General features: G+C 45.0%; 29 protein-coding genes and 1 pseudogene (1 of these 30 cut by a window edge). 16 read left to right on the forward strand and 14 right to left on the reverse strand.

What is annotated here, in order from left to right; all coding sequences use genetic code 11:
- A protein-coding gene (gene tal, locus ACED45_RS07650) for a transaldolase (RefSeq protein ID WP_371713670.1) crosses the window boundary here: on the reverse strand, window positions 1–306 show its 5' portion. Its footprint begins 645 nt before the window's first position; the window shows 306 of its 951 coding nt (coding positions 1–306); its start codon is at window positions 304–306; its stop codon lies off the left edge, out of view.
- A gap of 459 nt (window positions 307–765) precedes the next feature.
- Here tal and ACED45_RS07655 point away from each other — a divergent pair, with 459 nt between their 5' ends.
- Window positions 766–1,770 (forward strand): sugar-binding transcriptional regulator, encoded by a 1,005-nt coding sequence (locus ACED45_RS07655; protein ID WP_371713671.1) that lies wholly within the window; start codon window positions 766–768, stop codon window positions 1,768–1,770.
- A 94-nt stretch (window positions 1,771–1,864) separates the two neighbouring features.
- Here the strand turns inward: ACED45_RS07655 and ACED45_RS07660 are convergent, their stop codons facing one another.
- The 7 genes from ACED45_RS07660 to moeA all read right to left on the reverse strand — a co-directional run bounded on the left by ACED45_RS07660 (window position 1,865) and on the right by moeA (window position 10,901).
- Entirely contained in the window at window positions 1,865–4,168 is a 2,304-nt protein-coding gene (locus ACED45_RS07660) for a putative bifunctional diguanylate cyclase/phosphodiesterase (protein ID WP_371713672.1), read from the reverse strand.
- A gap of 383 nt (window positions 4,169–4,551) precedes the next feature.
- Window positions 4,552–5,400, reverse strand: coding sequence for a sulfurtransferase (locus ACED45_RS07665; RefSeq protein WP_371713673.1), 849 nt, complete (start codon window positions 5,398–5,400; stop codon window positions 4,552–4,554).
- A gap of 35 nt (window positions 5,401–5,435) precedes the next feature.
- Window positions 5,436–5,750 carry a hypothetical protein gene (locus ACED45_RS07670; RefSeq protein ID WP_102432962.1) on the reverse strand — a complete coding sequence of 105 codons (315 nt, stop codon included), beginning with the start codon at window positions 5,748–5,750 and terminating at the stop codon, window positions 5,436–5,438.
- A 161-nt stretch (window positions 5,751–5,911) separates the two neighbouring features.
- On the reverse strand, window positions 5,912–6,496 hold the full coding sequence (locus ACED45_RS07675) for a hypothetical protein (protein WP_371713674.1): 585 nt from the start codon (window positions 6,494–6,496) through the stop codon (window positions 5,912–5,914).
- An 11-nt stretch (window positions 6,497–6,507) separates the two neighbouring features.
- On the reverse strand, window positions 6,508–8,643 hold the full coding sequence (locus tag ACED45_RS07680; protein WP_371713675.1) for an LruC domain-containing protein: 2,136 nt from the start codon (window positions 8,641–8,643) through the stop codon (window positions 6,508–6,510).
- 260 nt (window positions 8,644–8,903) lie between these two features.
- Window positions 8,904–9,653 carry a molybdopterin-synthase adenylyltransferase MoeB gene (gene moeB / locus ACED45_RS07685; RefSeq protein WP_371713676.1) on the reverse strand — a complete coding sequence of 250 codons (750 nt, stop codon included), beginning with the start codon at window positions 9,651–9,653 and terminating at the stop codon, window positions 8,904–8,906.
- 12 nt (window positions 9,654–9,665) lie between these two features.
- Window positions 9,666–10,901, reverse strand: coding sequence for a molybdopterin molybdotransferase MoeA (gene moeA / locus ACED45_RS07690; RefSeq protein ID WP_371713677.1), 1,236 nt, complete (start codon window positions 10,899–10,901; stop codon window positions 9,666–9,668).
- Window positions 10,902–11,110: 209 nt separating this feature from the next.
- Between moeA and folE the strand changes: the two genes are divergently transcribed.
- Window positions 11,111–11,764, forward strand: a complete 654-nt coding sequence (folE, locus tag ACED45_RS07695; RefSeq protein ID WP_017061725.1) for a GTP cyclohydrolase I FolE — start codon at window positions 11,111–11,113, stop codon at window positions 11,762–11,764.
- 259 nt (window positions 11,765–12,023) lie between these two features.
- Here folE and ACED45_RS07700 read toward each other — a convergent pair whose 3' ends face one another.
- The 5 genes and pseudogenes from ACED45_RS07700 to ACED45_RS07720 form a co-directional block, all read right to left on the reverse strand.
- Window positions 12,024–12,623, reverse strand: a complete 600-nt coding sequence (locus ACED45_RS07700; RefSeq protein ID WP_371713678.1) for a hypothetical protein — start codon at window positions 12,621–12,623, stop codon at window positions 12,024–12,026.
- A complete protein-coding gene (locus tag ACED45_RS07705) occupies window positions 12,616–13,155 on the reverse strand; it encodes a YaeQ family protein (RefSeq protein ID WP_371713679.1) in 540 nt (179 codons plus the stop codon). Before ACED45_RS07705 ends, ACED45_RS07700 begins: the two co-directional genes overlap by 8 nt.
- A 116-nt stretch (window positions 13,156–13,271) precedes the next feature.
- Entirely contained in the window at window positions 13,272–13,481 is a 210-nt protein-coding gene (locus ACED45_RS07710; protein WP_004737278.1) for a cold-shock protein, read from the reverse strand.
- 448 nt (window positions 13,482–13,929) lie between these two features.
- Window positions 13,930–15,015, reverse strand: coding sequence for a PQQ-dependent sugar dehydrogenase (locus ACED45_RS07715; protein ID WP_285953619.1), 1,086 nt, complete (start codon window positions 15,013–15,015; stop codon window positions 13,930–13,932).
- Window positions 15,016–15,160: 145 nt separating this feature from the next.
- Window positions 15,161–15,408, reverse strand: a pseudogene (locus tag ACED45_RS07720) (ABC transporter ATP-binding protein); the annotation flags it as partial.
- Window positions 15,409–15,517: 109 nt separating this feature from the next.
- Here ACED45_RS07720 and ACED45_RS07725 point away from each other — a divergent pair.
- From ACED45_RS07725 to ACED45_RS07760, 8 genes are all read left to right on the forward strand, one after another.
- On the forward strand, window positions 15,518–16,330 hold the full coding sequence (locus ACED45_RS07725) for a crotonase/enoyl-CoA hydratase family protein (protein ID WP_371713680.1): 813 nt from the start codon (window positions 15,518–15,520) through the stop codon (window positions 16,328–16,330).
- A 93-nt stretch (window positions 16,331–16,423) separates the two neighbouring features.
- A complete protein-coding gene (locus tag ACED45_RS07730; RefSeq protein WP_371713681.1) occupies window positions 16,424–17,608 on the forward strand; it encodes an OmpP1/FadL family transporter in 1,185 nt (394 codons plus the stop codon).
- Entirely contained in the window at window positions 17,608–18,297 is a 690-nt protein-coding gene (locus tag ACED45_RS07735) for a hypothetical protein (protein ID WP_371713682.1), read from the forward strand. Before ACED45_RS07730 ends, ACED45_RS07735 begins: the two co-directional genes overlap by 1 nt.
- Window positions 18,298–18,535: 238 nt before the next feature.
- Window positions 18,536–19,648: an NADH:flavin oxidoreductase gene (locus ACED45_RS07740; RefSeq protein WP_371713683.1), complete on the forward strand. Its 1,113-nt coding sequence runs from the start codon at window positions 18,536–18,538 to the stop codon at window positions 19,646–19,648.
- A gap of 419 nt (window positions 19,649–20,067) precedes the next feature.
- A complete protein-coding gene (locus tag ACED45_RS07745; protein WP_371713684.1) occupies window positions 20,068–20,703 on the forward strand; it encodes a CatB-related O-acetyltransferase in 636 nt (211 codons plus the stop codon).
- 204 nt (window positions 20,704–20,907) lie between these two features.
- On the forward strand, window positions 20,908–22,554 hold the full coding sequence (locus ACED45_RS07750; RefSeq protein ID WP_371713685.1) for an ABC transporter transmembrane domain-containing protein: 1,647 nt from the start codon (window positions 20,908–20,910) through the stop codon (window positions 22,552–22,554).
- Window positions 22,551–24,803: an ABC transporter transmembrane domain-containing protein gene (locus ACED45_RS07755; protein ID WP_371713686.1), complete on the forward strand. Its 2,253-nt coding sequence runs from the start codon at window positions 22,551–22,553 to the stop codon at window positions 24,801–24,803. Before ACED45_RS07750 ends, ACED45_RS07755 begins: the two co-directional genes overlap by 4 nt.
- Window positions 24,796–26,109 carry an HlyD family type I secretion periplasmic adaptor subunit gene (locus ACED45_RS07760; protein WP_371713687.1) on the forward strand — a complete coding sequence of 438 codons (1,314 nt, stop codon included), beginning with the start codon at window positions 24,796–24,798 and terminating at the stop codon, window positions 26,107–26,109. Before ACED45_RS07755 ends, ACED45_RS07760 begins: the two co-directional genes overlap by 8 nt.
- 107 nt (window positions 26,110–26,216) lie before the next feature.
- On the opposite strand, the gene ACED45_RS07765 is transcribed toward ACED45_RS07760, so the two are convergent.
- Window positions 26,217–39,398 carry a VCBS domain-containing protein gene (locus ACED45_RS07765; protein WP_371713688.1) on the reverse strand — a complete coding sequence of 4,394 codons (13,182 nt, stop codon included), beginning with the start codon at window positions 39,396–39,398 and terminating at the stop codon, window positions 26,217–26,219.
- A 233-nt stretch (window positions 39,399–39,631) separates the two neighbouring features.
- Between ACED45_RS07765 and ACED45_RS07770 the strand changes: the two genes are divergently transcribed.
- From ACED45_RS07770 to ACED45_RS07795, 6 genes are all read left to right on the forward strand, one after another.
- The gene (locus tag ACED45_RS07770) at window positions 39,632–40,096 is read left to right on the forward strand and encodes a hypothetical protein (protein WP_102344154.1); all 465 of its coding nucleotides are present in this window, start codon (window positions 39,632–39,634) and stop codon (window positions 40,094–40,096) included.
- A 99-nt stretch (window positions 40,097–40,195) separates the two neighbouring features.
- Window positions 40,196–41,638 carry a TolC family protein gene (locus ACED45_RS07775; protein WP_371713695.1) on the forward strand — a complete coding sequence of 481 codons (1,443 nt, stop codon included), beginning with the start codon at window positions 40,196–40,198 and terminating at the stop codon, window positions 41,636–41,638.
- An 11-nt stretch (window positions 41,639–41,649) separates the two neighbouring features.
- Window positions 41,650–43,392, forward strand: coding sequence for an efflux RND transporter periplasmic adaptor subunit (locus ACED45_RS07780; RefSeq protein WP_371713689.1), 1,743 nt, complete (start codon window positions 41,650–41,652; stop codon window positions 43,390–43,392).
- Window positions 43,389–46,532 carry an efflux RND transporter permease subunit gene (locus ACED45_RS07785; protein ID WP_371713690.1) on the forward strand — a complete coding sequence of 1,048 codons (3,144 nt, stop codon included), beginning with the start codon at window positions 43,389–43,391 and terminating at the stop codon, window positions 46,530–46,532. Before ACED45_RS07780 ends, ACED45_RS07785 begins: the two co-directional genes overlap by 4 nt.
- 27 nt (window positions 46,533–46,559) lie before the next feature.
- Complete coding sequence (gene copI / locus ACED45_RS07790) at window positions 46,560–47,165, forward strand: copper-resistant cuproprotein CopI (protein WP_371713691.1); 606 nt, start codon at window positions 46,560–46,562, stop codon at window positions 47,163–47,165.
- 133 nt (window positions 47,166–47,298) lie between these two features.
- Window positions 47,299–47,784, forward strand: coding sequence for a hypothetical protein (locus ACED45_RS07795; RefSeq protein ID WP_371713692.1), 486 nt, complete (start codon window positions 47,299–47,301; stop codon window positions 47,782–47,784).
- Window positions 47,785–47,994: the final 210 nt, after the last annotated feature.

Raw genomic sequence — 47,994 nt, forward strand, 5'->3', positions numbered from 1 at the left:
AGAAAGACGAGCATCAACTTCAGTCGAGATACGGCCTGGAACTACTTTAAGGATTTCTTTACCGATGTTTACGTTAAGCATGTCACAAGTGTCTTGAACTTGCTGTGCTTTGTCATCGCTTTGTGCTTTAGCGTATTCGATAGAAGCATCGATTAGAGGAGCGTACTCAGCAATTTGAGCGGCTTTAAGAATTAGAGATGGGTTAGTTGTTGCATCTTCAGGAGTGTACTTGCTGATAGCTTCAATATCGCCAGTGTCAGCTACAACAGTTGTTAGTTTACGAAGTTGCTCTAATTTATTGCTCATTTTGATCATCCTATGTATCGCAGAACACCCCTTTAATGGGAGAGGTGTGGGCATTTGCAAGCGAACTAATGAAGTTCCTCATGGTTGTACCAGTGAGCCTAACTTACATTAATTTAAATTTTTCTCCGAACGAACATTTGCACAGAACATTTGTTCGCTCGATGAGTAAATGATGTAGCCATATTTATCCGATCTAGCCCCAAAGTCAACGGTAAATAGTGCTGTATGGTGACTTCAGTCAAATATATTTCGCTCTAGTAATCATGGGGCATGCAAGCAAACGTTTAACGAACAAAGTGAGGTGAATTAATCAACAACAAAACTATGGTTATGATACTGAGCAAATGTTCCTTGTTGTTACATATGTTCAGGGTGTAAGCTTGTGTATCACTTACTGAGCTCTCCTATATTAGGAAGTACAGCAGGTAAAATAATTGTTAAATATTGGTTGAGTGGTATATGAGTAAGAATATCCAAGATGTTTCCGAAGAAAACACTGATCTCCTGACTGAAGTAGCGGTTGCCTATTATCAAGATGGTGCCACCCAGGAAGAGATCTCTAAAAAGTTCTCTATCTCTCGTGCAAAGGTTGGTCGAATGCTCAAGCAAGCCCGCGATGAGGGCATTGTTGAGATCACCGTGAAATACCACCCAGTATTCAGTGCCAAGATAGAACAACGCTTAATTGAGCGCTTTGGTGTGAAACGCGCACTTGTGGCACTAGATCAACCGAATGAAGAGAAGCAGCGACTCCAAGTTGCAGGCTTAGTGTCTAACTATTTAACCAGTACCTTGAAAAATGGCATGGTGGTGACAGTAGGCCAAGGCCGAAACGTATCGTCTGTTGCTCACCATACTGGTGTAATTACCCCTCGTGATTGTAAGTTCGTGTGTGGCATCGGCGGTATTCACCCAAGAGGCGGTATGTTTAATGCCGACCACATATGTAGGCAGCTAGCCAAAAAGTACGGTGGGTCTTCTGAAACCTTATACGCGCCCGCTTATGCAGAAAACAAAGCACAAAAAACGGCATTCATGGAAAACAGCACCGTTAAGCAAACACTCGATCTAGCCCGAAAGGCCGACGTTGCATTAGTCGGTATCGGTGACATGAGCGAAAACAGTTACATGGTTGACCTAGGTTGGTTTACCGCAGGCGAAGTGGTTCAATCTCGTTTATTACAGGGCGTTGTTGGTGACTTTGCTGGCTATGACTTTTTTGACGTTCACGGTAAAGCGGCAAACACCGTTATGAGTGATCGAGTGATCGGTTTGGGCTTAGAAGAGTTTCGACCAATAGCAGAAGTGATCGCTATCGCTGCCGAGAACAGTAAACCCCTCGCATTATTAGGTGCGTTAAGAACTGGCGTGGTTGATGTTATAGCAACCAGCGTAAGTAATGCTTTGACTGTTTTAAACTTAGATGAGCAGATGAAGCACGCTGAGTTAGACGAAAATCGTTAAGGTACAAGTGTTATTGATAAGCGAAAGGGAGCCCGTTTGGGCTCCCTTTTTGATTCATCGTGTTATTCGTGAGCTTGGTGAGATCAACTGACAGCTATGCCGTTGATTCTGGTAGCTCTATTGTCTCAACCTGAGTTGGTGCTAGATACTCACACAGCTCATCGTAAGGGATAGGGCGAGAGAAGTAGTAGCCTTGCATTAAATCACATCCACAGGCCTTTAGAATCGAGAAGTGTTCGTTTGATTCTACGCCTTCTGCCAATACCACCATGCCGAAGTTTTTACCGATTGCGATAATGTTTTGCACCATAGTCAGTGACTGCTGGTCTATAGTTATGTTCTCAATGAAACTCTTATCAATCTTAAGTTCGTCGATAGGGAGTGCTTTCAACATGCTCAACGATGAATAGCCGGTACCGAAGTCATCCAGAGAGATCTTAATATCGTTTTCTTTGAGTGCTTCAAACAGTGGTTTCACTATAGCTACATCTTCAATGAACAAACTCTCAGTTATCTCTAGCGTTAAACAGCTTGGAGAGAACTGATACTTTTCAAGCGTAGCGAATAAGTGGTCAGAGAACGACTTATGGGAAAACTGACGAACCGATATATTGATCGACAGCCCGATCTTTTGTTCGGTTGTTCGGTGCAAGTGGGTGATCTGCATAATGCTGGACTCAATAATAAAAGTACCCAGTTTTTGCATTAAGCCTGTGTTCTCTGCTATCGGTATAAAGACATCCGGCGGAACAAAACCCAATTCGTCATCAATCCAGCGAACAAGTGCTTCTACACCGTGAATACTCTCATTTGCACGAACCAGTGGTTGGAAAACCATGAACAGCGTTTGTTTCTCGATAGCGATGCGTAGCCTTTGTTCTACTTTCATTTTGTAGAGGTGCGCATCTTGCATTTCCGTTGTGAAAATACTGTATGAGTTTTGCTGTTGTTTCGCTTTGTACATCGAAATATCGGCAGAACGTAATAAACTGTCTAGATCTTTCCCGTGTTCAGGGAAACGAGCTACGCCGATGCTGCAACCTAACAAAAACTGAGCGCTTTCAACTTCATAAGGTTGAGAAAGTACTTCAATAATACGCTTGGCGAGTCGTTTTACCTCAGCTTCATTCGACAATGGCGTTAAGAACAAAAACTCATCGCTTGATTCACGTACTAAGAGGCTGAGTCGAGATCGGAATCGCATCAAACGCAAAGCTATTTGTTTGAGCACCTTGTCGCCGAAGTCGTGTCCGTGGGTATCATTGACACATTTAAAGTTATCGATATCAATAAACAACAGCGAGAACTGCTCTGACTCATCCTCAATCCATTTACCAATATTTTTACGCATGTACAAGCGGTTTGGTAGAGAGGTTAATGGATCATGGTTAGCCTGATAAATGAGTTGGCTACGAGTGCGTTGTTCATTCTTGGCAATCGACTTAACCAAAAAGTAGAAACCAAATTGAAGAAAAATAAAGGCAACGAAAAGAATGCTGAACTCTTGTATAAATATGCTATCGACGTGAGTTAGATCCGTACGTCCAACCACCCATAATTTGTAGTTTGGGATGTATTTTGCGCTCATTAAAGAGTGGTATTGTTCATCGTCGACGACAAAAGAGTAGGTTTCTTGCCCATTCATCGCTTCTTGCACGCTGATTCCGAAGTGGTCGGTAAAGGTCCGTGCAATACGTTGTAGGACATCTTTGCCTACTGGAGAGGAATATGCACTTTCAGATTCGATATCACTCGAATAAAACTGGCGATAACTGTCTGTTCTGATCAGGCTTAGTGTATTGAAACTTCCGGCGTGAGCATTATTTTCAAATACGATCGTGGCGTCCAACCGCAGCCCTGCGGTCATTACTGCATCGATTTTATTACCATCGATCGAAATGGATTTTCTCAGCGGGATAACCAAGCTATTCAACGATTCTTGAAAATAGGTACGGCCAAGCACCATGCTACTGCTTGATAGGGCGTCTAAAAAGGAGTCTTTCGTTGGCGCGTATTGAAGCAAGTTCCTTTGATTCGCAAGTTGGAGATTTGAGCTGATCGAGAGGTAGTCACCGTCGGTGTTCAACAAGCCAAACGCTGCAATCGCAGGGTGAGTATCTAGCAGTTTATCCAGTATTGGTCGAATTTGAATGGAGGCAGTACGAGTGAAGTCAGACTGCTGGGCGAGTTGGTGCCCAACCACTTCAAGCAGTGCCTCTTGACTGGTCAAGAGTGAGCTTACAGAGCTCGAAAACAGCTCGACTTGGATATGTTGTTGTTGGGTGAAGTCATCTCTGTTGGCTTGCCATTTAGTTACGCCCAACGCGGCGAAAAGTATCAGGGTCAGTAGTACGATCAACGCGTACAGCGACCAGATATTTTTCTTAAATAGAGCCATGAGATGCCTTTTGTTGGTTACTACTTTTAACAGAGTGCAAGTGACAAACTATTGGGTCGTCAGCGTGATTCGTGCAACGAAAGATACAAACATCAATGATGACAGTATCAATGATTAAATAGTGTAACGACTACGAGCAGAGATTCTTGAGTGAAATATTATTATTCACCACATTGATAACGATTTACCCAAGATTAATCACGGTTTATGGTCAATAAATCGCTATAGATTAAAAGCAACCGAGTAAATCCAGATTTGTTTTCAAACGACGTAGCATTACCGCAAAGCAAAGAGCTTACTGTGTGAGACGTTAAGTCATCACTACGAGTAAGCTCTTTATGCATGCGCAGTATATTCTAACAGTGGCAGTAAGCGAAGTTGAATTACCTTTTAGTCACAGCGATGGGTAATTTCTCGTTAGCGCCCCATTCAGTCCATGAGCCATCATAAACGCCCATTTTACCTGAATATCCGGCCAGTTTAGCGGCTAATAATATGATGCAGGCTGTTACTCCAGAACCACAACTAAAGAACATCGGCTGAGAAGGGGTTAATTGCAACGTTGAAAAGATATCGACGAGCTCTTCTTGAGGTTTTAACTTACCGTTATCGAGCACTTGGGCAAATGGTAGGCAAATCGAATTCGGTATATGGCCACTACGTAAGCCTTCACGTGGCTCAGGAACTTCTGAATCGAAGCGAGCTTGAGAACGAGCATCGACAATGTTTGCGCTTTTGGCAGTGGAGTAACCTTCAATCTGCTGAGCAGTAACAAAATAGTTGTCTTGAATATTGCCTTCAAAATCACCCACTTTTACTTCGGTTCGATAGTCAGTCTCGGTCGCGTAACTGGCTTCGATCCAAGCTGGCAAACCGCCATCTAAGATGTATACGTCGTTGTGTCCCATTGCCATAAACATCCACCACGCACGAGGGGATGCGAAGGTTCCTGAGTTATCGTAAACCACAACCGTACTGTCTTGATTGATGCCAATTTCTTTTGCGCGAGTGTTGAAGTGTTTTTCGGTCGGGAACATGTGAGGAAGCAAAGTGTGCTTGTTACAAAAGTCTTTATCGTAGTCAAAACGAATAGCCCCAGGAATCATTTGTCCTTTGATCTTTTCTGACTCACTTGGGATCTGAAATTCGATACTGGCATCTAGGATTATAATGTTGTTTTCTTCTAGCAAACGTTGTTGAAGTTGTTCTGGTGAAATGAGTGGCTGAGTCATTCTTCTTATATCCATTCTTGTTGTTATATCGACGACTAAGGCGCTGTTCTACAGTGGATGAACTGATAGCTGCTTTGTCCGGTTATTTGATTGTTTAATGTATCAAGCGCGACCACAGAATCAAGAGGGCAGTCTGTTGTTGGTGGAATGGAAACGCGAAATATTTCGTTGTTTTGAGTTTCAACCGTGAGGTAGCGCCTATGTCCGTCTAGTGACTGAGTGAGCGTGTTAGAAATCACTTTGGCTTCAATACGTTGCCCCGTCTGTGACGTTAACGGGAAATGGGTAAGAGCAACTAATACGCCGACACCACACATTAATATAAGTAGACCTATTTTTAACTGTTTCATGAGAGTAAGTCTTTGAAGGTTATCTTGAAAATATAAGTTAGATTCGAAGTAAAGTGAATGAACGCCTATCAGATAATTTTCGCTGTTATTAGTGTGGGGCGATTAAAAAAGTGAGCATTGCTGCTCACTTTTAGTTGCTGATATTCGAAGCTAAACTTTCATTACCACACGATCTGAGAGTTGCTGCTCGATACTACTTTTTGTAGAGGTGGCTGCCCATCGTAAAACCAAATCTCAACAAGAAGTGAATCGTGGTTGACTGGGCTCGAGAAGTTAGAGGCGAACACACCATTGTTTAATGATCCTGCAATCACTTTGCTTGAGTAGTCTGGTTTCAATGTCGAGTCGTCACGAGCACTAAAACGGCTATACACGGTAACAAATGAACGGTCTGTTGAAATACTACTGATGTCGATGTCGATATCAAACTGCTCTACAGAGCTGTAATCAAAACCATCGGGTACCACTAAATCACTCATAGTGTAAGTTGGTTCCGCTGCTGCACTGGCTACTGGAGACGGTGATGGCGTTGCAGGTGTCGCCGGTGATGATGGTGAAGGAGAAGCCGTGCTGCCCCCTCCGCCCCCACCACAACCTGCTAGTAGGAGTGGGGCTGTAGCTAAAACTACGGTCATTGTTTTCTTCATGTTCCAAGAGCTTTGTGCAGACATATTATTTTCCTTAGAGAGGTTGCTTCTCAACTCAACGTTATGATGTTCGCGATTAGGTTTATCTTTGATACTCATGACGTCTCTCCTTATGGCTCGTAACATTGGTTGTCTGCTGGTGATGCGTACCAAGTCTGGTTATTTTCACCGCTTGACTCTGCCCACTGCTTAAACTCTGGGTAAGCAGTTACGATATCCACGTATTCTTGCGGCCATTCCCACTCTTCTGTTGATGTGATAATGAGAGCCCAAGGGTGGTTTTCTGCTGTCTTGAAATATTTACCCGTTGCTGGGTCGCTATCATCAACACCGATTCCAGAATCAAATAGGTTCACAGTGTCAAAGGCCTCGGTTGGTGCTTGGTCTGGCAAGTGAACTTCCCAACTACGTCCTGGGTGCATCGGTAGGTTGTCGCCGTGATAGTAGCCCGGTGTTGCAAAAATGAAGGGGTCGTAAGGCATGTCTGTCCATGACGCAGTACTCACACCGTCGCCTGATAAGTTGATACCGATTTGGAATGCGAACTGTTCATCTTCTTTACAAGCGTTGCTTGTACGGTAGAAGGCGCATGAAGTATTCGCTTTTTCAGACAAGTCTTCAGCGGCGATAAAGATAGCTTCACTACGACCGTCTTCCATACCTAAATCGGTGAATACGCCATTGTGTTTCATGTAAGAATTACCGCTGTCTACCGAGCTTGGTGCAAGGTTGGGTAGGCGAACCGCAAAGCCGTTTTTGTAGGTTGCCCCCACAGCCGCTAGGCGACCATCGATGGTGGACTTAATAACCTTATCGTCTTTTAAGATTTCTGTGATGCGATACATGATAACGGCATCATTCATATCGTAATCGGCTTTATAAGGCCAATTGTCTTCATATGCTAGGGTGGCGTAGCCAGAAGCGCTTGGGAAGTAACGAGCCGTTGCACCGTCATTTAGAACATCGACTTGAATATCAACCACCTCACCAGAGGTAGAGCCGCCAAAGTAGCTTAGATTGGTTTGTTGGCTGAATCTGAAGCGAGCCCAAGTGGTACCCGTTAAGGCGTTAATATCGACATTTAAGAACAAGTCGTTCTCACCGGCCGCCAATAAGTAATCGGTAAATACTTGTTCGTTGGCGCCGTCGAAACTACCGTCTTGGTTCCAATCTATCCAAGCTGAAAGATAACCCGTTGTTGAAGCTTCAATAATTACCTTCGAATCGAGGCCCGCTTCAAGTGCGGTTACGAAGCCGATACCACCATTCGTCCATTCGTCATCAATGCCGACGCTTTCATCCGATTGTGGGGAAACGTATCCATCCAGATCTGCATCTGGTGCATCAGTACCTAGCCACGTAACGCCATCAAGCTCATGTCGAGGACCGTTACTCGCCAGTAGAGTTAGGTAGCTGTCTGGCGCGTCACCGAAGTCAATGTTTGAATCTTCATCAACAACAGGTGCGTTGGCACAACGAGCACCATCGTTTTGACCAGAAGCTGGGCCATTCGAAACAAATTCAACGGCTGGAACAATACCTGCCGCGATATTGGCAGCGTTGTCGGGAGACAGGTTGATTCGGTAAATCTTACCGTCTTGGTTTCGAGATACGTAGTAGTAGCCATTGACATCAAAATAGCCAGCACCGAACGTACCTAACTCACCGGTATCGCCGATGTAGGTTTCGGCTCCTGTGGTTGGGTTGAATTGGTACAAGCCGCCCGAGTTATTATCAATACCATATAGAGAGCCATCGCTTGGATGAAAGGCGAAATCAGTCAATTTTACGGTTGCTGGGCTGCCTACAATTTTGTTAACGGTAACAGTCGCATTTGGATCTGAATCGAGAGGGGATAGGTCAACAGTGAACAGCCCCTTACCTGTGCGGTATAGGTAGTAAACATGGTCGTAGACATCACCTACATAGAAGGTATGGTCGGTTGGTAATCCGCTGGTATTGATGACTTCCGCTTGGAAGTCTTGACCAAGACGCACCAAGCGTTTGTTGGTGGTGTCGTATCCGTAGATGTATCTGTCTTGAAAGTCGAAACCAACACCATTGATATTGGCATTCATACCCGTATCGTCTTCTAACAGAGTGGTTGAGCCGGTAACTAGGTTAACGCCCCAAACCTCAACGGGTTTCGACTGAAATAGGTATGCCTTACTAGGGCAGGTATCGAATGGCGCTGCGTTGGCGACCAATGGCGCACTTAATAGCAAACTTAACGTTGTGATTCTCATATCTACATCCTTGTCATGGAAGGTATAGATACTTTTACAAGTTACGTGCCAATTTTAAGTTGTTGATTTTAGATGGTTTTTATTCTTAACTCTTCAGAGGAAATCTGTTTTCTCAAAATGAGAATTCAAATGAAACTGATTCCTCATGAAATGTTTCAATTTGAAATCAGGAATGTTTGGACTCAAGTTCAAATATAAAAAGCCCCGACATTGGTCAGGGCTTGAGGAGTTATAAAGTAGCTATCTTACTCGTGATTAGCTTAACCACACACCGAACAATTCGGCATCTTCATTAAATTCATCTCACGCCAACTGTGAGACATGGCATCGAGAATCAAAAGTTTGCCTTGCTTTGGTTGTCCAAACTTAGCAATAACTTTAATCGCTTCCAAAGCCTGAGCCGCGCCCACCATACCAACTACTGGCGCCATCACACCGGCTTCGACACAACTTAGTGCCGCATTGCCGAACAGAGCGCTTAAGCATTGGTAACACGGTGCGTCAGCATCTTGATAAGTGAACACACTAATCTGACCTTCCATGCGAATCGCTGCACCTGATACGAGTGGCGTTTTAGAGGCGTAACACAAGCGGTTGAGCTGATTGCGCGTTTCAACGTTGTCACTGGCATCAAGCACCAATGAATGCGCTTCGATTAGGTTCGCAAGCGTTTCGTCATCGAGCCTGTGATCGACTGTCTCAACTTTTAGGTGTGGGTTCAACGCCTGTAAAGACTCAGCAGCAGAATCCACCTTCTTCTTACCAATATCAGCATCAGTGTGAAGCACTTGTCGCTGCAGGTTTGAAAGCTCGACAATATCGTCGTCGATCAGTGTCAGCTTACCAATACCCGCAGTCGCGAGGTATTGAGCAGAGGCACAACCAAGGCCTCCTGCACCCAACACTAAGATTGAGCTCTGTTTCAGCGCTTCTTGGCCTTCAAAATCAAACTGCTTAAGAATGATCTGGCGATTGTAACGAAGCATCTCTGCGTCAGACAGTATTTCCATCAGTAAGCCTCGTTAGTAAAGCGTCGAGTTAAACAGTTGAATCTGAACTGTTTCGCCCACTTCAACACGGCCACGCTCACGCTCAAGTACCACAAAGCAGTTTGCTAGGCTCATTGATCGGAAAGCGCCAGAGCTTTGGTTACCTGTTGTTTCTACTACAAATTGACCGTTTTCAATCGAGTAGATACCACGTTGATAGTCAGTACGGCCTGGGCCTTTTTTAAATGCAGATTTAGTAATAGCAGGGATCGATTCTGGCGCTGTCCATGCAGTGTGACCTGCAAGTTTAGCAAGCATAGGCTGAACCAAAACATACATCGTCATCATCGCTGATACTGGGTTACCCGGTAGGCCACAGAACCAAGCGTTGTCTAGTTCACCAAATGCGAACGGCTTCCCCGGTTTGATAGCTAGTTTCCAAAAGCCGATTTGACCAAGTTCTTCAAGGATGTCTTTGGTGTAATCGGCTTCGCCAACGCTTACGCCACCGGAAGTCACGACAACGTCTGCCAATTCTTGAGCTTTCTCGAACGTTTCTGTAAGCGTCGCAGGGCAATCACGGATGATGCCTAGGTCAATCGCTTCGCAACCAAACGCTTCAATCAGTGGTTTGATACCGTAGCGGTTGCTGTCGTAGATCTGACCATCTTCAAGAGGCTGACCTAGCGGTTTTAGCTCATCGCCAGTAGAGAAGAAAGCGACTTTAGGTTTGTGTGCAACAGTCACATGGCTCACACCAAGTGAAGCGATCATTGGAATGTCGCGAGGCGTTAAACGTTCACCGCGGCTAAGAACGATGTCACCTTGTTTGATGTCATCACCGGTAGGGCGAATATTGTTGTTCAGTCTGATGTCGTCTTGCTGAATTTCGATGCCCGCATCGGTTTCGCGAGTATTTTCTTGCATGATGACTGCATCGCACCCTTCTGGGATTTTAGCTCCTGTCATAATGCGAATACAGGTGTTGCTTGGCCATTCGCCTTCAAATGGCTGACCTGCAAAAGATTTGCCTGCTAAGGGCAGTACTTTACCGTTTTCTAGGTCCGCTAAACGTAGCGCGTAACCGTCCATTGCTGAGTTATCAAAAGGAGGTACGAAAATAGGGGAGAGGATATCTTCAGCAAGTACGTAGCCTAATGCATCTGCCAATGGCAGCGATAAGGTCGTTTGAATAGGTTTAATTGGTGATAGTAGCTTATCTAGTGCTTCTTCAATTGGCATCAAGCCCGGAGCGTCGCAACAGCCCATAATTGAATTCCTTTGATCGTTATTATTTTATTTGATGGTTGGCATCAGAATCGGTTTTGAGACTAAAAAGTTCGCCAACGAAATTGCAGTCACTTTAGCATAGTTTAAGGTCCGTAAATAATGACCTCCCTTAAAATATGGGTGTAATTATTCAAAATTCCGAGTATCCTTGTCTGCCATCCAAAAGGGGTAATAAAAGAGGAAGTTCAATGTCAGGTCTTAGCGAATCAGCGAAGTTGGTTAAAGATGCGCTAGCAAGCCGCGGATTAGAGACACCAATGAGTCCTAACCAGGTTAGCCGAGAAGAGAAAAAGGAACGAATCGAACACCATATGCGTGAGATTCTAACTCTCCTTGAACTTGATCTTACGGACGATAGCCTAGAAGAAACACCGCAACGTATTGCTAAAATGTACGTGGATGAGATTTTCTCTGGTCTGGATTACGCCAATTTCCCTAAAATTACCGTAATTGAAAACAAGATGGGTGTTCGTGAGATGGTACGTGTAAAAGACATTACCGTGACCAGTACTTGTGAGCACCATTTAGTTACGATTGATGGTAAAACAGCGGTCGCTTATATCCCGCGTGGAAAAATTATTGGTCTTTCAAAGATCAACCGTATTGTTCGATTTTTTGCTCAGCGCCCGCAAGTTCAAGAGCGTATGACACAGCAGATCCTTGTTGCATTGCAAACGCTATTAGAAACCGATGACGTTGCTGTAACCATGGATGCGGTTCACTACTGCGTGAAATCACGTGGTGTAATGGACGCAACCAGCGAAACGACAACAACAGCACTGGGCGGTATTTTTAGATCAAACCCAGCAACGCGCCACGAATTCTTGCACGGCCTGCGTTAATACGTTTCGTTATTTGATAAGCTCGATTTAGCCTCAGAAAATCGAGAACCAAGATTCTAAGCCTCGCACTCTGCGGGGCTTTTTTGTACTTGTAGTAAAGTTAATTGCAATGACTGAGAATGTCGTCATTCCCTAGAGTCAAGAATGAGCGAGTAGGGAATCTGCTTTTATGCTCAGAGGTGATAGTGCAAGCGGTGGTTGGAAATAGATGCGCTCTACACGGTGTAAAGCGCAAATTTGGTTTCAGCTGGTGGAATGCTTAAGAAAGGTTAAACAAACGCTTTAAGTGGTGAACAATACCTGATGGCTTGTTATCGGCTTGGTAGATGTTCAAGCCATCATAAAAGCTCGCCATGAACTCTACGCGAATCTCATCGTCAGTGCTTCTCGATAAGCGAGACAGCAGTGTAGCGGCTACAGCAGCATGATCATTGGCTAGGCTGTAATCCATTCCTAGTCGTCCTTGAATGAACAACCACAAATGAGTCACTAATTTTAACTGTTGAGCGTTAGAGTTTTGAAACTTGTCGCTATGCTCTGTGCCTACTGTGTTATCGAATACATTTTGCATCGCCTCATTCGCTTCTTTATTGCTTTCAAAGCGATAGCTTGCATCGATATGTGCCTTGGTTAACAGACCAAGCAACGTCTGACGTGCAGAGTTGTCCGGCTTATTCTCACAAGCGTGTTTAAACAGAGCGTGGTTTTCGTCGATAAAAGACGTTAGCTCTTTCTCGAAACCTGTCGCAATCGCGGCTACTGAGTCTAAACCAGACTCTTTCAAACAAGAGTGCAGCTTGGTTTTTACTTGCTGATTTGCTTCAAGTTTCTGCTGATCACTAGTTGGAAGCTCAGTCATTACTCTGTAGCTCTTCCCACGTTACTTCAGCCGATTGAGTATCGCTGTTAACGAAAGCAGAGTTGCCAGTCAGCATCACTGAAAGATCCATCGTGCGTTGTGTCATCGCTGCAAGCTGCTCAATACCATCGTTGTCTAGACGAACGATCTGAGCTTCCAGGTAACCGAATTTACCTTTGTTCTGCTCCCACCACACGTTTGATTTAGTGTTGAAGCTGAATACACGCACTGATTTAGATAGGCGAGTTGCTTTCTTAACTCGCTCTGGATCGGGTTCGCCGACATCAACCCATTCTAGGATTGGATCATCTAACGATTTCTGCCATAAATCGGGTTCTTCAATGCTAGACAACCCTTTAGTGAACTCAAGTTCAGGAGAGGCATTGATACAGAAAGCTATGATTCTAGCCATCATTCGCTGTTCTGTTTCAGAAGGGTGTTGTGCAACCGTTAGATTAAAAGAGTCATAATAGTCGCGATTCATATCAGTTAAAGAGATACGAAACTTGTAGATTGTCGGTTTAAGAGCCATTGAGGGGTGTCTTAGGTAGAAATATTGAAGGGGAATATTACCTTAAATCTCTGAATAGCGGGTAAAAAAATAGCCAGCAGAGGCTGGCTATTTTTAGAAAGCTATAAAGTACTAAATTAAAGTACTTTGATGCTGTCAGCTTGTGGGCCTTTTTGACCTTGAGATACTACGAACTCAACTTTTTGGCCTTCAGCAAGAGTTTTGAAACCTTCGCCAGTGATAGCTGAGAAGTGTGCGAATACGTCTGGACCATTTTCTTGTTGAATGAAGCCGAAGCCTTTAGTTTCGTTGAACCATTTTACTGTACCAGTAACTGTGTTAGACATGATGATATCCTAAAATTAAATTTTTATTTTGAGCCAATTGTGGCACTGATAGCGTGGAAAAGTTTATTGCTATTGCGTACAACACAACGGGGTTACTAGTAATCCAACGAAATGTTTATATACAAAGAACTTTCTTTCTAGCCGAGATGAAGTCTAAATCAAATCAGGGGATAGTCAATCGAATCCATAGTGAAAGGTTGCAGAAACTTGGGGGTAGTCAAACTTTGCATTCCTTAAATATCATGGAGTTACAGTTGTATGGTGATTTGTTGTCGTTTTTGTGAAAAAGGTGGTCGATATTGATGACAAATTTGGAGTAATTGCACTGTTTTAGCGCATTCATTTTTGCAAATTTAAAGCCGTTAATTGGGTCTTGAGCCCACTTTTTACGGCTTATATCTATAGATTTCGTTGTAAGGAAAATGTCTTTACTTGAACAATGTATCGACTACTTTTTCAAGCGATAAAGGTTGCCATTATCAGTACTAAAGAAGATGTCGCCGTCTGGTGAGGTTTCAATGTCTCTGATTCGTTCACCTAAGTCTTCAAGTAGGCGCTCTTCTTCTATTGCCTCACCTTGTGTATTGACCGTCACCACATTGATATGGGTAAGCTTGAGTGCACCCGCTAATAGTTTCCCTTTGAGTTCAGGAAATTTATCTCCTTGATAAACCACTAAGCTGCCGGGTGCGATTGAGGGAATGTAGACCTTTCTAGGCGCTTCTATGCCTTCTTTGGTTTCAGATTCACCAACGCTGATTGGGCCCCAGTACTCTTTTCCGTGTGAGGTTACAGGCCAGCCATAGTTGGCACCTGCTTTGATTAGATTGATTTCATCACCACCGCGCGGACCGTGTTCAATCGACCACAACTTCTGAGTTGGAAAGTCGTAAAAGAGACCTTGTGGGTTACGATGACCAAAACTCCAAATCTCATTGAGAACCTTGTTATTATCGGTGAATGGGTTATCACTAGGGGTACTTCCATCGGCATTCAATCGCAATATCGAACCTGCGTGAGTCAGTGTATCTTGGCCATTGTCTCGCTCACCACGATCACCGATTGAAAAATAGATGTGGCTATCATCAAAGGTGATACGGCTACCAAAGTGACGTCCGGCGTCTGTTTTGGACTTTGACACAAACACGTCTGTCCAATTGGTGACTTCATTATTGCTGTAATTAGCAGAAGCCAGTGTCGTTACGCCTTCACCATCGACGTCTTTACTATAAGTGACGTAGAACCTCCCGTTTTCAAAAGGAGATAATGCTATATCTAATAATCCGCCTTGGCCTTTAGCCCAGATATTTGGCAGCCTGAATAGTGTGTTTTGGTCGCCTGTTTTTAAATCAACGTGTTTAATGACGCCAGATTTTTCTGTGAGAAGCATAGTACTGTCATCGACATAAGCGAGACCCCATGGAATCTCGAGGCCGTCTGTGATTTTCTCTACTTGCCATGCAAAAGCAGAGAATATTGGACTCGATACGATGAGTGCCAAAGCACAGGAAAGAATACGATGATGAGTGTTCATGGCAGTCCCTTGATTTTCATGAGGTGGTATTAGTGTAGCTTGTGCTGATTTAAGTTTAAGGAAACATTTACTCCGTTTTCACTCGTCATGCTGGTGAGCTATCCAAAGAATGAGTAACTCATTCACTTAGCTTTGATTCTTCGGCTTACTCGCAAACAACGGCAACCTTCTTGCTTGCAGCTGTCTTGGCTGGAACAGGATGTTCGATCAGTCGAATAGGGGACTCATACAAAGCCGATAGCGCTTGTTCGTCGAGCAATTTATCCGCGCTGCCTTCCAACGCAATTTGACCTTTTTCAGGGCGACAATATGCGTGGCGTAACGAAGCGCTAGGTTCAAATCGTGCAAAATAACGATAACCCCAACATCTTCTTTTTTGTTGAGTTTCTCTATGTAACTGGGAGATGTTAAGCAACACAGGTCTCGCTTCTTAATGTGCAAGTTTGGCATATGTTAATAAAATGTATAACCTAAAGGTCTGACCACTAAAAAGGTAGCCACCATGCCAAACCTCGCTCGTATTACTTGTTCTATCGATGAAAACCAAATTGCGACGGTTGTGTTGAACCGACCAGATAAGCTCAATGCTATTGATATGGCGATGTTCCAAGGTGTGAATAACATGGTTAATCAGCTGAAAAAGAACACCGAGATTCGCGCCGTAATCGTGAAAGGCGAGGGAACCGATTTTTGTTCGGGGCTTGATGTTAAGTCCCTATTAACCAGTAAATCTGGGGCGATGAAGCTCTTGTTTAAATGGCTACCGATATTGCCAAACGCTGCACAACGCTTTTCACTTGGTTGGCGAGATATTCCATGCCCTGTCATTTTTGCGATTCACGGGCGTTGTTGGGGAGGGGGCCTGCAACTGGTCAGTGGTGGTGATTTTAGGATCGCTAGTCCGGACGCCAACTTCTCAATACTAGAGGCTAAGTGGGGCCTGATTCCTGATATGGGAGGTGCGATAGCATTTCGCGAACTGATGCGCAAAGATCACACCTTAGAAATGGCGATGACCGCTAAAGTGATCGACTGCGTAACCGCGAAAGACTATGGATTGGTAACCAAGATTGCCGAAGACCCTTACGCTGAAGCCTATGCTTTGGCTCTTGAGTGTGCGAATCGGTCGCCAGATGTTGTCGCTGCTAATAAAAAACTCTATAACAAAACTTGGTGGTCAAGCCCTGGCATGGCTGTGTTTTACGAAACTTGGTATCAAATAAAGGTAGGGTTAGGTAAGAACAGGGCAATTGCTGCTCAGCGTGAAATTCATCGAGACAAACCACGCCCATACGTTGCCAGGAAGTTTAAATAGCTTTTGTACAGGAATAATGGATATTCCCTTTTTTTATAGGGCTTTGCGATAACCTTAGAACATTTTAATGTCTAAGGCTAAATGAGCATCCTGATGAACAAAACTTTTACTTACTCTCTAGCTGCCACTGCAATCTTTACTAGCTTAAATGCATTCGCAAGTGGCCTGTTTTTGCAAGAAGCTGTCGTTGCCAACGCTGGTACTACTGGTGCTGGTGACGGTGTTTACACACGCTCTGCGGCGGCGATGTGGACTAACCCTGCCACTATGTCTCACATGGGTGAAAGCAAAACGACTATCAATACAATGGCGTTTGATCTTGAGATGAAATACCAAGACAACGATGGTAACCCAGATGGTAAAGCTCATTCAATCCTGCCTTCATTTGGTGCGTTCCATGCTCATCAAGTCACAGACAAATTACACCTTGGTATTGCGTTAGGTGCAGTAGGTGGTTCTAGCCTTGATTACGGCAGTGAATGGGCGGGAGCTGCACTTTTAGAAGATATCACCCTAACCGCTATGCAAGTGAACCCATCACTAAGCTACAAATTGAACGATCAATGGTCTGTAGGTGCAGGTGTTCAATTCAGTTGGGCTGCGTTTCAACAAACAACGTCAATGCTTACTGCTAAGCAAGATACTGACTGGGCATACGGTTATAACCTTGGCGTAATGTACACACCTACAGATAAACTCAAGTTAGGTGCTAGCTACCGTTCTAAACTTGAGCATGAATTCAACAATGATGTAAACGGTAAGCTAGGTGCTAACGTTTTGAATTCGTTATCGACAGATATTGCTTTACCTGAAATCATCGACGTCAGCGCTAGCTACGCATTGAACAAACAACTTGACCTATTGGCGAGTATTCAGTTCCATCGCTGGAGTGCGTGGGATGAGACAGTGTTAGATTTCGGAGCAACTGATTTAGGCGGAATTCCAATCAAGCGTGACTGGGATGACGTTTGGAAGTTTGCGGTGGGTGCTGACTATCAATTGAATTCAGATTGGCGTTTAAAAGCCGGCTTCTCTTACGAAACCTCGCCACAAGATGATCCTTCAATGCAGTGGGTTGACCTTCCTGTAGGTGAACAGTACCGCTACTCGGTAGGTGCTTCAACTTATTGGGATGACATCTTGATCGACGTGTTCTACGAATACGCAGATTTAGGTTCAGTTGACATGAATCGTAATCTAGCCGATACACCGGTTACATTGGTTAACGGTTCTTTCGATGGTCGTATCCACTTTATTAGTGTTAGTGCGACCTTCTAATGACATTACGTACTCTATTACTTGTTGCTGCTGTAACGTTCGGGTCTATGGGGGCTTTTGCTGAAGAGAAGCACCCTGATGATCCGACTAAAATCGTGACCAAAGCCGGCGTTGCTTATAACGAAGATTTGCAGTTCTCTGGGTCTATTGGGCTTGATGAAGCGCGAATGATCAATGCTCGTGTCAATGCAGACGGTGAAGAGTGGCGAATAGGTGGTTCATGGTTGTTGCCGATGGGTATCGTGAACTTCAACTTTAGCCGCTCTGAGTATGATAACGATGCTTACAAGAACAACTACAGTATTGGTACATTTATACCACTGAGTTATTTTGATATTGAGCCTTTCGGTTGGCAAATCTTCCCTATGGCTGGTTACAGTTATAATGATGGCGAAGTGGCCGTGTTCGATGATGATAACGTTGGTTCTGACTATGTATTGATGCCGAGTTCAACACACGGTGGCTACATTGGGGCGTTTGGCCTAAAAACGATAACCGATGAATGGTCTATCATGGGCTTCGGTGGCGGTTCCATGGGCTCTGATGATTATTCAGGATATTGGATGGGAATCGGCGCTAGCTACAAATTGAGTGACGCTCAGTCGTTCAATTTCTTCACTATTTTTGCCGAGGATGACTTTGGTGAAAATAACAGTGTCGGTGCTTCTTACACCTATGAATTTAAATAGCTTTTCTGACCATTGTCTTAAATAACTAGAACTGAGTGTAGGCTTACCGATTGGGTGAGCCTACTCTTAGAATCTATTCTAATCCTTTTTTGTTGGCAATAGTTGCCTGTTTCTTATATGAGAGTGCCACTCTCTTAATCTAGATTAAGTTTTGCCTGCCATATTCTCTGTAGTATCCGCGCAATCAGCCTCACGCTAGATGGGGTAATTGCGTAGCACGATTGAATGAGGAATAGATTTGAGTATTTTGTTTACAGAAACCCGCATTGGCACCATGACACTGAAAAACCGCTTTATGAGAAGTGCGACGTGGGAAAATATGGCAACTGAAGATGGCCATATGACAGATAAACTTTACGCTATCTATGAAGAGTTGGCTCTAGGTGAGGTTGGCTTGATCGTGACGGGTTACGCGAACATCGTTGAAGAAGAAAAGCCGAATGCGGGCATGATGGGGATGTATAATGACTCATTCATTGCAGAGTATCAGAAGCTGACTCAACTGGTGCACGATAACGACTCTAAAATCGTGATGCAATTGGCTTATGGTGGCACTAAAACCACGCATGATCTTGGCGAACGAGTGATCTACGCACCAAGTGAGGTTCCAGAAAAAGGTACTCAAACACTAGGCAAAGCGATGACCAAAGATGAGATCGACTACATTGTTGATGCCTTTGCTCAAGCGTCTTTGAGAGCACAGAAATCAGGTTTTGATGGCGTTGAAATTCATGCCGCTCACACTTACCTGATTAATCAGTTCTTAAGCCCTTACTACAACCAACGTGAAGATGAGTACGGCGGTAGCTTAGAAAACCGCATGAGATTCTTGTTAGAGATCTATATCGCGACGCGTAAGCTGGTGGGTGATGATTTCCCTATCTTAGTTAAGCTTACAGCTTCGGAGTTTTTTGAAGGTGGCGTCACCTTTGAGGAAACACGTATTGTGTGTAAAAAGCTTGAACAAGTGGGCGTGGATGGCATTGTCGTGTCAGGTAATATTCATGGCAAAGCAGACACTATGATTGGCGAGTCGCACGATGGTTTTACCATTCAAGCTGAAGGCTACTTCCATGAGTATGGTCACGCGATCAGCCAAGACGTTAATATCCCAGTGATCACGGTTGGCGGCCTAACGGATTTTGATGCTATCGAAGCGATTGCAAACAACACGGGCATTGAGTACTTCGCGCTTTCAAGACCGCTGCTTTCTGAACCGCATTTAGTGAAGCGTTGGAAGGAAGGGGATAGAAGCCCTGTTGAATGCGAACGATGCTCTAAATGTCGTACTAAGCGCGGTAACTTTTGTGTGGTGAATAAAGACAGAAAAGTACAGCTTGCACGCATGTAGTCGCTGAGCCCAGCTCCAAGCGTGAGCCGAAATTTATAGCCGAGTCTAAGTTTGAGCCTGTGTAATCGCGCAGGCTCTTGTTCATTCCGTATTCCACGAAACGAAATTTGAAACCTTATTAATCACATCTTCCTGTCAAATTGGCGCGACTAAACAGTTACACTACGCCTGTAAATTATCCAACCAAGTTATCGATAAAAACTGAGCAAACTTTGAAACTACTTCCTCTTCTTAAGCAACCTCGAATCCACTGACGCCTCTTTAGTTTTAGCGACATTGCTATGATTTAAGCGTGATACTCACTATTAGTCCCAGTGAACCCTGTGTTTATAGGGCGTTAGTTTGTGCACCTTGGATTTGCATCGTCGAACATTTTGTTAGTTAACGAATAAAACTAAATAGATCATTCAGAGGTAAAAATGCAAAAGAAGCATTGGTCCAAATTCGAGTTGCTGCATGAAGTCGTAACCAACCTCAATATTCATGTAAAAGGTCAACACAGTTATTACAGCGATTGCTGGGATAATGGTTTTGAACAATCGGTAGTGCGTTATTTACACGGCGACGAAGTCAGCCGCCAGTGGGAGCCTCGATGGGAAATCGACGAACTCTATATCGGTGATTATGTCTGTATTGGCGCAGAGGTCGTGATTTTAATGGGTGGCAACCATACACACAGAGTTGATTGGTTTTCACTGTATCCATTTATGGATGTCATCGACGACGCCTACATTGGCAAAGGCGATACTCACATTGAAGATGGGGTTTGGTTAGGCATGAGAGCGATGGTGATGCCCGGTGTGACGATTGGCGAAGGCGCTGTGGTTGCAGCGAGTAGTGTGGTGACTAAAGACGTCGCTCCATACAGCATTGTCGGTGGTTCTCCAGCTAAAGTCGTCAAATACCGCTTTGATGAGTCCGTTATTGACGAACTCATTTCATTCAAAATATACGAGTGGCCCTCAGATAAATTTGAAGCGCTGAAACCGTATTTATGTAACTCAGACTTTTCAAAGCTAAAGCAGGCGATAACGGATTACGACAATTGTTTGTAAGGAGCGCTTGTAAGGAGCGCTTGTAACGGGCGTTTGTAAGGAGCGTTTGTAAGGAGCGTTTTTAAGGTACAGGTATAGCCACAGATTTGTGTAGAAAGATCTGTGTCATATTTATATTGAAAAACACGTTAAATCAGTTCGTTACCTTGCAATACTCAACATGGTGTACCAATCTTATTTCATAAGCATGGATAAGGATTGTGTATGCCCGCAAGTTCAATGAAAAACAAAGGGGTGGTGGGGAAAGTCCTACTGCCTTCTTTACTCATAAATCTTCTCTCTCTCGCCGTTCCGTTAACGGTTTTACAAATTTACGATCGTATTTTACCTAACCAAAGTTACGGTACTGCCACTTTGTTGTTGGCGGGTGCAGCGTTGGCTGTTGCCATGGAAGCATTGATCCGGTTTGTGCGTACTTGGCTTTTGTCAGCCGCGGCCAGCAATACCGAGAAAGCGACCTATCAAACTTTGGTTGAAAGAGTAACAACGGCTTCATCAGGCCATCTCCGCCACATTGGTGTTGGCGGCGTGGAAGAGGGGCTTGGTTCTGTATCCAAAGTCAAAGATTGGTATTCCGGTGGTGTGATTGCAGGCTTTATTGATTTGCCTTTCGCATTGATCTTCTTGGGTTTGGTGGCTTACATCGGCGGTGAGCTGGTGGCGATACCTTTGGCAGTTTGGCTGATTACTCTTGGAATCGTTTGGTTATCTTCTATTCGCGTTAAAAGCTTGAGTGAAGAAGCTTCCCAAGATGAGCAGGAGCGAAAAGCGTTCTTGATTTTACTGAGCCAAACCATTCAGGGAATCAAACGCCAGGCCGTTGAGTCTCGAATCTTTAATCAGTTTAAATCCCTCAATAATGTTCGCTCTCAGTCTAAAGCGAGAGAAGAAGAACAGAACGCCTTCGCCCAAGAATGTATTCAGCTTGCTGCATTAGCCACGTCAGTTTTACTCGTGATTACGGGGAGCTTGTGGGTGTTGGATGGCCAGTTAACCACTGGTGGCTTGGCGGCATGTTCTATCTTATCGGGCAGAGCCGTCGCACCTTTAAGTGCTCTGGTTGGGGTTAGAATCAAGCTTAATTCAATACACAGTGCTAATCAGGCAATAGAAAAATTGAGTGACTTATCACTATCGGACTCTTCAGATTCTGAGCAAGCTGAGAACCACTTATCTGACTTTGAGACGTTGGAAATCAAGCAAGCGACCGTTGAAAGATACGGTGAACTCTCTCATGCAGATGTCACACTGAATAAAGGTGAGTTGGTGTTGTTAGAGAGTGAGGATCGCCACACTAACAGTCATTTATTGTCGTCGATTGCAGGTATTGATGATCTAAAAGCGGGTGAGTGCTTCATTAACGGAGCTGCAGTTTCAATCGCATCGGTAACCAACATTGCTGCCTACTGTGGCGTTAAAGGGCAGTTGGTGTCGGGTACTATTCTCGACAACTTGTGCGGGTTTGACCCTGAGAAAACGCAAAGCGCCAGTGACTATGCAAAGCGTTTGGGTTTAACCAAAGAGATTACTCGATTACCCGATGGACTAGAGACACAAATTGGCCATACGAGTGCTTCTTTGTTGAGTATGGGTAACGTGAAAATGCTCAATATCGCGGCTCAATTGGCAAGTGACAAACCCATAATCATGTTGGAAAGGCCGGATTCTTCACTTGATTTAGACGCCCTTGGGAATCTAGCTAAGGTGTTGGAAGAAGAAGTAACGGCAGGACGCACGATACTGATGGTGAGCTACCATTCGAAGCTTCGCGAATTGGCTAATCGAATCATTACAGTGGAAAGTCGAGCTCTTACGGTCGACAGCGAGAGCAATCAGGAGGCCGTCGTATGAATCGTTTAGATATTGGTAACCCTTTAGGTACGAACAACCGTGCAGATACCAGCGGTCGACAAGAGGTGATGAATCATTTAGAAACCGAGAGCCTTTCCGTTCTTAAGCAGTTGGAAGTTAATGCTAATATCCAGTTGTTCGCACATCAATGGGTCGATGAAAATGGCATTGAATCAATCGACGATATGTTTGCCTTGTTCGACAGGCTTGCACTGCCTTATCGCTTGGTTGCCAACCTAGATGACGTTGGTGAACATAAATTGGTCTTGCTGGTGCTTGGTGAAAATGAGCTTGTCTCTGGTCATTTAGAATCCAAACAATTTGTTGCCTTTAATGCCAATAACGACATCACCGATGTCCCTCAGTTTTGTATTGTTATCGAAGGGCCACCATTAGAGAAGGCCTCTCCTGATTGGGTTGGTGAAAGGTTACATGCGTTTCGCCCCATCATTCCTAAATTGTTATTGGTCAGCTTTATCACTAACTTATTTGCGCTTGCTGTTCCCTTCATCACGATGTCGATTTATGACCATGTGATTGGTGGTGATGCAGGGCATGAGTTGCAAGGTATCGCCATTGGCGCGGCGTTGTTGTTTGTGATGATGGGTTGGTTGAGAACATTACGTAGCCGAGTGTTTGCTTCAGTTTCCAACCGAGTAAGTCGTGAGATTTCTCAATCCCTCGTGCAGCGTCTGCTTCGTAATAGCTATGCTCAAAATCAGCAAACAGCTTCTTCTAGTCAGCAAAACCAAGTGATGTTGTCAGAGCGTATTTCAGGTGTGCTATCGGGGCCATTAGGAAATGCGTTATTTGACCTACCATTCATTCTAATTTTTGTACTAGCGATAGGAGTTTTAGGCGGATGGTTGGTACTGGTTCCAGTCGTCTCTTTAATCCTTTATTACTTGCTAGCAAAACGCTCGATACGCTCTAGCAGCAAGCGCTCGATGCAATCGACAGTCGCAGGTACGAATCGTCAAAACATGACTAATGAGCTGTCATCCAAGCTTGCCTTTATTCGCAGTGCTGGCTTCTCTGAGCACTGGATTCAACGCTTTAAAAAGGCCAATCTTCTTGCCTCTACAGTGACTTTCAATCAATCGGTTCTCCAGAGTCGGTACACCTCGATTTACTATTTCATTGGTGTGGGCTCGACACTCGCCGTGATGGGGTTAGGCATAGGACTTATTTTTGAACAAGTGATGACGCCCGGTGGTTTGATTGCTTCAATGATGTTGATATCTAAGGTGACGGGTCCTGCTCAGGTGTTGGCAAACAGCGCGATGCGTTTTAATAGCTTTAATCAATCCAAGCTGCAAGTGAACCGTATTTTGTCTCAGCCGTCTGAGCGTGAATTCAGTTACCAGCATCACCCGTTACCCGTGGTAGCGCCTAACTTGAAATTAGACCAAGTGACGCTGCGCTATCCCAAACAGAGTCGCCCCGCTTTGAATGGTGTGAGTTTTGATATTGAAGCCGGTGAAGTTGTCGCGATTACCGGCCCTTCTGGGAGCGGTAAATCAACATTAATTGAAGTGCTGTCTGGCTTGCAGCCTATCCAAAATGGCATGGTCGAGCTTGAAGGCGTTAACCTCGTTCAATACGACCCGCAGCTTTATCGCCACTGGTGTTTCATTCGAGCCGCATATCCTGATTTGCTTACGCTGAGTATTCGAGAGTGGCTAAACGACGGTCACAAAGTCGAAGATCAGAAAATGATCTCTGCAATTGAAATGGTCGGCGGAAAGCGTTGGTTCGAGACATTATCAGGTGGGCTCGATACTTCCATCAGCAGTATTCAGCCGGACAGCCTTTTTGACATGTTGTCTGGCAGCGTCGCGCAGATCCTAATTGATGCAAAAGCGCTGGTTTATGACTACCCAATGTTCTTAATGGATAATCCTGTGCCTGATGCTCACCCAAATGCTAAACGTATATTTGGTGAGTTTGTGCAGTCGAAAAAAGGAAAAGCAACGGTGATTTACACGTCCCACGATCCGGATTTAATCAAGCTTGCCGATAAAGTGGTGGTATTAAATGAAGGTGCAGTGGTTTATGCCGGTCCATTAGAGCCGGAGCAGTCTTCGAAGCAGGAACAGCCTTCAGAGCCTCAAGCTTCTCAAGAACCGCAGTTATCTGAGCAACCGTTATCTCAAGAGCTACAGCCGTCAACTCAAGAGGCGTCTGCTCAACAAAATGCAGCCCAACAAGAACAATCAGAGTCTAAGCAAGGAGTCGCTAATGACTAAACAATCTATCGAGAAGGGCAAGCGCTACGGTGAGCTTGTTGAATCACAAAATACGGCTCGTACATTGGCGCTGGCCACATGGTCGGTTGCCTTATGTGTTATTGCTTTTGCCACTTGGTCTGTAGTCACTCAAGTTGATGAAATCGCCAAAGCCAAAGGTGCTGTGATTCCAGAAGGCGAGAAGCAAGTATTACAAAGCGCGATTGGCGGGAAGTTAAAGCAAATTCTCGTTAAAGAAGGGCAGTTGGTTGAGAAAGGCCAGCCGCTTGTTGAGTTTGATGCCACTTTCCAGCGTACCGCCCTTGAAGAGCTAAAGTCCCAACAAGTGACGCTTCTAGCCAGTGTGGAACGTATGAATGCGCTGCTTGAGCAGCGTGAGCCTAGCCTTGCTGAGTTTGAGGTCGATTACCCAGAGATCGTCAGCCAACAAAAAGCGCAGCTGAACGCGCAAAAAGCCCTTTACTTCCAAAAGCGTGTGGTGCTTGAGAAAGAGAGCGAGCAAATTGCAGAGCAGCTTCGTAGCGTAGAAAAGGCCTTGCCGAGTTATGAGAAAGAGTTAAATGCGACTAAGCAAGAGTTGAACATACTAGAAAAGGGTTATAAGTCGGGTAACATTTCACGCTTACGTGTGCTTGAAATGCGTCAAAAACTGGCCAGTATTGAGCAGAAAATTGAAGAAGCTCGTGGCAAGAAGTCGGTATTGATTAGACAAGCTGACAGTAATGACCAAAAAATCATACAGCTTCTGGCGGAAGCGAAAGCTAAAGTGAGCGATGATCGTTCTAAAGCCGTATCTGACTTATCAGCATTGAATGCTAGAGTTCGTTCAAGCCAAGCGAAATTGACCAACACCATGTTAGTGTCGCCGCTACAAGGTTTGGTGCAAAGCCTGCCAAGCACGCAAAACGGTGGTGTTATTCAGCCGGGTGGGACAGTGGTTGAAATTGTTCCTGTTGGTGGGAAAGCCGACTTTAAAGCTCGTTTGTCGCCAAGAGATATTGGTTTTGTGAGTGTAGGGCAGCCGACTCGTATCAAAATTGATGCGTTTGATTACAGCCGCTTTGGGGCGCTAAAAGGGGCGGTTGAGAGTATTTCACCGACCACAAGTCAAAGCGAACGTGGCGAGATCTATTATGAAGTCGTCGTCTCGGTGGATGTTCCTTATTTCCGTGATAATCCGGAGAGCTTTTCTATCTTGCCAGGTATGACGGGCGAGGTAGATATTACAACAGGTGAGAAGTCTGTATTCCAGTATTTATGGAAACCGATTTATACCAACGTGAGTGTCGCGTTTGGGGAGCGTTAGTTTGTTTTATAGTTAAAAGTTATAACTGAAATTTAAAAGAGAATAGAAATAAAAAGGAACACTAAATAGTGTTCCTTTTTTGGTTTTAGTGATTGGCATTTTATGCGTTAACTATTGGGATCAATGCCTGGTAAATCATCCACTTGATGATGTTGCGTATCATCGTGATCTTGTTGGTTAGTATCATGTTCATGCCCTTGGTGTTCAAGCGCACCCGATAAATCTAGATGCGCCACACCATCATGTCCTAATACAATATGATCCGCTTCCGCCATCACAATATCCATATCAGCAGGTAGTTGATGTTCAGGTGCATCTGCTACAGGCGCTGTAGGTGTAATCCCCAATGCATCAAGATAAGCAGCTGCGCCAGTAACAGGGTGATCATTTACTGCTTGATGTTGGCTATCGGGGACAACGAGACCAACATCATCAAGGGTGACAGAGAGATCTTCACTCGTATCAGCACTAAAGTCAGGTTCATCATGTTGTACTGGCGGAGTTGGGGCTGGTGACGTAACAGCAGTTAATGGATCATCAACCCCATTCACATTAATTGTTATTGTATGAGAAGCTGTATTATCTGGTGAGTTTATTGTAAAGGTTTCTGTTCCACCATGCGCAGAGCTTAATGAATTTGTAGCGGCAAGGTTATTATCAAGGTGATATACCCAATCACCATTGGCTGCTAATTCTAGATGTCCATAAGTTCCTGCAATGTGTGGATCTGGTGTGAACAGATCTTCACCATGATCGGCATCTTTTAAATTCAAGTGACCAGCTAAGGTATCCTTCGTAGCATCTTCTGTAATTGTACTTGCGCTTTTACTTGTCATGGAACCATTGATAGTTGCACCATCATTTTTACCCGTAACCGCGATAATAACTTGCTCGGTAGCGACCTCTTTACCATTTTGTAAACCATGAATGGTGAAATGCTCTTGCTCTACCTGACCTGCTTTTAGAGCATTAAGATCTTTATTGGCCCAATGTTGATCGCCATCATGATCAAGGAAATAAATCCATGTACCACCTGTTGATATTTGCAAGTGGCCATACTTACCTTGAAGCATATTAGGGGTGCTATCTTGCCCTGTAGCTTGTTCATGCCAGATAATATGTTGACCATTATGATACGCATCTAACTGTCCATTCGCTGAATGTTGACCCGTTGCTCTATCATCTTCATTCACATTGGCGTGTGCAATGCCACTTGCATCAACATCAGTAACCGCGATATGAAAATCATAGGTACCTGTTGCGCCCTTAGCATCTGTTGCCGTGACCGTGATATCTAAGTCACCGTCTGCGCTATGTGGTGGAGTCCCCCAGATGCGCCCAGTTTTCTCATCAAAATGAAGCCAACTTGGCATACCTAAAGCTGTATCTTTACCTTGCCAACCTGGGTTTACGCTATCAGGGTTGACTGCTTCCTCAGTATGTTGCGAAACAGCTAAACTTAACGTAAAGCTATCTCCCTCTGCATCGGTAAATAAATTTGATGGGAGCGTCAGGTCGATTGCATGACCTTCACTATCGTCGGTATTCGCCACTGCGCCCGTCACTTCAGGAGCATCGTTTGTACCTCTTATACTAATGACAATGTCTTGGGTGGTGCCATCACTGGCGGTCACCGTTATTTTATCCTGAACTGATTCACTCGCATTAAGTTTTTGAACTTTCGTTTGATCAATCTCATAAGTCCATTGATTATTAACCATTGAAAAATGTCCGTAACCATTGACTCCACTTTTATCATGAAAATCTGCAATTATCGGATTTTGCCCTGTATCAACATCCACAATATTAAGGCTGCCATGTGCAGATACAGTATCACCGATATCTCCCTCTTTGAGGTTGGCAGAAATATCACCTTTAAACTCAGCCTTGGTATCGCTACCTGTAAGGTTAACGGTCACCTGATGTGTCACACCATCGGAGGTATTAAAGGTAAAGGTCTCGGTCGCTTTTTCGCCATCCGCTAGCGCAGTGGTTTTGTCACCACCAACAAACGACCAGTGCCCATTATGCATTGAAAAATTGCCATAACCGTTATCACCCAAACTATCGGTTACATCAATAAAGGTTGCTGGTACTGTATCTGGGTCATTAATGAGTAAATCTCCCTCGACACGGTCTACTGCATTATAGGAAGCAGTGGCACTATTGGTATTACGGGTAAATGTCATATAGCCATTATGACCGTAATTTGGGTCTCCCATGTTCATGACCCATTGTGTTGTTTCAATTTTCATACCATGGGCTGCGCCTCCCGCTACACCTGCCCCCACTATTGCATACCAACGCCCTGCATTAGGGTCATTAGCTACGACCTCTGGGAAGTCAAAATGGCCATCAACATTCGCTAGCCATGCTCCTTTGGCGACGGTTAAGTCTGCATGGGTATTGGCGGCACTCCCTTCCGTCATTGACAACGTATCAGTACCACTAACCGTAGAAATATCATCGACCGGTATGATTTCGAAATTACCTATTTTAGGAAAGGAATCGGTATGTCCATCATTTACGGTAAAGCCAAATTGCACGCCGCCGTTATAATCTTGAGCAGGTACAAAGGTTATTTTACTGATATCAGCCGTTAACACATCTAAAGGAATACTGATAGGGTGGCCGTCATACTCAAATTGCCCTTTAAAAGCATCTGGCAGTGCGGTAATCGTTATATGGTCAAGCTGGTCGCCGTGATCTTTATCGATAAAACCAAAATCTTTAGCGCTAAAGTGTTGTGTTGTATCTTCATAAATCGAGTGAATATGCTGAGCAATTGACGAAACAACTGTTGGTCTGTCGTTGGTGCCAGTGATTGTAATGATTAAGTCTTTTTGATCTGTAGCGCCTGCGCCATCAGTTACCGTTACAGAAACGCTTACTTGTTCAGTTTTACCTAATGCTAAATGATCGTAACCCGCATCGGTGGCATCAAACTCATAACTACCATCTGCATTAAGTGTAAAGCCTGGAACATGCTGACCCGTCGTTGGCGTAATTGCCGTGTATGTAGCGCTATCACCAGTATCAACATCTGTTGTTGTGATTTGCCCTTTATGCGCAGTATGGCCACCTTCAATAGCGGTAACGGCTGAAGTAGCATCAATGACAGGTTTGTCGTTAGTACCATGAATCGTCGACGTTAGTTGGTGTGTTGTACCATCCTTAGAATGAACGGTTAGGGTTTCGGTAAAGGTATCACCATCGCCGAGACTGTTAATATGGGTGTTATCGTTGTCAACCTTGTAGAGCCAACGGCCGTCAGCATGCAGAATGAACTTCCCTATACCCTTATCACCTGCAACCCAGCTACCCGTTGCTGTGCTACCCGACCCCGATGGAGTGCCCGTAGGCGTAAACAGGGCTTCACCTGCGTCTGGATCCTGTACATTGAGCTGATTCTGGTTAGTTTCAATTACCCCCGACGACTGTACGTGAATATCTTCTTTGATATTCGCGCTATCGGTGCCTGAAATCACCGCTAAATCTTGTGTATCGGTGATACTACCGCTCATATCAATACTATGACTATGGCCGGCACTTGATGTTGCAGTAATGTGAGGTGTCACACTGCCTGAGAAGTCTTTTGGTAGCGTTATCTGCAGGCCGTTCGATTCGCTTGGTGTAATTGTCCACGTTTTGGTATTCGCATCGTAACTACCAGCGCTTAGCGTTGCCCCTGTAGGCAAACCTGATACCGCAAAAGTGACAGCTGCATGCGCGTCTGTTGGGTCGATAGCGGTTAAGGTAAGGTCGTAAGGCCCCTTGTCTTCAACACCACTAATTGGTGGAGCAGAAACAATGACATCACCCGCTTGTGCTGGGTCTAGTATTACCGGTGCCGATGATGCGCTATGCGCACTGGTACCATCCTGATTTTGAGTGGTTGCTTCCACGGTAATAATCGCATTGTACGTAACACCAGATGGAATGTTAACCTCGAGCGAACCACGTGCCCAACCCAAGATATCTAAGCCATCTTTTTGGTCCGTCGCATCGATGGTGTGCGTATGCGTACCATCAGTGACAATTGAGCCAATGGGCAGACCGTGTAGATGAACAGCTTGGAGCGCGTCGTCTTTATCGTGTGGCGTCACATCGGCATTGATGACTAAGTGGTGTGGGTCATTGGTAACATTGATTCCTGCCGTGTTTATCACGTGCGAATGGTCTGACCCAGAAGGAACTACGGTGCTGTGGAGCCCGGTATGATCAACAATACCTCCCCCGTTCACCCCTAGATCGATCAACACATGTTTTGGATCTAGACCCTGCTCACCTAGTGGCCCTTGAGCTACCTGAGACGCTGCAACTGCTTCTTTTACTACCGTTACGTGTTCGATCGTTGCGACGATGGGTGTAATGGGAGGTACGTTTCCGCCGCCGTGATTCGAACCGTGACTCCAGACAATATGGTCATGTTCATATCCAGTAGCATAACGCCCATCTCCAAGTGATATAGGGCTTCGACCCGTTCCGATTAGTAGCTCGGTCGAGCCTGCACGCTCGACAATAAACTTGGGCACATTCGCGTGGCCACCGCCGTAAGGGATCGAGATAGCTGGCGCCTCAAGAAAGCCATCTTCCGTTAGTGTCATGCCAGCTTTCGGTGCTGTTAAATAATGTTCACTCGAACCGCTGTCGCCCAGATAATGCGTTGGCATACTTTCAGAGTTTGAACCATCAGGATAATCAACAGGCTTACCATTATCGAATATCGACATGGTGGGCGCTTTAATGCCTTGCCCTTCATCCACAACCACCGTTAATCGGTGGAGTTTGCCATCGGTAATATCAATGTGGGTTTCAATAGGATCCATGCCCGAAATCCAAACGGTAACACTGTGGGGGTTTGTAAGGGTTACTCCGCCGTTCCCGAGTTTCGAACCATCCCCATAATAATGCATTTGAGCATAATCCAATTTACCTGGACTACTAATATGCCCACCGTACTGCGCGATCACATCACCATTGTGGTAACTCTCGCTCTTATCAAGCGTGATGCCCATTTCAAAGGTCAGCGTATCTCCGTAGTCTTTAGCTGTGTGGTCACCACCGCCATCAGGGTTAAGTATCGAATCTATTGAAAGATGATGGGCAGAATCCGTCTGAAAGCCTTTTTGCGGTGCAACAGAAAGGTTTATATCCGCAGCGTCGGTAACCGATGCTACGGTTACCGTCATATGGTTATTAACATCGGCATGGCCATCATTGACCTTGTAGCCTAAAGTGATGTCACCCTTATAATTTTCTTCAGGATGTAGCGTCCACGTACCATCGTGATTATCAGTTACTGTGCCGTGGCCACCATTAACAGTTACGCTGTTGATATCCAGGGTGTCGCCATCTACGTCGGTCGCTCCAGCCAAAAGCTGCGATTTAGTCAGGACGATATCGGTGTCTTCTGTGGTGCTAGCGCTCGTCGCTACGACCTTTGTTGCATCGTTGGTTGCTGTTACATCAAATGTCGCCGTGCCAGCAACTGTTGAGTGCCCGTCAGTGGCTGTAAACGTAATAGCGATGTCTGTGCCATGATAGTTAGCGTCGGGGGTGAAGACAAAGCCATGCACAGCATCGCCCGATAGGGTGCCATGCTCAGCGGTTACAGAACCATCGACGATGGAAAGGGCATCACCATCTGCGTCTGTGGTGTTCGCCAATAAGTCAGCCGCGCTAAAATGTTTGGTGGTGTCTTCTGCCGTGCTACCCAAGTCAACGGCTCCGCTGACGACAGGTTTATCGTCCGTGCCGTTAACTGTGGCAGTTAATGTGACATCAGTGCCATCTTTGGTATGAACCGTGATTGTCTCGGTGAAGGTTTCCCCTTCTTTTAGACCCTGAATAGCCGTATTTTGGTTATCGACATGATATAACCAACGCCCATCTGCATGTACTATAAATTCGCCGACACTTTTATCGCCTGATATCCAGCTACCTGTTGCAGCACTCCCAGTTCCATTTAAATGCCCAGTGGGTACCATAAGGCTTTCTTGGTTATCTGGGTCCACAATATTTATATTGTGCTGGTTTGAACTGATTCGATGATTATAGGCAAATACGTTGTTATCTTCTGTTAGTTCACTTGCAGTGGTTGAACCACTAATCACTGGTTTGTCATTCGTACCCGTAATTATCAAAGTCGCTGTCTGCTTTACAGCTCCGCCATGACTATCACTAATATTATATGACAGTGTTACTGTTTCAGTTTCTCCGGCAGCTAAATGTTGAAATACTTGTGTATTTGAATCAATAATTAACGTGTGACCATCTTTAGCTAATGTTAAAAAAGACGGCATAGTAGCCGTTTTTGTATTGGCCCCTATTTGATATTCGATATGGCCAACAGATAATGTATCGCCTGTATCAGCATCAGTAGCACCAGAAAGAAGATCTATTGCACCCATTCCTGAGTCTTCAGCTTTGCTGCCAGTTACTCCGGAAGTAACTGAAGGAGGGGCATTTACAAATAATGAAATAGCTTGCGTTGCTGATTCAGATTCACTTCCTGCTGAAGCTGTTGCTGTTGCATTAAAATGCAAATCCCCATGGAAGTTAGCGTTATGAAGGTTAAGTTCTAAACCATTAAGGTCTGATTTATGCAGAACCCACATTTTTGCAACCGCATCGTGTGTACCATGATTTAGTGTAGCTGCATCAGGTAAACCGCTAATTTTTATTAACAGATCTTCAGTATCACCACCCGTATCTGTTGTAGCCACATTTAAATTTAATGCAATAGTGGTGCCTTGCTGTGCATCTGGTGCTGTCGCATTTAGAATTGGCTTATCTAGTGAGCCTTGAATAGTGATTGTGACATTTGTGGTAACTGAAGTACCATCTGTTGAAGTTGAGGTCACTGGAATGACTTCAGTTAATGTCTGATGTACACCAAGGTGATCAACGTCAGCATTATTATTATCAATGGTGAAATGATAATGGCCATTACTATCTATGGAGAAATGGCCATATTTAGTTGCGTGATCAGCTTGTACCGTGAAACTTGCAGTATCGCCTGTATCAACATCTGATGTTCTTAATTCACCATTGATTGTTGTTTGAGCTGCATCTTCTTTTATTTCTGCATTAAGTGCTGCAGGCGTAATATTTTGAACCGTATGGCCACTGACTTGTAAAATAGTTTCAGCAGAATGTTCACCTGCGCTATTTTCGACATGTATAGTATGTTTACCATCAGTTAAATTGCTTGCAGAAATTTCCCAATGGCCATTAGTATCGGCAATAACAGAGGCTATTTGATGATTACCGTCCATCACATTGATTGTTTCACCTGCAGTTGCAGTGCCACTATAAACAGTATTACCTACTTGTAGGTGTTGATATGAGTGATAGTAGAGGTAATCTACTTCACTGCCACCGCCTGTACAAACACGATTTAAAATCGCAATTGTCTGATGGCCTGTGTTATCTTCAAATACAGCTATCCCGCCTGTCCATGCATTGCCATGGCCCGTTGCTCCGCCAGAGCCTGTGTTTACTGTATCTGGAACTCCATTTGTATGCCACCAATCATGGTTATCAATTCGGCTGAAGCCACCTGCGCCACTATGTGCTGTTGTTGTTGTTGCAGGGTTTGTTATCCAGTTATGATCTGATCCAGGTTTATATAGTCCGACTAATTTTACCCCTGATCCGACACCGACCTGATCTGTCCCCCAACGTGCCATATTTTCTGCATTGCTTGGCGCAACATCAATGTTGGCGCCTGTTGGGTTTGAGATTACGTCAACATCTTGTAATTTTAAGGTGCTTGATGTGCCTATCGGCGCTGCGTGTGCTGACTCGATGATAGGTTTATCGTTGGTGCCTTGAATGGTGATATCTACAATTTGCGTCGAGCCATCACTGGCTTTAAATGTGTAGTGATCTTGTACCGCAGGTTGATCGGGATCGAGATGCTGAACTTTGCTCTCGTCTAGGGTATAGGTCCATTGGCCATTGCGCATTTCAATATGGCCGTATGTTGTCGCCGTTGATGCTACATCTATAAAGCTTGGATTATCTCCAGTATCAACATCTGTAATTGATAACTGCCCTGTAGCAGTAACGGTATCGCCAATATCACCTTCATTAACAACAGCTTGTCTATCACCTGAAATAACTGAAGCATCATCTGTATTGGCTATGTGCAAGGTATTCGTTGCTTCTACTGAATCTGTACGACCATCGTTAACGGTATATTTAAATTGTACATCACCATTAAAGTCTTTGGTCGGTACAAATTGTAGTTTGCTGATATCGGCAGTTGATATACTTTGACCCGCACTTACCTCTTGTCCATCAAGCACAAATTTACCTTGGGATACTGCTGGGATATCTGTGATTGTGATGGCATGTAATGTGTCGCCACTATCAACATCAGTAAAACCAAACTGACTTGCTTGCATTTGGTAGTGGGTATCTTCAGTGCCATGTGCAAGTGTCGTCGCAGTTATGGTCGGTTGATCATTGGTGCCTGTCACCGTTATTGTTATATCGTGAGCAGTGTGGTCTGCAGAATAAACACGATATACAACTTTTTCTACTTCACCTTCAGCTAATGATTGCAAGCGACTATTGGCTACTTCATATCCCCAAGCGCCACTTGGTGTAATGCGTAAAAAACCACCAAAGGGATCGTGAATCGCCTGTTCTCCTAATAACAGATTGACCTGAAAATGGTCTTGCCCTGCATCAGGATCTGTCACACTCAGCAAACCCGATGCGGCGACAGGTTGTAATGAACTAGGACCAACATTATGATCTTCTTTAATTGAACCAGTATCATCGCCTGAAATCACAGCAGAATCACGGGTGGGAGTGAGAGTTATTGAGGCTGATGTAGCGACACTTCCACCATGTGCATCCTGCACATCATAGGTAAAGGAGACTTTGCCGTTGTAATCTTGGTTAGGGTGAAAGGTGAAGGTTCCGTCGTGATTATCGGTAATCTTTCCATGATCCGCGACAAGATTTGCTACAGAGAGTTTCCTCGCATCATTGTGGTCGATGTCTGTAGCGTTGGCGAGTAAATCAGAAGCATGTAGAACGACATCTGTATCTTCAGTTCCAGCCGTAAGTGTAACTGCGGAGCTAACAACTGGAGCATCATTGTCACCTTGGATAGTGACTTGAATTTGATGAGGCGTACCATCAGCAGAACGTACAGTAACAGTATCAATTAACGTTTCACTACTACCGAGAGATTGAATCTTTGCGAGGCTATTATCAATTTCATAGCGATATGAACCATTGGATTGAAGAATGAGTTTTCCACCTTCCTGTGTTGTATATCCGGTATCCCATGTGCCTGTTTGTTGGTTTTGATGAAGATTCCCATCAAAATGATCTTCTCCAGCATCGGCGTCAGTAATGGTCAATTGGCCGTTGTATATGATCGTATTACCGGAGTTTAGGGTAAGGTTATGATCCTCTTGAACGGTAAAGGTGTCTTGTCCGCCAATAACTGCTGTATCACCTACTGCACTCAATGAAGTGGTTGCGCCCGTATGCGTAACCCCGCCGTGAGCATCTTGCACATCATAAGTGAATTGAACCTGACCGTTGTAGTCTTTGGTTGGCGTGAAAGTGAAGGTACCGTCTTGATTATCTTGAATAGAACCATGATCGGCATGAAGGTTCGCAATCGTCAGTTTGCCTAGGTCATTGGTATCCACGTCTATAGTGTTTGCTAAGAGTTCGGCGGACGTGATGGTTTGCGCTAGGTCTTCTTTGCCGCTGTTGAGCTGCACTTCTGAAGAACAGTATGGGCGGTCGTTATCGCCATGAATGGTGACAACGATATCGTGTGTGGTGCCATCTGCAGAGTGAACAGTAATGGTATCGGTAGCTGTTTTATTCGCGCCTAACGCTTGAACGATAGGATTGGTGTTATCAAGATCGTACGTCCAAGCGCCATTATCTGTTAGATGTAATGTACCTAAGGAGCCTTGGATATCAGTATTGGCAAAGTGTGCTTCACCGCTATCGGTATCAGTAATGGTTAATGTGCCAGTAGTTTGTAGTTGTGTCTCTTCTGTTACTGCGCCAGCACTTGTACCGCCAATTACAGCCGTATCATTGGTGCCATTTACTGTGATAGTCACTTGATGTGGCGTGCCATCAGCAGAATGAACAGTGATGGTATCGGTAGCGGTTGCTCCTTTGCCTAGCGCTTGAACTTGTGGATTCGTATTATCTAAATCGTAAGTCCAAGTGCCGTTATCAGTTAAATGTAAAGTGCCTAATGTGCCTGCAATATCAGTGTTGGAGAAGTGTGCTTCACCAGTATCTACGTCAGTGACAGTCAGTGTACCTGACGTCTGAAGTTGAGATTCTTCAGTCACTGCACCAGAGTTTGTCCCGCCAATGATGGCCTTGTCGTTAGTACCATTAACCGTAATAGTAATTTGATGTGGTGTGCCGTCAGCAGAATGAACAGTAATGGTATCGGTAGCGGTTGTTCCTTTACCTAACGCTTGAACGGTTGGGTTGGTGTTATCTAAGTCGTAAGTCCATGTCCCCGAATTAGTGAGGTGTAAGGTGCCTAAAGTCCCAGCAATATCGGTATTGGAGAAGTGCGCTTGACCGGCATCAACATCAGTCACAGTCAGTGAGCCAGAGGTTTGAAGTTGAGATTCTTCGGTGACCGCGCCAGCACTTGTTCCGCTTATCACGGCTTTGTCATTGGTACCATTAATAGTAATTTTGATGGTCGAAGGTGTGCCATCAATAGACGACACCGTGAAGGTCTCTTCGACTTTATCGCCGACATTCAATTGATTAAACGCGCTGTTGGCGATGAACACCCAATGCCCATTAGCATCAATAGTTAGGTCGCCGTTAGATCCAACAATGGAATCTGGCGTGAATGCGTTATCTGGGTTATCGACGTCGATACTGGTTAGGGTGCCTGAGGTTGTCACCGCTTTGTCGGTTTCATCGATGGCAACGGTCGCACTGCTGACAGTAGCTGTGTCGTTAGTACCGTTAATTGTCACCTTGATAGTGGACGGTGTGCCATCAACAGACGACACCGTGAAGGTTTCTTCTACTTTATCGCCGACGTTTAATTGATTAAACGCACTGTTGGCGGTGAATACCCAGTGGCCAGTGGTATCAATGGTGAGATCACCGTTGGTGCCTGAGATAGAATCTGGTGTGAAGGTATTGTCTGGGTTATCAACATCGGTACTGGTGAGGGTGCCTGAGGTGGTTACCGCTTTGTCGGTTTCATCGATGGCGACGGTCGCACTGCTGACAGTAGCTGTGTCATTTGTACCATTTACTGTAATCGTAACTTGATGCGGCGTGCCATCAGCAGAATGAACGGTGATGGTGTCGGTAGCGGTTGCTCCTTTACCTAATGCTTGAACGTTAGGGTTTTTATTATCAAGAACGTACGTCCAAGCCCCCGAATCGGTTAGATGTAGCATACCAAACGAGCCTGCAATATCGGTACTTCCTGTGGATGAAGTAGCGAAGTGCGCTTCGCCAGTATCTACATCCGTTACCGCAAGTGTGCCCGAGGTCTGAAGTTGGGACTCTTCGGTTACCACGCCGGCACTGGTTCCGCTTATCACGGCTTTATCATTGGTGCCGTTAACGGTAATTGCAATTTGATGAGGAGTGCCGTCGGCGGAGTGGATGGTTATGATGTCTGTTGTCGCAGAGCCTTGACCAAGAGCCTGAACTTGTGGATTTTTATTATCTAGATCGTAGGTCCAATCGCCATTGTCTTTAAGGTGTAAAGTACCCAGTGTCCCCTTGAGGTCGGAATTAGAAAAATGCGCCTCTTTTGAGTCGATATCGGTGATGTTGAGTTGGCCCGAAACCGTTAGGTCTTTATCTTCAGTAACTTGGCTTGAGCCATTACTTGTCCCGATAGCGAAAAACGAACTTGGTGAATTTGCTGTACTACTCGTGATTACCGCATGGTCGTTGGTGCCATTAATCGTAACCGTAACTTGATGTGCTGTGCCATCGGCAGAGTGAACAGTGACGATGTCTGTCGCAGTTGAACCTTGGCCAAGTCTTTGAACTACTGGGCTATTGTTGTCTAAATTGTATGTCCACGCACCGTCTTTGGTGATGCTTAGCGTACCGAAATTGCTAGTTACTTGTGATGCCTGGAAATGATCTTCTCCAAGATCTGAATCTGTTACCGAAAGCTGCCCTTGAACTTGTGTCGTTAAATCTTCAGTTAACGTGCCAGCATCCACACCCGTAATTACGGCATTGTCGTCGTTCCCGCCAATCGTCATATCGATGGTTTGCGGTGTGCCATCTTTGGTGTGAATTGTGAAACTTTCATGCAGTGAAGTGGCTGCGGTTAAAGCTTGAACATTAGAGAGCGAGTTATCAACTTGATACTGCCAATGTCCATCAGCATCGATAGTTAATGAACCATATTTACCTGAGATAACTTCCGGTGTAACCGAACTTTCATTTTGGTCAGGGTCTATGACATCGATTTTGCCGTTCGCATGTAACAAGCCTTGTGAATCAATATTGTGATCTTCTGTTACGACACCTGTTAAGTCTCCAGAAATACTTGGCGTGTCTTGCTTACCTGTTACCGGTATCTGAACAATGATGCTCGAGCCATTAGATAGGTGTAACGCAAAATGGTCAGTACCTGGTTGGTGCTGATTCAACAGTATGTATTGAGGAGAATTTGGATTCAATACGAATGTGTATTGACCATTTGCATCAACATGAAGCTCTCCGTACGTACCTTTTATGACTTCTGGCATAAAGGTGACGGGTAAAGCGGGCGTCGTAGGCGCATTCGAATGAGTCGGCTGACCGTTACTTCCTGAGGAGATAGTCGGCATCGATACCGAAGGAATGTAATGGACTTGCGGGTGAGAAAGCGTCGATAAATGATGAGAAGGAACCAAGTGAGAGCTCGAACCATGGGCGGCATGACTTGCACTTAAGGTGGAGTTTACGTCGTTGTCACTCGTTTGAGCCTCTTGATGAGCAACCGCTGATGAGTCCGCCTTGCTATGGTCATCGGTGACATCTTTTTCGGTCACGTTATTTGCGGTTACTTGATCTGCAGCGTCGCTGGAATTGTCTATACTCTCTGCATCAGCGTGTTTAGCCAATGATGGCAAAATCATCATGAGTGACTGAAAAAGTGGGATATTCACTTTTAGATGTGAATGCAGTCTGCGCTTCTTTTTTTGTGTTGGTTTCTTTTGCTCTAGCTCGTTACTTTTCTTATTTTTGATTTCTGTATTTTTCTTGTTTGTTTCGACGTTTTTTTTGTTAGCCATTTTTATCATCCGTGAATCGTGGTTGCACTATCTTAAGTAAAATACACAGATAGAGGTTTCGCTAGCTAATTGGATAATTTTTAAAGAAAAAACTGCAAAGTCGAAGAATTATCTCATTTTGATGAAAGAGAGGATGAATACTTTTTCAACGGTCAGGTAAATATCGGCACAATGGCATTGACCTTACCCTAAGGGGAACGTTTATAGTTGCGTTGTAAATTCAAAGGTAAGCTATGACAAACACATTCCGAAAAACTTGGATTATTGTTTTCAGCATCATTGCGATGTTGATGTCTAGCTATGCCTCAAGCTCCTCAGCCTTGATGACTGAAGTAATGATGATGGAAATGGGGTCGAGCAAGTCGGCTTGTTACCACAGCGATACTTCGGTTAATGATTCAATGGCAGGGTGTCATGTGATGAGTGAAGAAGTACACGCTGAAGACTCTAACATGAGTGCCCATGCTTTGATGGCTCAATTCGATATGCCTTCAATGAGCGAAGACGGCAGTCCGATGATGGGTAACCATTGTTCGAGTGCCGATTGCTGTGCCTCAATGTGTTCTGCAAGTCCCTATCCAATTCAGGCTGTTCAAGCCGTTGATCAACTTTCCTTTTCATTAGCTCGTTTTCAATCGGTCACGATTGGCCAGAAAGTCGCACGCGCTCAATCTTTGCTACGCCCACCTTCCGCATAAATCTATATCTAAAAATACAGCTCTATCAGTTAGATAAATCTGATAAGCCATTCTTTTTTATGCGCTAATTAGCGCTAGATATGGACATTCATTGTGAATATGAAACCAACAACCTCTGTGTTTGTCATGAACACGAGCTTAGTGGTTGCTGCTGCCTTGCCTATGGCCTTGTTTTCAAGTGCTACGCTCGCGGCTACCACGGCGTCAGCTTCAAATGCTCAACACATTTCAGCACATGACCAAGCAAGCTCGACGCAGCAACTCAATACACTGATTGAGATTGCTTTAAGCGAAGATGGAAATCGCAAACAGTACTTTGCTCAGTCTCAAGCGATGCGAGAAACGGGCATTGCCAGCGCGACCTTAATGGACCCGAAATTGAAAGTTGGATTTGGCGGTTTGCCTGTCGATAGCTTTCAATTTGACGAAGACCCGATGACCAATATATCGGTAGGGCTGATGCAGCAGTTTGAGCGTGGCGATACGCTTAACCTTCAACAGAAAAAGGCAGGCCAACAGGCAGATGCTTTAGCTTTGCAGGTGCAAGCAAGAGAATTGACGGTTGCGAATAGCATGACGCAGCTTTGGCTTGAGTTAGGTTATCAGCAAAAGGCTGAGTCGGTGATACGTCAAAATCGTCGTTTGTTGGTTGAGCTTGAAAACTATGTACAAACCAATTACTCGATTGGTAAAAGTGAAGCGCAAGATCTGCTTAATGCTCAGCTCCAAGTGAGCAAGCTTGATGAGAAACTTCAGGCAAACCAGCAGGTTCAGCGTCGTCTAATCTCTCAGCTTTCTGAATGGTTGGGTTCTGATTGGCTAGGCTCTCAGGTTCTTGATTCTCAGGGCACACTGAATGCAACTAACCAAATCGATTGGTCGTTGTTGGAAAGCAAATTAGCGACCAATATCGATTCATCCAAGCACTACCAGCTACTGACTGACCATCCTTTGGTTAAGATCTCCGATGTCAGTATTTCCTCCAATCAAACTCAGGTTGAGTTAGCAGAGCAAGCTTATACGCCACAGTTTGGGGTCGAAGTGATGTATGCACACCGTCAAGCCAACAACATGGCGGGTGAACCTGCTTCTGATCTGGTGAGTGCTTATCTGACAGTCGACATCCCGCTGTTTACAGGGAACCGACAAGATAAAAACTTATCGGCTGCTCAGTATCAAGTTGGTGCGGCTAAATCTCAAAAAGACACCTTACTTTCCCAAATGAACGCACAAGTGAACGCATTGCTGGTGGACAGATCAAATCTGATCCAGCGATTAGAGCGCTATCAAACGTCTTTGCTTCCTCAAACCGCAGCACGAATCAGTGCGGTTGAGAGGGGCTATCAAAACAATACCGCTCAGTTTAACGATGTCATTTTAGCAACGACCGATGAGTTGGCGCTTAAGTTAGAGCAACAACGTTTGATCACCGATCTCAACATCGTTAACAGCAAACTGGCGGCGTTAGTCAGTGGCTTTGAATACCAAGTAAACCAACCACAACTCAACTCAAGCGCAACTAAACACACAGCCAATCAATAAGGGAATAGACAATGAGTACAGTAAAAGTAGCAACAATCGCTTTATTGGTCGGTGGTGCATTGGGTTTTAGTGTGAATCACTTTGTCGTTGGGTCAGCACATAACATGTCAGCAATGGCAACGAGTACAGGCGCCGAAGTAAGTAAACAAACCAAGGATGAACCTCTGTATTGGGTGGCTCCGATGGACCCAAATTATCAGCGAGACAAGCCGGGTCAGTCACCAATGGGGATGGATCTTATCCCTGTATATGCTGACGATGTGAACGGCGGAGCCAAAGATAAGCCCGGAACCGTGTTTATTGATTCTTCTGTGGAAAATAACCTTGGCGTGAAAACCGCACAAGTCACGAGAGAAGCGCTATCACCACGCATTGAAACGGTTGGCTACGTGGCATTTGATGAAAGTGCGCTATGGCAAACCAACGTCCGTGTTTCTGGTTGGGTGGAAAAACTCTCCATCAACGCAGTAGGTGAGAAGGTAAACAAAGGTGATGTGCTTTTCACACTCTATTCTCCAGAGCTTGTTAAAGCACAAGAAGAGTTGATCAGTGCTTATAAAACGGGTCGTAAAGGTTTGATCAAAGGTTCGACTGAACGCTTAATTACCTTGGGTGTTGATAAGACTCAAATCCGCTCTATTACGCGCAAAGGCAAAGCTTCGCAAACCATTGAAGTCAAAGCGCCAGCTGATGGTGTCATCGCAAGCCTGAATATCCGAGAAGGTGGTTACCTTTCACCTGCACAAGCGGTGATCAGTGCAGGCCCATTAGGTGAAGTATGGGTTGATGCTGAGGTGTTTGAGCGTCAAGCGCACTGGATCTCGTCAGGCAGCAATGCGGTGATGACTCTAGATGCCATTCCCGGCAAAGAGTGGTTAGGTAATGTCGATTACGTGTACCCAATCCTTGACCCAAAAACTCGAACCTTGCGTGTTCGTTTGAAGTTCTCCAACCCAAATGGCGAGCTTAAGCCAAATATGTTTGCCAATATTGCGCTGAAACCCATCAGTGATGAAGCTGTCCTTACTATCCCAAGATCTTCGGTGATTCACTCCGGTGGTATGACTCGAGTGGTGATGTCAGAAGGTTCTGGCAAGTATCGCTCTGCTCGTATTGAGGTTGGTCGTGAAGCTGGCGAAAAAATAGAAGTGCTTCAAGGGCTGGAGCAAGGTGAAAACATTGTCACTTCTGCGCACTTCATGTTGGATTCTGAATCGAGCCAATCTGCTGATCTGTCACGCATCAATGGCGTTGAAGAAGAAGCTGAAACCGTGTGGGCAAATGGCGAAATTTCCGACGTTATGCAAGGCAGTCGCATGGTGACGATTAACCATCAGCCTGTTCCTGAATGGGATTGGCCGGGCATGGTGATGAATTTCACCTTTGCGGAAGGCTTGGACATGAGTGACGTGAAACGTGGTAAGGCGATTGATTTTGAGATGAGAAAGACAGAGTCAGGGCAGTACGAGGTTGTTGATTACAAGGTCAACAAACACAAGATCGCCGGCGAAGTTTGGGTAACGGGTGACATCACCATGTTGATGGCAGATTTTGGCATGATCACTGTAAAACATCAGCCAGTCCCTGAGTGGAATTGGAAAGCGGGTGAAATGAATTTCCAAGCCAGTGATGACCTTGATTTATCTGAGTTTGCCGAGGGTCAAACCATTCGGTTTCTAGTGGCGAAGCAAGGTTCTGATTATGTGCTCAAATCTCTCGAACCGACGAATAGCACGGGTGAGGGCGAACTATGATCAATGCAATTATTCGCTGGTCTATTAGCAACCGTTTCTTAGTGCTGGTTGCCACTGTCGCCATCGTATTTGGCGGTTTATACAGCGTTAAAAATACACCTGTCGATGCCATTCCTGATTTGTCAGATGTTCAGGTAATCATCAAAACCAGTTATCCGGGGCAAGCGCCACAAGTGGTCGAAGATCAGGTGACTTATCCATTGACCACCGCCATGTTAGCCGTACCGGGTGCTGAAACAGTTCGTGGTTACTCGTTCTTTGGTGATTCCTATGTCTATATCATCTTCAATGACGACACCGATATGTACTGGGCGCGTTCACGAGTGTTGGAGTACCTAAGCCAAGTTGCACCTAACTTGCCCTCGAGTGCTAAGCCAACACTAGGGCCAGATGCAACCGGTGTGGGCTGGGTTTACAGCTATGTTCTGCAAGATAAAACAGGTCAGCACGACTTAGCGGAACTTCGTAGTTTGCAAGATTGGTTCTTGAAGTATGAATTACAAACTGTAGAAGGCGTGTCTGAAGTGGCGACCGTTGGTGGCATGGTGAAGCAGTATCAAGTACAGATTGATCCTGCCAAGTTACGTGCATATGACCTGACGCTTCAGCAAGTCAACAAGGCAATCCAAGATGGTAATCAAGAAACAGGAGCGTCTGTTGTTGAGATTGCCGAAGCCGAACATATGGTTCGTACGACCGGTTACCTGACAAGCATTGAAGACATTCAATCTTTGCCGCTAAAAGTGACCGACAAAGGGACTCCGCTGCTATTAGGTGACATTGCTGACATTAACCTTGGCCCGCAAATGCGTCGTGGTATCTCGGAACTCAATGGTGAGGGCGAGGCGGTTGGCGGCGTTATCGTGATGCGCTTTGGTGAAAATGCCAGTGAAGTGATCGACTCGGTTAAATCCAAGCTTGCGGAACTGCAAGCAGGCTTACCTGATGGTGTCGAGATTGTCGCAACTTATGACCGTTCTACTTTGATTGATTCAGCCGTTGAAAACCTTTGGAAGAAGCTGGCTGAAGAGTTCATCGTGGTCGCCGTCGTGTGTGCGCTGTTCTTGTTCCATATCCGCTCATCACTGGTTATCGCGCTAAGTTTGCCTGTCGGTATCTTAGGCGCATTCATCGTTATGCATTGGCAGGGTATTAACGCCAACATTATGTCTCTTGGCGGGATCGCGATTGCGATTGGCGCCATGGTGGATGGTGCCATAGTGATGATTGAGAACGTTCATAAACACATTGAACGGACTCCGCTCACTGACAAAAACCGTTGGCAAGTGATTGGTAAGGCAGCAGAAGAAGTTGGCGCGCCGCTGTTCTTCTCTCTGATTATCATTACCTTGAGCTTTGTGCCTGTGTTCGCGCTAGAAGGGCAAGAAGGCAAGATGTTCTCGCCGCTTGCCTTTACTAAAACATACGCGATGGCTGCAGCCGCAGGTTTGGCTATCACACTGGTACCAGTGCTAATGGGCTACTTCATTCGTGGAAATGTTCTACCAGAGCATAAAAACCCGGTGAACCGCAGCCTAGTGGCGATGTACAAGCCGCTTCTGAACCTCAGCCTAAAATATCCAAAGGTGATGATTGTTATCGCACTTGGCTTAATGGCGTCTGCTTATTACCCAACCAGTAAGCTTGGTAGCGAGTTCATCCCTCCTTTGGACGAAGGGGATTTGATGTACATGCCAACTACGTATCCGGGTATTTCAATTGGTAAAGCGCGTGAGTTGTTGCAACAAACCAATAAGCTCATCAAAACCATTCCAGAAGTCGAAACTACGTGGGGCAAAATTGGTCGAGCAGAGACAGCAACCGATCCTGCACCGTTAACCATGATTGAAACTGTGATTCAGCTTAAACCGCGAGAACAGTGGCGTGACGGTGTCACTACGGAGTCTCTGCGTAAAGAGTTTGATGAACTGATTCAGTTCCCAGGTTTGACCAATGCGTGGGTGATGCCAATCAAAACCCGTATCGACATGTTAGCGACTGGTATTAAAACCCCCATTGGTATCAAAATCGCAGGCCCGGATCTGAGCGTGATTGAAAATATTGGTTCGCAACTTGAACCTATCTTGAATGGTGTCAGTGGTACGGCTTCTGTGTATGCCGAACGTGTGGCTGGTGGTCGTTATGTGACGATAGATATCAAACGTCGCTCGGCTGCGCGATATGGCTTGAGCATTAAAGAAGTGCAACAGGTTATCTCGACTGCGGTTGGTGGCATGAATGTGGGCGAAACCGTTGAGGGGCTAGAACGTTATCCAATCAATGTACGTTACCCACAAAGCTATCGTGATTCTGTCGTTAAGTTGCAGAACTTGCCATTGGTGACACCAAACGGAGCTCGTATTGCACTGTCTGATGTCGCGGATATTCGTTATGAAGATGGCCCACCGATGATCAAAACGGAGAACGCACGCCCTAACGGTTGGGTGTTCGTGGACATTGATGGTCGTGATTTAGGTTCTTACGTGGCTGAAGCGCAAAAAGTCGTTGCCGAACAAGTTGTATTACCGGCGGGTTACTCGCTCGCTTGGTCTGGTCAATACGAATACATGGAGCGTGCGAAGGAGCGTTTGAGTGTCGTTGTGCCGATCACCATCGCCATCATCATGTTGTTGCTCTACCTAAGCTTCCGCCGCGTCGGTGAAGTGATGATGATCATGGCAACACTTCCTTTGGCTATGGTGGGCGGACTGTGGTTGATGCATTTCCTAAATTACAACTTCTCGATTGCGGTGGGTGTTGGCTTTATTGCACTTGCAGGCGTTGCGGTCGAGATAGGCGTGATCATGTTGGTTTATCTCAACCAAGCGTGGCACTACAAAAAGCTCGATGCAGAACAAAACCAACAAACGCTTCAACAAGCTGATCTAACCGATGCCATTAGAGAAGGCGCAGGACTGCGTGTGCGCCCTGTGATGATGACGGTTCTTACGGTGATCATTGGTCTCATTCCAATTATGTATGGCGAGGGTACTGGTTCGGAAGTGATGCAACGAATTGCCGCGCCGATGATAGGCGGAATGGCTTCTGCGCTGTTGCTTACCCTACTGGTGTTGCCTGCAATCTTTAAGCTCTGGAAACAGCGTGAGATTACGCACAGCCAAAGCGAGACAAACAAATAAATAACTGAATTAATCTAAGGAACGATCATGAAAAAGACACTAATTGCTATAGCTCTAACACTGACTACAGCAACCGCGTTTGCTGCAATGGACCATTCAGCTGGTGACCAATCAAATATGGATCAATCAGGTATGGATCATTCGATGATGAAGAGCGGAGAAATGGATCATTCAAAAATGGATCACAGTATGATGACGAGTGGAAAGATGGACCATTCAAAGATGATGAATATGGATGGAATGATGGACATGGAAGGTATGTCAGAAGTTGGGATGCCAGCTAAAGGCGCGAAGCCCGATAAAGTGGTTCATGTGCTGCTAAGTGATGATATGAAAATCACATTTAAAAACAAGGTCGATATAGAGCCAAATGACGTGGTGCAGTTTGTTGTGATGAATACCGGCAAGATTGATCACGAATTCTCGATTGGTTCTGCTTCAGAGCAGTTAGAGCACCGTGAAATGATGAAAAACATGGGTAATCACGCTCACGACTCGGGCAGCAAAGTTACAGTTAAGCCGGGTAAAGCGAAGCAATTGCTGTGGCATTTCCATGGTGATAATAACGTAGAGTTCGCGTGTAATATTCCTGGTCACGCTGAAGCGGGAATGCTGAAAAAAATTGAGCTGTAGTATCGATTAATAAAGCGCACCAGACTTATATTGATTAGTTTGGTGCGTTTTCTTGTTTTTCTCGTATTAGACGATTAACTTTAATAAGTAAATAGAAAAATTTTAGTTAGAACAAGTAAGTAGGAGTTTAAGGATGAACAAAACAGTACTAGTCGTTGCCGTATCAAGTGCTTTATTAGCTTGGTCTAATTACAGCATTGCTGCTAAACCTGAGTGGGCTGGTAAAGGTAAGCCCGATTTAGAAGAAGTAAAAACGCTCGCTGAGGCTAAAAAAGTTGAAGGCGAAATTGATGATCGTGAGAAGCAGCTTGATTCAATGATCGAAGAGAAAAAGAAGAAAGCGAAAAAAAGTAAGAACAAAAAAGATAAGCAGAAAATAGATAAAGAACTCGACGATTTGGAAGACGAGAAAGAAGCCCTCGAAGAGAGTAAAGAGAAGCTCAAAGATAAGAAAGAAAAGCTTGAAGATGATATGGATAATGACGAAGAAAAGTCGGGATTAGAAAAGCAGAAAGACAAGAAAGCGGAACAAGAGCGTAAAGAAGAAGGAAAAGGGTCAGAAAAAGGCCAACAGCAGCGTGAAGAAAACAGCAAAAAGTGGTGGAACTTTTGGGAGTAATCCGAGGGCCTTACATCACCTATTCATTTCAACCAATCAGTACAGCTTTGTGTGACCGCTAAGTCATTGATTAAATGCTGTGTTCAGTTAAAGATAAGTCTCAACCTGTCCAGGAATACATGAACTAACTTGTATTGGCTGAGGCTTATCTGTAGCTAGGGCGTGTTGATCTTTGCTGTACATTTCGCGTTCAACAATACATCGGTAGCC

The sequence above is a fragment of the Vibrio crassostreae genome (assembly GCF_041439375.1).
Taxonomy (GTDB): domain Bacteria; phylum Pseudomonadota; class Gammaproteobacteria; order Enterobacterales; family Vibrionaceae; genus Vibrio; species Vibrio crassostreae_D.

What these genes read in the sequence shown, in the direction of transcription:
- ACED45_RS07655 (WP_371713671.1), top strand. Translation starts at nt 766, where the DNA reads ATGAGTAAGAATATCCAAGATGTTTCCGAAGAAAACACTGATCTCCTG.
- ACED45_RS07660 (WP_371713672.1), bottom strand. Translation starts at nt 4,168, where the DNA reads ATGGCTCTATTTAAGAAAAATATCTGGTCGCTGTACGCGTTGATCGTA.
- ACED45_RS07665 (WP_371713673.1), bottom strand. Translation starts at nt 5,400, where the DNA reads ATGACTCAGCCACTCATTTCACCAGAACAACTTCAACAACGTTTGCTA.
- ACED45_RS07670 (WP_102432962.1), bottom strand. Translation starts at nt 5,750, where the DNA reads ATGAAACAGTTAAAAATAGGTCTACTTATATTAATGTGTGGTGTCGGC.
- ACED45_RS07675 (WP_371713674.1), bottom strand. Translation starts at nt 6,496, where the DNA reads ATGAGTATCAAAGATAAACCTAATCGCGAACATCATAACGTTGAGTTG.
- ACED45_RS07680 (WP_371713675.1), bottom strand. Translation starts at nt 8,643, where the DNA reads ATGAGAATCACAACGTTAAGTTTGCTATTAAGTGCGCCATTGGTCGCC.
- moeB (WP_371713676.1), bottom strand. Translation starts at nt 9,653, where the DNA reads ATGGAAATACTGTCTGACGCAGAGATGCTTCGTTACAATCGCCAGATC.
- moeA (WP_371713677.1), bottom strand. Translation starts at nt 10,901, where the DNA reads ATGGGCTGTTGCGACGCTCCGGGCTTGATGCCAATTGAAGAAGCACTA.
- folE (WP_017061725.1), top strand. Translation starts at nt 11,111, where the DNA reads ATGTCAGGTCTTAGCGAATCAGCGAAGTTGGTTAAAGATGCGCTAGCA.
- ACED45_RS07700 (WP_371713678.1), bottom strand. Translation starts at nt 12,623, where the DNA reads ATGACTGAGCTTCCAACTAGTGATCAGCAGAAACTTGAAGCAAATCAG.
- ACED45_RS07705 (WP_371713679.1), bottom strand. Translation starts at nt 13,155, where the DNA reads ATGGCTCTTAAACCGACAATCTACAAGTTTCGTATCTCTTTAACTGAT.
- ACED45_RS07710 (WP_004737278.1), bottom strand. Translation starts at nt 13,481, where the DNA reads ATGTCTAACACAGTTACTGGTACAGTAAAATGGTTCAACGAAACTAAA.
- ACED45_RS07715 (WP_285953619.1), bottom strand. Translation starts at nt 15,015, where the DNA reads ATGAACACTCATCATCGTATTCTTTCCTGTGCTTTGGCACTCATCGTA.
- ACED45_RS07725 (WP_371713680.1), top strand. Translation starts at nt 15,518, where the DNA reads ATGCCAAACCTCGCTCGTATTACTTGTTCTATCGATGAAAACCAAATT.
- ACED45_RS07730 (WP_371713681.1), top strand. Translation starts at nt 16,424, where the DNA reads ATGAACAAAACTTTTACTTACTCTCTAGCTGCCACTGCAATCTTTACT.
- ACED45_RS07735 (WP_371713682.1), top strand. Translation starts at nt 17,608, where the DNA reads ATGACATTACGTACTCTATTACTTGTTGCTGCTGTAACGTTCGGGTCT.
- ACED45_RS07745 (WP_371713684.1), top strand. Translation starts at nt 20,068, where the DNA reads ATGCAAAAGAAGCATTGGTCCAAATTCGAGTTGCTGCATGAAGTCGTA.
- ACED45_RS07750 (WP_371713685.1), top strand. Translation starts at nt 20,908, where the DNA reads ATGCCCGCAAGTTCAATGAAAAACAAAGGGGTGGTGGGGAAAGTCCTA.
- ACED45_RS07755 (WP_371713686.1), top strand. Translation starts at nt 22,551, where the DNA reads ATGAATCGTTTAGATATTGGTAACCCTTTAGGTACGAACAACCGTGCA.
- ACED45_RS07760 (WP_371713687.1), top strand. Translation starts at nt 24,796, where the DNA reads ATGACTAAACAATCTATCGAGAAGGGCAAGCGCTACGGTGAGCTTGTT.
- ACED45_RS07765 (WP_371713688.1), bottom strand. Translation starts at nt 39,398, where the DNA reads ATGGCTAACAAAAAAAACGTCGAAACAAACAAGAAAAATACAGAAATC.
- ACED45_RS07770 (WP_102344154.1), top strand. Translation starts at nt 39,632, where the DNA reads ATGACAAACACATTCCGAAAAACTTGGATTATTGTTTTCAGCATCATT.
- ACED45_RS07775 (WP_371713695.1), top strand. Translation starts at nt 40,196, where the DNA reads ATGAAACCAACAACCTCTGTGTTTGTCATGAACACGAGCTTAGTGGTT.
- ACED45_RS07780 (WP_371713689.1), top strand. Translation starts at nt 41,650, where the DNA reads ATGAGTACAGTAAAAGTAGCAACAATCGCTTTATTGGTCGGTGGTGCA.
- ACED45_RS07785 (WP_371713690.1), top strand. Translation starts at nt 43,389, where the DNA reads ATGATCAATGCAATTATTCGCTGGTCTATTAGCAACCGTTTCTTAGTG.
- copI (WP_371713691.1), top strand. Translation starts at nt 46,560, where the DNA reads ATGAAAAAGACACTAATTGCTATAGCTCTAACACTGACTACAGCAACC.
- ACED45_RS07795 (WP_371713692.1), top strand. Translation starts at nt 47,299, where the DNA reads ATGAACAAAACAGTACTAGTCGTTGCCGTATCAAGTGCTTTATTAGCT.